Annotated in this window: 51 protein-coding genes and 3 pseudogenes; 25 read left to right on the top strand and 29 right to left on the bottom strand. The window is 69.7% G+C overall.

The window, feature by feature from the left end; genetic code table 11:
• Window positions 1–1,640 precede the first annotated feature (1,640 nt).
• Window positions 1,641–3,401: a S8 family serine peptidase gene (locus PH203_RS37305; RefSeq protein ID WP_289926218.1), complete on the top strand. Its 1,761-nt coding sequence runs from the start codon at window positions 1,641–1,643 to the stop codon at window positions 3,399–3,401.
• Between the two features lie 230 nt (window positions 3,402–3,631).
• Window positions 3,632–4,432: pseudogene (locus PH203_RS37310) on the top strand (IS5 family transposase).
• Between the two features lie 95 nt (window positions 4,433–4,527).
• Here PH203_RS37310 and PH203_RS37315 read toward each other — a convergent pair.
• Complete coding sequence (locus PH203_RS37315) at window positions 4,528–5,379, bottom strand: SDR family oxidoreductase (protein ID WP_289925997.1); 852 nt, start codon at window positions 5,377–5,379, stop codon at window positions 4,528–4,530.
• Window positions 5,380–5,479: 100 nt separating this feature from the next.
• On the opposite strand from PH203_RS37315, the gene PH203_RS37320 reads away from it, so the two are divergent.
• Window positions 5,480–6,055 carry a TetR/AcrR family transcriptional regulator gene (locus tag PH203_RS37320; protein ID WP_289925998.1) on the top strand — a complete coding sequence of 192 codons (576 nt, stop codon included), beginning with the start codon at window positions 5,480–5,482 and terminating at the stop codon, window positions 6,053–6,055.
• A 132-nt stretch (window positions 6,056–6,187) separates the two neighbouring features.
• Here the strand turns inward: PH203_RS37320 and PH203_RS37325 are convergent, their stop codons facing one another.
• The 10 genes from PH203_RS37325 to PH203_RS37370 form a co-directional block, all read right to left on the bottom strand.
• Entirely contained in the window at window positions 6,188–6,862 is a 675-nt protein-coding gene (locus tag PH203_RS37325) for a CoA transferase subunit B (RefSeq protein ID WP_289926000.1), read from the bottom strand.
• Window positions 6,859–7,614, bottom strand: a complete 756-nt coding sequence (locus PH203_RS37330; RefSeq protein WP_289926002.1) for a CoA transferase subunit A — start codon at window positions 7,612–7,614, stop codon at window positions 6,859–6,861. Before PH203_RS37330 ends, PH203_RS37325 begins: the two co-directional genes overlap by 4 nt.
• 11 nt (window positions 7,615–7,625) lie before the next feature.
• Complete coding sequence (locus PH203_RS37335; RefSeq protein WP_289926004.1) at window positions 7,626–8,396, bottom strand: SDR family NAD(P)-dependent oxidoreductase; 771 nt, start codon at window positions 8,394–8,396, stop codon at window positions 7,626–7,628.
• Window positions 8,393–9,145 (bottom strand): SDR family oxidoreductase, encoded by a 753-nt coding sequence (locus PH203_RS37340; protein WP_289926006.1) that lies wholly within the window; start codon window positions 9,143–9,145, stop codon window positions 8,393–8,395. Before PH203_RS37340 ends, PH203_RS37335 begins: the two co-directional genes overlap by 4 nt.
• Entirely contained in the window at window positions 9,142–10,113 is a 972-nt protein-coding gene (locus PH203_RS37345; RefSeq protein ID WP_289926007.1) for a fumarylacetoacetate hydrolase family protein, read from the bottom strand. Before PH203_RS37345 ends, PH203_RS37340 begins: the two co-directional genes overlap by 4 nt.
• A 105-nt stretch (window positions 10,114–10,218) precedes the next feature.
• Window positions 10,219–11,157 carry a VOC family protein gene (locus PH203_RS37350; RefSeq protein WP_289926008.1) on the bottom strand — a complete coding sequence of 313 codons (939 nt, stop codon included), beginning with the start codon at window positions 11,155–11,157 and terminating at the stop codon, window positions 10,219–10,221.
• Window positions 11,158–11,181: 24 nt separating this feature from the next.
• On the bottom strand, window positions 11,182–12,234 hold the full coding sequence (locus tag PH203_RS37355; RefSeq protein WP_289926010.1) for an amidohydrolase family protein: 1,053 nt from the start codon (window positions 12,232–12,234) through the stop codon (window positions 11,182–11,184).
• Window positions 12,231–13,352: an FAD-dependent oxidoreductase gene (locus PH203_RS37360; RefSeq protein ID WP_289926012.1), complete on the bottom strand. Its 1,122-nt coding sequence runs from the start codon at window positions 13,350–13,352 to the stop codon at window positions 12,231–12,233. The genes PH203_RS37355 and PH203_RS37360 overlap by 4 nt, the downstream gene beginning before the upstream one ends.
• Window positions 13,353–13,375: 23 nt before the next feature.
• Window positions 13,376–14,347, bottom strand: coding sequence for a cyclase family protein (locus PH203_RS37365; RefSeq protein WP_289926014.1), 972 nt, complete (start codon window positions 14,345–14,347; stop codon window positions 13,376–13,378).
• Entirely contained in the window at window positions 14,344–15,342 is a 999-nt protein-coding gene (locus PH203_RS37370) for a fumarylacetoacetate hydrolase family protein (RefSeq protein WP_289926015.1), read from the bottom strand. The genes PH203_RS37365 and PH203_RS37370 overlap by 4 nt, the downstream gene beginning before the upstream one ends.
• Window positions 15,343–15,472: 130 nt before the next feature.
• Here PH203_RS37370 and PH203_RS37375 point away from each other — a divergent pair, with 130 nt between their 5' ends.
• Window positions 15,473–16,414 (top strand): LysR family transcriptional regulator, encoded by a 942-nt coding sequence (locus PH203_RS37375; protein WP_289926016.1) that lies wholly within the window; start codon window positions 15,473–15,475, stop codon window positions 16,412–16,414.
• A gap of 287 nt (window positions 16,415–16,701) precedes the next feature.
• Entirely contained in the window at window positions 16,702–17,988 is a 1,287-nt protein-coding gene (locus tag PH203_RS37380; protein ID WP_289926017.1) for an MFS transporter, read from the top strand.
• Window positions 17,989–18,167: 179 nt separating this feature from the next.
• Here PH203_RS37380 and PH203_RS37385 read toward each other — a convergent pair whose 3' ends face one another.
• Entirely contained in the window at window positions 18,168–18,686 is a 519-nt protein-coding gene (locus PH203_RS37385; protein WP_289926019.1) for a VOC family protein, read from the bottom strand.
• Between the two features lie 174 nt (window positions 18,687–18,860).
• Between PH203_RS37385 and PH203_RS37390 the strand changes: the two genes are divergently transcribed.
• On the top strand, window positions 18,861–19,703 hold the full coding sequence (locus tag PH203_RS37390) for a phosphotransferase (protein WP_289926021.1): 843 nt from the start codon (window positions 18,861–18,863) through the stop codon (window positions 19,701–19,703).
• A gap of 192 nt (window positions 19,704–19,895) precedes the next feature.
• Here PH203_RS37390 and PH203_RS37395 read toward each other — a convergent pair whose 3' ends face one another.
• Window positions 19,896–20,318 carry a Dabb family protein gene (locus tag PH203_RS37395; RefSeq protein WP_289926022.1) on the bottom strand — a complete coding sequence of 141 codons (423 nt, stop codon included), beginning with the start codon at window positions 20,316–20,318 and terminating at the stop codon, window positions 19,896–19,898.
• 73 nt (window positions 20,319–20,391) lie between these two features.
• Here PH203_RS37395 and PH203_RS37400 point away from each other — a divergent pair, with 73 nt between their 5' ends.
• The 9 genes from PH203_RS37400 to PH203_RS37440 all read left to right on the top strand — a co-directional run bounded on the left by PH203_RS37400 (window position 20,392) and on the right by PH203_RS37440 (window position 28,634).
• Window positions 20,392–21,045: a TetR/AcrR family transcriptional regulator gene (locus tag PH203_RS37400; RefSeq protein WP_289926024.1), complete on the top strand. Its 654-nt coding sequence runs from the start codon at window positions 20,392–20,394 to the stop codon at window positions 21,043–21,045.
• 406 nt (window positions 21,046–21,451) lie between these two features.
• On the top strand, window positions 21,452–22,765 hold the full coding sequence (gene glnT, locus PH203_RS37405) for a type III glutamate--ammonia ligase (RefSeq protein WP_289926026.1): 1,314 nt from the start codon (window positions 21,452–21,454) through the stop codon (window positions 22,763–22,765).
• Window positions 22,766–22,776: 11 nt separating this feature from the next.
• Window positions 22,777–23,634 carry a glutamine amidotransferase family protein gene (locus PH203_RS37410; protein WP_289926028.1) on the top strand — a complete coding sequence of 286 codons (858 nt, stop codon included), beginning with the start codon at window positions 22,777–22,779 and terminating at the stop codon, window positions 23,632–23,634.
• The gene (locus tag PH203_RS37415) at window positions 23,622–24,296 is read left to right on the top strand and encodes a glutamate synthase (RefSeq protein ID WP_289926030.1); all 675 of its coding nucleotides are present in this window, start codon (window positions 23,622–23,624) and stop codon (window positions 24,294–24,296) included. Before PH203_RS37410 ends, PH203_RS37415 begins: the two co-directional genes overlap by 13 nt.
• Before the next feature lie 15 nt (window positions 24,297–24,311).
• Window positions 24,312–25,631, top strand: a complete 1,320-nt coding sequence (locus PH203_RS37420; protein ID WP_289926033.1) for an FMN-binding glutamate synthase family protein — start codon at window positions 24,312–24,314, stop codon at window positions 25,629–25,631.
• The gene (locus PH203_RS37425) at window positions 25,628–26,713 is read left to right on the top strand and encodes an FAD-dependent oxidoreductase (RefSeq protein ID WP_289926035.1); all 1,086 of its coding nucleotides are present in this window, start codon (window positions 25,628–25,630) and stop codon (window positions 26,711–26,713) included. Before PH203_RS37420 ends, PH203_RS37425 begins: the two co-directional genes overlap by 4 nt.
• Window positions 26,714–26,722: 9 nt before the next feature.
• On the top strand, window positions 26,723–27,340 hold the full coding sequence (locus tag PH203_RS37430) for an XRE family transcriptional regulator (RefSeq protein WP_289926037.1): 618 nt from the start codon (window positions 26,723–26,725) through the stop codon (window positions 27,338–27,340).
• A gap of 340 nt (window positions 27,341–27,680) precedes the next feature.
• Window positions 27,681–28,253, top strand: coding sequence for a TetR/AcrR family transcriptional regulator (locus PH203_RS37435; protein WP_289926039.1), 573 nt, complete (start codon window positions 27,681–27,683; stop codon window positions 28,251–28,253).
• A gap of 192 nt (window positions 28,254–28,445) precedes the next feature.
• On the top strand, window positions 28,446–28,634 hold the full coding sequence (locus PH203_RS37440; RefSeq protein ID WP_289926040.1) for a hypothetical protein: 189 nt from the start codon (window positions 28,446–28,448) through the stop codon (window positions 28,632–28,634).
• Window positions 28,635–28,736: 102 nt separating this feature from the next.
• Here PH203_RS37440 and PH203_RS37445 read toward each other — a convergent pair.
• Window positions 28,737–29,143, bottom strand: a pseudogene (locus PH203_RS37445) (RidA family protein).
• Between the two features lie 141 nt (window positions 29,144–29,284).
• On the opposite strand from PH203_RS37445, the gene PH203_RS37450 reads away from it, so the two are divergent.
• Together PH203_RS37450 and PH203_RS37460 are read left to right on the top strand one after the other, a co-directional pair.
• A complete protein-coding gene (locus tag PH203_RS37450; RefSeq protein ID WP_289926043.1) occupies window positions 29,285–29,665 on the top strand; it encodes a helix-turn-helix domain-containing protein in 381 nt (126 codons plus the stop codon).
• 872 nt (window positions 29,666–30,537) lie between these two features.
• A complete protein-coding gene (locus PH203_RS37460) occupies window positions 30,538–32,805 on the top strand; it encodes a M4 family metallopeptidase (RefSeq protein ID WP_289926046.1) in 2,268 nt (755 codons plus the stop codon).
• Between the two features lie 53 nt (window positions 32,806–32,858).
• On the opposite strand, the gene PH203_RS37465 is transcribed toward PH203_RS37460, so the two are convergent.
• Both PH203_RS37465 and PH203_RS37470 read right to left on the bottom strand, forming a co-directional pair.
• Window positions 32,859–33,674 carry a hypothetical protein gene (locus tag PH203_RS37465; RefSeq protein WP_289926047.1) on the bottom strand — a complete coding sequence of 272 codons (816 nt, stop codon included), beginning with the start codon at window positions 33,672–33,674 and terminating at the stop codon, window positions 32,859–32,861.
• Between the two features lie 174 nt (window positions 33,675–33,848).
• A complete protein-coding gene (locus tag PH203_RS37470; protein ID WP_289926048.1) occupies window positions 33,849–34,751 on the bottom strand; it encodes a LysR family transcriptional regulator in 903 nt (300 codons plus the stop codon).
• A 210-nt stretch (window positions 34,752–34,961) separates the two neighbouring features.
• Between PH203_RS37470 and PH203_RS37475 the strand changes: the two genes are divergently transcribed.
• Entirely contained in the window at window positions 34,962–35,273 is a 312-nt protein-coding gene (locus PH203_RS37475) for an EthD family reductase (protein WP_289926049.1), read from the top strand.
• 105 nt (window positions 35,274–35,378) lie between these two features.
• Here the strand turns inward: PH203_RS37475 and PH203_RS37480 are convergent, their stop codons facing one another.
• Together PH203_RS37480 and PH203_RS37485 are read right to left on the bottom strand one after the other, a co-directional pair.
• Window positions 35,379–35,813: a hypothetical protein gene (locus PH203_RS37480; protein ID WP_289926050.1), complete on the bottom strand. Its 435-nt coding sequence runs from the start codon at window positions 35,811–35,813 to the stop codon at window positions 35,379–35,381.
• Window positions 35,810–36,244, bottom strand: coding sequence for a MarR family transcriptional regulator (locus PH203_RS37485; RefSeq protein WP_289926051.1), 435 nt, complete (start codon window positions 36,242–36,244; stop codon window positions 35,810–35,812). Before PH203_RS37485 ends, PH203_RS37480 begins: the two co-directional genes overlap by 4 nt.
• Before the next feature lie 263 nt (window positions 36,245–36,507).
• Between PH203_RS37485 and PH203_RS37490 the strand changes: the two genes are divergently transcribed.
• Together PH203_RS37490 and htpG are read left to right on the top strand one after the other, a co-directional pair.
• Window positions 36,508–36,837, top strand: a complete 330-nt coding sequence (locus PH203_RS37490) for a hypothetical protein (protein ID WP_289926053.1) — start codon at window positions 36,508–36,510, stop codon at window positions 36,835–36,837.
• 214 nt (window positions 36,838–37,051) lie between these two features.
• Complete coding sequence (gene htpG / locus PH203_RS37495; protein ID WP_289926055.1) at window positions 37,052–38,953, top strand: molecular chaperone HtpG; 1,902 nt, start codon at window positions 37,052–37,054, stop codon at window positions 38,951–38,953.
• Between the two features lie 199 nt (window positions 38,954–39,152).
• On the opposite strand, the gene PH203_RS37500 is transcribed toward htpG, so the two are convergent.
• The 5 genes from PH203_RS37500 to PH203_RS37520 form a co-directional block, all read right to left on the bottom strand.
• Window positions 39,153–39,740: a TetR/AcrR family transcriptional regulator gene (locus tag PH203_RS37500; RefSeq protein ID WP_289926056.1), complete on the bottom strand. Its 588-nt coding sequence runs from the start codon at window positions 39,738–39,740 to the stop codon at window positions 39,153–39,155.
• A gap of 85 nt (window positions 39,741–39,825) precedes the next feature.
• On the bottom strand, window positions 39,826–40,344 hold the full coding sequence (locus PH203_RS37505; protein WP_289926059.1) for a hypothetical protein: 519 nt from the start codon (window positions 40,342–40,344) through the stop codon (window positions 39,826–39,828).
• Window positions 40,345–40,426: 82 nt separating this feature from the next.
• Window positions 40,427–41,845 carry an APC family permease gene (locus PH203_RS37510; RefSeq protein ID WP_289926062.1) on the bottom strand — a complete coding sequence of 473 codons (1,419 nt, stop codon included), beginning with the start codon at window positions 41,843–41,845 and terminating at the stop codon, window positions 40,427–40,429.
• Window positions 41,838–43,793 carry a primary-amine oxidase gene (locus PH203_RS37515; protein WP_289926064.1) on the bottom strand — a complete coding sequence of 652 codons (1,956 nt, stop codon included), beginning with the start codon at window positions 43,791–43,793 and terminating at the stop codon, window positions 41,838–41,840. Before PH203_RS37515 ends, PH203_RS37510 begins: the two co-directional genes overlap by 8 nt.
• Before the next feature lie 195 nt (window positions 43,794–43,988).
• A complete protein-coding gene (locus PH203_RS37520; protein WP_289926067.1) occupies window positions 43,989–44,591 on the bottom strand; it encodes a hypothetical protein in 603 nt (200 codons plus the stop codon).
• A gap of 127 nt (window positions 44,592–44,718) precedes the next feature.
• Here PH203_RS37520 and PH203_RS37525 point away from each other — a divergent pair, with 127 nt between their 5' ends.
• The gene (locus PH203_RS37525; protein ID WP_289926069.1) at window positions 44,719–45,303 is read left to right on the top strand and encodes a TetR/AcrR family transcriptional regulator; all 585 of its coding nucleotides are present in this window, start codon (window positions 44,719–44,721) and stop codon (window positions 45,301–45,303) included.
• A gap of 140 nt (window positions 45,304–45,443) precedes the next feature.
• Here PH203_RS37525 and PH203_RS37530 read toward each other — a convergent pair.
• From PH203_RS37530 to PH203_RS37545, 4 genes and pseudogenes are all read right to left on the bottom strand, one after another.
• Window positions 45,444–46,028, bottom strand: a pseudogene (locus PH203_RS37530) (ATP-binding cassette domain-containing protein); the annotation flags it as partial.
• 232 nt (window positions 46,029–46,260) lie between these two features.
• Complete coding sequence (locus PH203_RS37535) at window positions 46,261–46,902, bottom strand: Rid family hydrolase (protein WP_289926071.1); 642 nt, start codon at window positions 46,900–46,902, stop codon at window positions 46,261–46,263.
• Window positions 46,899–48,509: an FAD-dependent oxidoreductase gene (locus PH203_RS37540; protein ID WP_289926073.1), complete on the bottom strand. Its 1,611-nt coding sequence runs from the start codon at window positions 48,507–48,509 to the stop codon at window positions 46,899–46,901. Before PH203_RS37540 ends, PH203_RS37535 begins: the two co-directional genes overlap by 4 nt.
• Window positions 48,510–48,956: 447 nt before the next feature.
• Window positions 48,957–49,226 carry a hypothetical protein gene (locus PH203_RS37545; protein WP_289926075.1) on the bottom strand — a complete coding sequence of 90 codons (270 nt, stop codon included), beginning with the start codon at window positions 49,224–49,226 and terminating at the stop codon, window positions 48,957–48,959.
• 404 nt (window positions 49,227–49,630) lie between these two features.
• On the opposite strand from PH203_RS37545, the gene PH203_RS37550 reads away from it, so the two are divergent.
• The 3 genes from PH203_RS37550 (at window position 49,631) to PH203_RS37560 (ending at window position 52,853) form a co-directional block, all read left to right on the top strand.
• Window positions 49,631–50,659, top strand: coding sequence for a LacI family DNA-binding transcriptional regulator (locus PH203_RS37550; protein WP_289926077.1), 1,029 nt, complete (start codon window positions 49,631–49,633; stop codon window positions 50,657–50,659).
• Between the two features lie 138 nt (window positions 50,660–50,797).
• Window positions 50,798–50,932 (top strand): hypothetical protein, encoded by a 135-nt coding sequence (locus PH203_RS37555; protein ID WP_289926079.1) that lies wholly within the window; start codon window positions 50,798–50,800, stop codon window positions 50,930–50,932.
• A gap of 67 nt (window positions 50,933–50,999) precedes the next feature.
• On the top strand, window positions 51,000–52,853 hold the full coding sequence (locus tag PH203_RS37560; RefSeq protein WP_289926080.1) for an RICIN domain-containing protein: 1,854 nt from the start codon (window positions 51,000–51,002) through the stop codon (window positions 52,851–52,853).
• 383 nt (window positions 52,854–53,236) lie between these two features.
• On the opposite strand, the gene PH203_RS37565 is transcribed toward PH203_RS37560, so the two are convergent.
• The gene (locus tag PH203_RS37565) at window positions 53,237–54,289 is read right to left on the bottom strand and encodes an ROK family protein (protein ID WP_289926081.1); all 1,053 of its coding nucleotides are present in this window, start codon (window positions 54,287–54,289) and stop codon (window positions 53,237–53,239) included.
• Window positions 54,290–54,583: 294 nt separating this feature from the next.
• Between PH203_RS37565 and PH203_RS37570 the strand changes: the two genes are divergently transcribed.
• The gene (locus PH203_RS37570) at window positions 54,584–56,035 is read left to right on the top strand and encodes an ROK family protein (protein WP_289926082.1); all 1,452 of its coding nucleotides are present in this window, start codon (window positions 54,584–54,586) and stop codon (window positions 56,033–56,035) included.
• A gap of 7 nt (window positions 56,036–56,042) precedes the next feature.
• On the opposite strand, the gene PH203_RS37575 is transcribed toward PH203_RS37570, so the two are convergent.
• On the bottom strand, window positions 56,043–56,918 hold the full coding sequence (locus PH203_RS37575; protein ID WP_289926084.1) for a hypothetical protein: 876 nt from the start codon (window positions 56,916–56,918) through the stop codon (window positions 56,043–56,045).
• Between the last annotated feature and the right edge of the window lie 415 nt (window positions 56,919–57,333).

Genomic DNA, 57,333 nt, shown 5'->3' on the forward strand with positions numbered 1-57,333 from the left:
GGTGGGAGGAACTCCATCCCCCTCTGATGGAGCCCGCGACGTACGCCGTCGATCCCCGGCTGCCCGGCAGGGCGTGTACGCGCCGGTGTACGCCGTCTCGTTCGGCGCGCGGAACAGGATTGTCATCGCCCCCGGCGACTCCCGGTCCATGGCCCTGATCCCCGAGAAGTGTGAGGGCTACTGCCGAGGGGGGACGGCCGGGCAGGCCCGAACCTGGCGTGCGAGGGATGCGGGCGGGCCGTGGCGACCCGCATGGACGACTGCGGATTGTGGCAGACAGCGTGGATGGAGCCTGCCGCGGCCGTACGCCGCTCTTCGGGGCTCCCTGCCGGTTCGCCTCCCGGCTGGGAGGACCTGGAGCGCACCGAGCACCGCGTCCCACCCGTCGAACCTGACGGGTCGTGGAGCCGCCGTAGGGAGGCGGCGGTCGGGGTCGCGCCGGCCCACTTCGTGGTGGCCACCGAGGGCCGCCCGGTCACCCTCCCCGCCGGCCGCGTCGCCGAGTTGCTCGGCCACGCCGTCGGCCGGTACCTCCCGGGCGGGCCTGTTGCCCGGTCCGTGGGGTTGGCCGGCCCGGGGATCCGCCCGCCCCGACCTCGTCCCGACGTCCTGCTCGTCCCCCGCCACCCCCTCACGGGCGCGCCTTGGCGCCGGCCTGGCGACGAGGGGGCTGTGGTGCCGCTGGACAGCGGAGTCTGGGCGTACCTCGCCGACCCGGGCGAGACCTCACCGATGCCCGCGACCGGGGTCCTCCCCGAAGGTGTCCTGCGCGACGACTACCCCCTGCCGCCGCGCCCCTGGTACCCGCTGACACCCCACCACCGCGCCTTCGAGGACACCCCTGGTCGGGCTGCCCGCCGTACGTGCCCCCGGCTACGCAGGTATCGCGACGCGTACCGCCAGGTATTTCCGTGCGTCCGTCCGCATACGAGGACAGAAGGCTGCACACCCGGCCGATGCCCGCCGCCACCATCACCTGCACCCTCTGGTGGTAGGGACCGGCGCCCAGTTGAGGAACTGTCCCGCCGGTCTCCTGGCTCGGGCGTGGGACACCAGCCGCTGGAAGATCAGTGGGGTTGGCTGGTCGAACGGGGCCTGAGCGGGTGATCGCAGTGCGGTCGACGCGTGAGAACAGGGCTTCGCGGCAGCTCGCAGGTGCGTACCGGCCCGAGAGCGCCGCGATGCCCTGTTGTCGTCGTTGTCGTTTTCGCCCGTGCCGCCCACCGTGACGTGCGATGCGAGCCTTGAGTTCTCCGGGCAGAGAAAGGCCTCCAGATCGCCGTTCGCAGCGACGATGTCCCGGACCCCGGAGTCGCCGAACGAGCCGGTCACCGCGCCCCGGCCGGCGACGACCAGGGCGTGCCCATCGCTTCCGTCGCCCGCCACCGCGGTGAACTCCTCGGCATCCCGACTACGACGGCCCACGCCCGTGCTGCCGCGCTGGTCAACAGCACGTCGATTTTCAGCCATGCCTCTACGACGTCCCTGCACGGAAATGTACTTCCCAACAGGATCATGAACCTGACATCTTGCTCCCACCACTCGTTTCGTACGGCCCGGCCGGTGCCATCAGCGCAGCCGGGTCGTCTTCGGAGGACGCATTGATACCCCACAGATCCAGCCGCTCCAGACGCACGCTGGTGCTGGCGGCCACGCTCGGCGCCACCCTCGCGTTCGGCGCCCCGGGCGCCCTCGCGGGCACGCTCCCGGTCGTCCCCGCCGCCGCGCCGGCCGCCAAGGCCCACGCGCCGGCCGCCGCGCCGGCTTCGCAGAGCGCGGACTGGGTGGCCGGCACGCGTGCCTACCTCGTGATCACCGCCCCCGGTGACAGTTCGGCGGTCCGTTCCGCGATCGCGGCCAACGGCGGCACCGTCTTCTCGAACTTCGACGCCATCGGCGTGATCGTCGCCCACTCGGCGTCCAGCGGATTCGCCGCCACCATGCGCGGCGTCGCCGGCGTGCAGCAGGTCGGCGCCACGCGTACCTCGGACGTCCCGGCCGACGCCTACAGCCCGGCGCTTCCGGCCAATCCGTCTCAGGCCTCGACCCCGGCCGGAGAGCCGGTCCGGGCCGACATGAGCCAGATCAAGGCCGACCAGGCCTGGGCCGTGAACCCGGGCTCCGCCTCCGTCACGGTCGGCATCCTGGACACCGGTGTGGACGACCAGCACCAGGACCTGGCGCCCAACTTCGACGCGGCCGACTCGGTCTCCTGCGCTTACGGCAAGCCCGACACCCGTGCCGGCGCCTGGCGGGACGTCGACACACACGGCACCCACGTGGCGGGCACCGTCGCCGCGGCCAAGAACGGCAAGGGCGTCGTCGGCGTGGCCCCCGGAGTGAAGATCGCCGCGGTCCGGGTCGCCGAGCCGGGCACCTCCCTCTTCTTCGCCGAGAACACCATCTGCGGCTTCGTCTGGGCCGGTGACCACGGCTTCAAGGTCACCAACAACAGCTATTACACGGACCCGTGGCAGTTCAACTGCCCGGACAACATCGACCAGGCCGCCATCATCGAGGGCGTCAAGCGCGCCCAGGAGTACGCCGAGAGCAAGGGCTCCCTCCAGGTCGCCGCCGCGGGCAACGAGAACTACGACCTCGCCCACAAGACGACCGACTCCGCGAGCCCGAACGATTCGACGCCGGTCACCCGCACCATCACCAACGCCTGCCTCGACATCCCGACCGAGCTGCCGGGCGTGGTCACGGTCGCGGCCAACGGCACGGGCGTCACCAAGGCCTCGTTCTCCAACTACGGTCAGGGCGTCATCGACATCGCGGCGCCGGGCAGCAGCGTGTACTCCACCGTCCCCGGCGGCAGCTACGGCAGCAAGAGCGGCACCTCGATGGCTTCCCCGCACGTGGCCGGCGTGGCGGCGCTCATCGCCAGCGCCAACCCGGGCATCACCCCGGCGGAGATCCGCGCCAAGCTGGCCGCCCAGGCCAATGACATCGCCTGCCCCTCGGACAGCCGCTGCACGGGCACGACGGCGAACAACTCGTTCTTCGGCGAGGGACAGGTCGACGCGCTCAAGGCCGTCGGGGCCACCCCGCCGCCCGGCAAGTACTTCGAGAACCTCGCGGACTTCACCATCAGCGACAACGCGACCGTGGAGAGCCCGATCGCCGTCACCGGTGTGACCGGCAACGCCCCGGCCACCCTCAAGGTGGGTGTGGACATCAAGCACACCTACATCGGTGACCTGAAAGTCGACCTGGTGGCGCCGGACGGCACCGTCTACACGCTGCACAACCGCACCGGCGGCAGCGCCGACAACATCGCCCAGACCTACACCGTCAACGCCTCCTCGGAGGTCGCGAACGGCACCTGGAAGCTGCGCGTCAACGACAACGCCGCCTCCGACACGGGCAAGATCGACGCCTGGAACCTGACCTTCTAGCGCAGAGCCCGGCAACGCCCGCGAACAGCACGCACAGTGCCGACGACGGCTCCCAGCCCGCAGCCGCGGACAAGGCGGGCTGTGGTCCGTTCGGCCAGGGGTGCGAACTGCTGGGCGGCAGAGGGGACATGGGCCCCGACGGCGGTGTACGCCGCGGTCGGGGCCACCATGCCGGGGGCGTCCAGGGAGGCCGCGGGCGGCCTGGAGAGGTATGCAGCGGACGGACGGCTATAGACGAGCTGTGGGCGGTGATCGAGCCGTTGCTGCCCAAGGTGGAGCATCGGACGTGGCATCCGGGACGCAAACGGCATCCTGACCGGTTGGTCCTCCAGGGCGTCCTGTTCGTGCTGTGCACCGGGATCGCCTGGGAACATCTGCCGCAGGAACTCGGCTTCGGGTCGGGAATGACCTGCTGGCGCCGCCTGGCCGAGTGGATCGAGGCAGGTGTATGGCCCGAACTGCACGGGGTCCTCCTCGCCGAACTCCGCAGCGCGAATGCCCTCGATTTCTCTCGTGCAGCCGTCGACGGCTCCCACATCCGGGCGTTGAAGGGAGGTGCCAAGACTGGGCGAACCCGGTGGACCGCGGGAGGATGGGCAGCAAACACCACCTGATCACCGACGCCAACCGGCATCCCGCTCGCCGCCACCCTGACCGGGGGCAACCGCAACGATGTCACCCAGCCGATCCCGCTCCTCCAAGCCGTGCCGCACGTTCGCGGCAAGCGCGGCCTGCCTCGACGCCGCCCCGACGTGGTGCTGGCCGACCGCGGCTACGACCACGACACATACCGCCGACTGGTCTGGGTCCTCGGGGTGAAGCCGCTGATCGCCCGCCGTGGCACCGAGCATGGCTCCGGACCGGGCATCCAACGCTGGGTCGTGGAGCGCGCGTTCGCCCATGTGCATTGGTTTTGCCGCTTGCGAATCCGCTGGGAGATACGCGACGACATCCACGAAGCGTTCCTCACTCTCGGATGCGCGCTCATCTGCTGGCGACGTCTGATGCGATCGCGTGGGAGTGCTGGGTGAGACGACGTGCCGGACTTCCGGACGTCGAAGTTGCGGGGATGCGTAAGGCCGTAATGGCGGCGAGATCTCCTGACGGGTCGTGCCGGTGGGGCGGATCAGCGGGTGAAGGCGACAGATTCAGCGAGATCCTTCTGAGTCTCGAGCGCGGTGAGACGTTCGGTGAGTGCCGCGTGGATTGCGCTGTAGGTGTCGGAGCCGAGAGTCAGGCGCAGTGGCGGGCTCGGGTGGCGGGTGGTGTCGTAAATCGCGGCGGCGAGCTTGGCCGGGTCGCCGGTGAAGACGCTCTCGTCTGCGGTTTCCAGGTAGTGCCGGGTCTGGCCGACGGCATTGTCGCGGTAGACGGTCGTTTCGGTGGTGTATTGCAGGGCCGAAGCGAAGCCGGTACGGGTGGCGCCGGGCTCGACCAGAGTGAGGTGAATGTTGAAGTCGGAGACCTCGCGGCTGACGCTCTCGGTGAAGCCCTCCAGCCCCCACTTGCCCGCGTGATAGGAGCTGTGAGTGGGGATACCGACCTGGCCGCCCAGGCTGGAGATCTGGATGATGCGGCCACCGCCCTGCTCACGCATCGGCTGCAGGAAGGCGCGGGTGATCAGCATCGGCGCGAGCAGGAGGACCTCGATCTGGTCGCGAATCTGCTCGACGGTCATTTCCTCGGCGGCGCCCACAACCGCGTATCCGGCATTGTTGACCACAATGTCCACCGGCCCGGATTGGAGAGTCCTGCCGACCACCTTGTCCACATCGGCCGGCCGCGTGAGGTCGAGGATCTCGACAGTCAGCCGGTCGCCGTACGTCTCGCGCAGATCTTCCAGAGCTGCCGGGCGGCGGACCGTCGCCGTAACGCGGTCGCCGTTCCGGAGGGCGTGCTCGGTGAGATGGCGGCCCAGCCCACCGGAGGCTCCGGTGACGAACCAGTGACGTGAGGCCTTGTCGGAGGGGGCGGGCATGGGGGTCTCCTGAAGTAGAGTAATACCGGAACCTGTTCCGTTTAAGTTAAGCGGAACGGATTCCGGAAAGCAACTGGAGATCGACACCGAAGGATCCCGCATGCCCGCCACGCCCCGCCGTACCAGGAGTGACGCGCTGCAGAACCGGGAGCGCTTGCTCGAGGTCGCCGCGCAGGCCTTCGCCGAGCAGGGGCTGGACACCGCGCCTGCCGCCATCGCCAAGCAGGCGGGCGTCGGTGTCGGCACGCTCTACCGGCACTTCCCGACTCGGGAAGTCCTCATCGACGCCGCCTACCGGCGCCAACTCACCCAGGTGTGCGAGAAGGTGAACGACCTTGTCACCCAGCACCCGGCCGCCGAGGCCACCCGGATGTGGATGGAACACTTCATCCACTACGCCACGGCAAAGAGCGGAATGTCCGAAGCCCTCAACGCGGTCATCGCCTCCGGTATCGATCCATACTCCGACAGCCGCGCACTCCTTACCGACGCAGTCGCCACCCTCCTCGCGGCCGGCGCCCGAGACGGAAGCCTGCGAACGGACGTCGCCGCGGACAATGTCCTACTCCTCATGGGTGGCATCGCCTATTCCGTGCAGCACGGCACCGAAGAGCAAGCCCGTCCGCTCGTCGACCTCTTCATGGACGCGCTGACCAAGGACTCGACCGCGGGCTGAACCCGAGCTCCCGGACCGGCACGCCGACGCGAGCGCAGCCACGGTCAATTCATCGAGTGGCTCTGCCGGCACTCACGAGGTTCTGGACACATGCCCGCACCGGCGGGCGAGCGGGGTCGTCGGCGACCGCGTTCACCAGGCAGCGGTGACGGCGTCGGTCCGCACAGGCGCGGCCGTCTTCGCGGTGATCTCGTCGAGGGTGATGCCGGGTGCGGTTTCGACGACGGCCAGGCCGTCGGGTGTGATGTCGAGGACGCCGAGGTCGGTGATGACGCGGTGGACGCACCGTTCGCCGGTGAGCGGGAGGGTGCACTCGGTCAGGATCTTCGGGCTGCCGTCCTTGGCGGTGTGCTCCATCAGGACGACGACCCGGCGGGCGCCGTGGACCAGGTCCATCGCCCCGCCCATGCCCTTGACCATCTTTCCGGGGATCATCCAGTTGGCCAGGTCACCGCGTGCCGACACCTGCATGGCGCCCAGCACCGCGGTGTCGATGTGACCGCCGCGGATCATGCCGAAGGACAGGGCCGAGTCGAAGAAGGACGCGCCGGGCAGAACGGTGACCGTCTCCTTGCCCGCGTTGATGAGGTCCGGGTCGACCTCGTCGTCGGTCGGGTAGGGGCCGGTGCCGAGGATGCCGTTCTCGGAGTGCAGCACCACGTGCACGCCGGGCGGGAGGTGGCCCGGGATGCGGGTGGGCAGGCCGATGCCGAGGTTGACGTAGGAGCCGTCGGTGAGTTCGGCGGCGGCGCGGGCGGCCATCTGGTCGCGGGTCCAGCCCCGGGGCGTGTCCATCGTCGCTCTCATGCTCGTACCGTCCTCTTCTCGATCTGTTTGTCAGCGGCCTGAGTGGGGGTGAGTTCCACGATCCGCTGGATGAAGACGCCGGGGACGTGGACGGCGTCGGGGCTCAGCTCGCCCGGTTCCACGAGCTCTTCGACCTCGGCGATCGTGATCCGGCCGGCCATCGCCGCGAGCGGGTTGAAGTTGGCCGCGGCGCGGCGGAAGACGAGGTTGCCGTGCCGGTCCCCCCGCCAGGCCCGGACGAGGGCGAAGTCGGTGGTGATGGCGTGCTCCAGGACGTGCGGTCGACCGCGGAAGTCCCGGGTCTCCTTGGGCGGGGAGGCCACGGCGACCGAGCCGTCCGCCGCGTACCTCCACGGCAGACCGCCGTGGGCGACCTGGGTGCCCACACCGGCCGGGGTGTAGAACGCGGGGATGCCCGCGCCGCCGGCGCGCAGCCGTTCGGCCAGTGTGCCCTGCGGCACCAGCTCCACCTCCAGCTCACCCGACAGGTACTGGCGGGCGAACTCCTTGTTCTCGCCGACGTAACTGCCCGTCACGCGGGCGATCCGGCCGGCGGCGAGCAGCACGCCCAGCCCACGGCCGTCCACGCCGCAGTTGTTCGACACGACCCGCAGGCTGGTGGCGCCCTGCTCGTGCAGGGCCCGGATCACCACCGCGGGGATGCCGCTGAGGCCGAAGCCGCCGACGGCCAGTGACGCGCCGTCGGGAATGTCGGCGACCGCCTCTTCGGCGGACGCGCTGACCTTGTTCACTGAACGACCTTTCAGCCGGGGAGTACGGATGACCAGCCGCCGTCGACGACGAGGTTGGCGCCGGTGATGTAGGACGCCTCGTCGGAGGCGAGGAAGACCGCGGCGTTCACGACCTCGTCGGGGAGGCCGACGCGGCCGAGGGGGATGTGGCGGGCGATGGCGCGCATGGGGTGATCGGCGGCGAGCAGGTCACCGCGCGAGCCCTCGGTGTCGACCAGCCCGGGGCTGACGCAGTTGGCCCGGATGCCGTGCGGGGCGCCTTCGGCGGCGAGTTGGCGGGTCAGGGCGATCACGGCGCCCTTGGAGGCGGAGTGCGCCGTGCGCCGGTTGGTCAGCGAGCCGATCAGTCCGGCCGTCGAGCCGACGGTGAGGACGCAGCCGCGGCTGCGCACCAGGTGCGGCCAGGCGACGTGCGCGGCCAGCCACACCGAGTTCAGCTCCGCGCGCAGCGTGAAGGTGAAGTCCTCGTACGGCTGGGTGTCCACGGCTCCGAAACGGACGGCACCGGCGTTGGCGTAGAGGATGTCGATCCCGCCGAAGGCGTCCACGGCCTCCTGCACCCACGCGCGGACGGAGGCCTCGTCCGTGACGTCCAGCGGGCCGGGAGTCAGGGCGGTGCCGCCCGCCTCCCCCACGAGCCGCTGGGTCTCCAGCGCCGCCTCGTGCAGCAGGTCTCCGCCGACGACGATCGCGCCCTCGGCCGCGAACCGCAGCGCCGCCGCCCGGCCCTGACCACGGGCGGTGCCCGAGATCAGGGCCACCTTGCCTTCGAGGCGTCTCATGACGCCTCCGGGCGCAACGCGTCGGCGATGGACTTCACACCGCCGTGCGCGGTGAGTCCGCCGTCGACCGGGATCTCGGCGCCGGTGATGAACGAGGACTCGTCGGACAGGAGGAAGACCACGAGCGGGGCTACCTCGTCCACCGTGCCGGTGCGGCCGAGAGGAGTCTCGCGGATGTTCGCCTCGCGGAAGGCAGGGGCGGCGGAGGCGGTCATCTCGGTCTCGATGAAGCCGGGGTGGATCGTGTTGACCCGGATGCCGCGCGGGCCGAGCTCTGTGGCCGCGGTCTTCGACAGGCCGCGCAGTGCCCACTTGCTGGTCGTGTACGCGACCGGGTAGTGGCCGCTGAGCGCGGCGGTGGAACCGACGTTGACGACGGACGAGCCGGGCGGCATCAGCGGGGTCAGGTGCTGGATTCCCAGCAACGGGCCGGTGACGTTGACGGCGTGGACACGGGCGAAGTCGTCGGGGGTGACCTCGCCGAGGCGGGCACGCCAGGTGATGCCCGCGTTGTTGACCAGGCCGTGCACCTGGCCGTACGACTCCCGCAGTTCGGCGGCCAGTTCCGCCCACTGCTTGTCGTCGGTGACGTCGAGCCGGCGGCAGCCGGGGGCCTCGGTCACGTCGGTGGCGATGACACGGGCGCCCTCGCGCGTCAGTGCCTCGGCCTCGGCGGCGCCCTGGCCGCGCGCGGCGCCGGTGACGACGACTACCTTGCCGAGGAGTCTCTTGGGGTGCAGGTCGTTCACGGCCGCTCCCGGCTGCGGCGGCGGGCGGTCGGCAGTGGCTGCCGATCCCTGCCCGCGACCACGGTGTTGGAGACGGTGCCGATGCCCTCCACGGTGAGGGTGACGGTGTCGCCCGGTTTCAGCGGGGGCGGGACCTGCTCGCCCCGGACGCCCCACAGCTCGGCGAGGCAGCCGCCGTTGCCGCAGGTGCCGGAGCCGAGCACGTCGCCGGGGCGGACGACGGTGCCCCGCGAGGCGTAGGCGGCCATCTCCTCGAAGGTCCAGCTCATGTTGGACAGCAGGTCCTTGCCGACGACCTCGCCGTTCACCGAGGCGGTCAGCGCCAGGCGCAGAAAGCCGTCGGTGTCGCGGTAGGGCTCCAACTCGTCGGCGGTGACCAGGTACGGGCCGAGGGTGGCGGCGGTGTCCTTGCCCTTGCACGGGCCGAGGCGCACCTGCATCTCGCGGGACTGCAAGTCGCGGGCCGACCAGTCGTTGAAGACCGTGTAGCCGATGATGTGGTCCCGTGCCTGTTCCGGCGTCAGGTCCCGCCCCTCCCGGCCGATGACGGCGGCGACCTCCAGCTCGAAGTCGAGGACCTCGCTGCCCGGCGGCACCGGGACGTCGTCGTGGGCGCCGATGACGGCGTACGGATTGGTGAAGTAGAACGTCGGGGCGTCGTACCAGGCTTCGGGCACCCCGCCGACGCCGTCGACGGATCGCCGCACCCCTTCGACGTGCTCCTCGAAGGTGACGAAGTCCCGCACGGTGGGCGGCTCAAGCGGCGGCAGCAGTCGCACCTCGGACACATGGGGACCCGACGGGACGTCGAGGGTGGCGGCGCCGGCATCCAGGAGCGCGTCGAGTCCGTCGCCGCGGCTGATCAGTTCCGCGAGCGAGCGCGCCCCGGGAACCGGATGGAGGGTGCCGTCCTCCTCGACGACGGCGACCCGGCGCTGGTGTCGGTGTTCATAGGTGGCGAAGCGCATGCACGGCTCCAGGCTCCGGCGGTCATCGACAGCGGTGGGAACCGGGGACGCGGCAAGGGCGTCAGGGCGGTGACAGGGCCACCGCGTCCCCGGGGTTCGAGAGGGTCAGACCGGCGGGGCGACGAACACACCACGGTCGACGTCGTTGAACGACTCCTTGGCGACCAGCTCGTTCATCGGGTTCGCCGTGCCCCACTGGTCGGTGACCTCGGGCTGGGAGAAGTCGTAGACGTGGGGATGCCAGGTGTCCTCGTCCAGCAGCTCCAACTCCGTCGTGTACTCCACGGTGTTGCCGTGCGGGTCCAGGAAGTACGTGAACGTGTTGTCGCCCGCCACGTGCCGGCCCGGACCCCAGACTTTCTTGAAGCCGGCGCGGATGATGCGGCCGGAGCCGCGCATGTACTCGTCCAGGCCGCGCATCTCGAAGGAGACGTGGTGCAGGGAGGTGTGCGGGCCCTTGGCGATGGCCATGGAGTGGTGCTGGTTGGAGATCCGCATGAAGTGCATGACGTCACCGACGTACGGCGAGCTGAGCGTGTCGGAGTGGCGGAAGCCGAGGTGGGTCTCGTACCACTCACGGGTCCGGTCCAGGTCCGGCGAGTTCAGCACGACGTGCGACAGTTTGACCGGGATCGACTCCTTCTCCTCGATCTTGCGGTGCTGCCGTACGTCCACATCGGCGGAGACCTCGATGGTGCGGCCGTCGATGTCGAAGAAGCGGAAGCCGTAGCCGCCGCCGGGGGTGTCGATCTTGCCCGGTTGGGAGATCAACCGCACGCCGCCCGTGAGGAGTTGGTCGGCGAGGGTGTCCACGTCCTCGGCGGAGGCGGCGCCGTAGGAGACGAGGTCGAGGCGCTTCTCCTCGGCCTTGCGCAGCCGCACCACGTACTGTTCGGGGCTGCCCTCGGCGGCGAGGAAGGAGATGCCGGAGTCCTCGGCGACCTTGGTCAGGCCCCAGACGCCGGCGTAGAAGTCGAGCTGCTTGTCGTAGTCGGGCACGGCGAGATCGACGTGCCGCAGATGGGTGAGCAGACGTGCGCTCATGGTGGGTTTTCCTCCTGTGGGGGGTCAGGTGAGGCGCAGCAGCGTTGTCGCGTTGCCGCCGCGCACGGCGTGGAAGTCGTCTTCGGGCAGGCGTGCGGCGCGCAGTGCGCCGACAGGGTCCTCGGTGCCCATGTCGAAGGGGAAGTCGGAGCCGAGCAGTACCCGGTCCGAACCGGCGGCCCGGATCAACTCCCGCAGCACGTACGGGTCATGGACCAGGGAGTCGAAGTACAGGCGCTTGAGGTAGCTGCTGGGCAGGTGGGCGCAGCCCGCGCCCGCGTCGGAGCGGGCCGACCAGGCGTGGTCGGAGCGGCCGATGTGGGTGGGCAGATAGCCGCCCCCGTGCGCGGCGAGAACCTTCAGCTCCGGGTGCCGGTCCAGCACCCCGGAGAAGATCAGGTGCGAGAGGGCGACGGCGTTCTCGGTGGGCTGGCCGACGGTGTTGGACAGGTACCACCGGTCGAGGCGCTCGTCGAGCGTGCAGCCGAAGGGGTGCAGGAAGAGGATCGCGCCCGTCTCCTCGGCCCGGGTCCAGAAGGGCTCGTACGCCGGATCCGACAGCTCCCGTCCCGGCGCGTGCGAGGAGATCTCGACACCCGACAGGCCCATGCCCATGGCGAGTTCGAGCGCGCGCACCGCCGATTCCGGGTGCTGCAGGGGGACGAGGCCCAGACCCTGCAGCCGGCCGGGCGCCTGGGCGCAGTGGGCGGCCGTCGCCTCGTTGGCGAGGAGGTACACCTTCTCCGCCGTCTCCTCGTCCGCCCAGTAGTGGTAGTGCGAGGGCGACGGGCTGACCAGCTGGACGTCCACACCCTGCGCGTCCATCGCGGCCAGTCGTACGGCGACGTCCGTCAGCCTCGGGATGCGCTCGGCGACCATGGGGCCGTTGACGGCGAGGGCCGCGGGCCCGTTGCGGCGGGCGTCGAGGGCCCTGGCCTCCGCGAGGCCCGGCAGGCCGGCCACCAGGGCCTCGACCTCCGGGATCAGGACGTGTGCGTGTACGTCGACAGTCGGCGAGGGGCGTTGGTCGCGTTGGGTGCGTCTGCCAGCGGTGGCCGGGGGAGGGTAGGCCGTCACGGCAGCTCCCTGAGCACCGGCATCGTGCCGGCCAACAGGCCGGGCACGTCACCGGGCACGCCGTCGAGCTGCCACTGCCCGATCTGCACGGACGCTTCGACGACCATCCGGACCCGGTCGATCCGCCGCTCGTAGTAGCGCGTGAGCAGTTCCTCGTCCCATGCGGATGCACTGGTCAGCAGCTGGGACAGCACCCAGGCGTCCTCCACGGCCATCGCCGCGCCCTGGGCGATCGTGGGCGGGCAGCAGTGCGCGGCGTCGCCGACGAGGACGACCCGGCCCCGGTGCCAGGACCCCTCGACCAGCATCCGGTCGAACCAGGTGTAGTTCACCTGCGCCGGGTCGGTGATCGAGTCACGGATCTCGTCCCAGGCACCGCCGTAGCCCTCGGCGAGGCGGCGCATCTCCTGCGCGTAGGACTCGGGCGGGATCGTGGCGCGGTCGCGGCCGGCCTCCACCAGATAGGCGTAGACCGTGTCCTCGCTGGTGGGCGTGTAGCCGGCGATGTAGCAGGGGCCTCCGTGGGAGAGGACGCTGCACTCCACTCCGGCCGGGCGGGGCGCCGGGACCCGCCAGATGGCCATGCCGGTCGGCTCGGGTTTGACGTCGATGCCGATGGCGGCGCGGGTCGCGGAGTGCAGGCCGTCGGCGGCCACGACGAGGTCGTAGCGGCCCTCGGTGCCGTCACTGAACCGGACGGTCGCTGATGTGTCGTCCTGGGTGAGGATCTCGGCGGTGGTGCCGAGCCGGATGTTCGCGCCGGATGCCCGGACGGCGTCGACGAGGATGCGCTGGAGCACCGGGCGTTGCATGCCGAGGGTGGCGGGGAGGTCGTCTCCGCCGGTGCGCAGGACGTCGCCGACGTGCAGCACGGTGCCGTCGGGCGTCGTCAGCCCCAGGGCGTCGAAGCCGAAGCCGTGCTCGCGGACCTCGTCCCAGACGCCGATCTCGCGCAGCACGCGCAGGGCGTTGCCCTGAAGGGTGATGCCGGAGCCGCGTACGTTCCAGTCCGGCCTGACCTCGACGACGTCGACGTCGACGCCGGCCCGCCGCAGCAGCACGGTCATGACATTGCCGGAGGTGCCCCCTCCGATGACCAGGACTCTCTTGCCTTCCATCGCCAACTCCTTTGTTGGGCAGGTCACTTGACGGCGACCGGATTGACGGGGGAGCCCACGGCTCCGGTGATGGGCAGGGGCGCGGCGGTGAGCCAGAACTCGTACACGCCGTCGCGGGCGCAGTCGTCCGCGAGGGTGTCGGGGTCCCACATCTCGCCGATGAGCAGGCCCATGTTGGGGATGACGACCTGGTGCAGCGGCTGGAAGGCGCCGTCGAACTCGTTCGGCCGTACCTCGAAGCCCCAGGTGTCGGTGGCGATCGCGGCGATCTCGCTCGTGTGCAGCCAGCCGGCGGTGGTGAAGGACAGGCCGGGAGAGTCTCCGCCCGCGTAGTCGCCCCAGCCCTCGCAGCGGGCGCGCGTCAGCCGTCCGGTGCGGACGACGACGATGTCCCCGCGGCCGACGGCCACGCCGTGCGCCTCGGCCGTCGCGGTCAGGTGTTCCTCGGTGATCGCGAAACCGTCCGGCAGTTCCCCGCGTTCGTCGCCGATCACCCGGCCGACATCGAGGAGGACTGCGCGCCCGGCGACGTACGGGGCCATGTGCTCGATGCCGGTGACCAGGTCGCCGTCGGAGGTGACGACCTTCTCGGCCGCCCGCCCGTTCCACGCCTTGCCGTGGTCGAAGATGTGCCCGAGCCCGTCCCATTGGGTGGAGCACTGCAGAGGCATCGCGATCACGTCGTCGGCGCCGCCGATGCCGTGCGGGAAGCCCTGGTTGCCCAGGGCCGCGTCCGTGCCCGTGTCCAGCATGGTGTGGACGGGGTTGGTGCGGCGGCGCCAGCCCTTCTGCGGTCCGTTCATGTCGAACCGCTGCGACAGCGAGAAACTCACGCCCCTCCGCACCAGCGCGGCACCCTCGCGGCGCTTGGCCTCGTCGAGGAAGTTCAGGGTGCCGAGCACATCGTCCTCGCCCCAACGCCCCCAGTTGGAACACCGTTTGGCGGCCTCGGCGATCGCGCCCTCGGCGTCCGTGGGGTCGAGCGGGGCTGTCACGACACGGTCCCCTCGGCGACACAGCGGGTGCGCTGCGCGCCCAGACCCGTGATGGAGCCTTCCATGACGTCGCCGTCGCGCAGCAGCCGTCCCCAGTGCATGCCGTTGCCGGCCGGGCTGCCGGTGAGCACCAGGTCGCCGGGCAGGAGCCGGGAGGTCCGGGAGATGTACGACACCAGCCGTGCGATGCCGAAGAGCATGTCCTTGGTGGACTCGTCCTGCATGGTCTCGCCGTTGAGCTTCAGCGTGACCCGCAGGTCGCCCGGGTCGGCGATCGACTCGGCGGGCACGATCCACGGCCCGAGCGGGGTGAAACCCGGAGCGTTCTTGCAGCGCAGCCAGTCGGTACCGATGGCCTTCATGTCCCGGCGGAAGACGGTCGCCCGGTCGGTGAGGTCGTTGGCGATGGTGTACCCGGCCACGTACTCCAGGGCCTCCTCGACCGTCACCCGGTAGGCGGGCCTGGCGATGACGGCCGCCAACTCCAGCTCCCAGTCGGGCTGTTCGGCCCAGTCCGGGAGTACGACGTCGTCGAAGGGGCCGGTGATCGCGCTCGGCAGGCCGATGAACACGTACGGCAGGTCCTCGGCCGCCCGCCGGTCCATGACCGCGGCGATCTCCGCGCGCGCCTCCTCCACGGTGCGGGGGTCGTCGGGGGAGCGGTGGGCGACCTCCAGGTCGATCACGTGCTGCCGGTAGTTGGCGCCGGACTGGAAGACCTGGCGGGGCTCGACCGGCGCGTGCGCTCGCAGCTGCTCCAACGGCCGCCAGTCGGCCGTCTCGTCGGCCGCGAGCTCGTGCAGGCGAGGGAGCAACTCGTCCCAGCGCTCGAAGATCTCCCGGGCCGTCAGGACAGGCTCTGCGAGCGCCGTACGAAGATCCAGCACCCGCCCCTCGGGGAGCACGAGACCGGGGAAAGCCACCTGGTCAGAGGTGGAAAGGACGCCAAGGGCGAAGGGTCCGGAGAAGGACGGGGAAGCGGCTGCGGGTTTCACTGGTATGTCCTCCAGATTGCGGTGGGACCAATGTGGCCCTCACCGAGTAATCTGGGAAATCGATTCTTTAGATGCTGATCATCTGTGCTGCAAATGTCTCCGCCGCAAGCGGCCTCACTCTGGAGGCGTCGTGTCCCTCTCCGGCCTCGATCTCAATCTCGTCCTGTCCTTGCGGGCCCTGCTGGAGGAACGCAACGTCACGCGTGCCGGTCAGCGCGTCGGGCTCAGTCAGCCGGCGATGAGCGCGGCCCTGGCTCGCCTGCGCCGCCACTTCGATGACGAGCTGCTCGCGCGCGTCGGCAAGCAGTACGAACTGACCGCCCTCGGCCGCGCTCTGCTGGACCGCGCCTCGACCGCCTGCGACCTGCTGGAACGGGTCTTCAGCAGCAGGGCCGACTTCGCCCCGGGCAGCGAGGAGCACGAGTTCACCCTGCTCACCTCCGACTACGCGCTCAGCGTCTTCGGCGCCGAGCTCGCCCAGCGGGTGCACGCCGAGGCCCCCGGGGTACGGCTGCGCTTCCAGCGGACGCCCGGCGACGTCACGGAGGACACCGAAACACTGCTCAGAACGGCCGACGGACTGTTCATGCCGCACGGTGTCATCAGCGGATTTCCCGCCGTGGAACTGTTCGCCGACCGCTGGGTCTTCCTCGTCGCCGAGACCAACGACGAGGTCGGCGACCGGCTCACCATGGATGACCTGGCACGGTTGCCCTGGGTCGCCTACCAACGCACCTACGACGCCCCGGCCGCCCGGCAGTTGAGCATGCTCGGCATCGAACCGCACGTCGAGGTCTCCGTCGACAGCTTCCAGGCGCTGCCCTTCCTGGTCGCCGGCACCCACCGGATCGCTCTGGTTCAGCAGCGCCTGGCCGAGCTGCTGCGGGGAGTGGCAGCCGTACGCCTCATGGAACCTCCCTACGCGGCGGTCCCTCTCCAGGAGGCACTGTGGTGGCACCCGGTGCACACCCACGACGCGGCCCACATCTGGCTGCGCGAGACCGCGGCCCGCGTGGGAGCGGAGCTGGCCGCCTCCGAGCCCGGCCGTATCGTCACGGTCGCACCGAGATAGCGGGCTCCTACAGGTGCTCAGTATCCAGGACGCGAATGATCCACATCTTCGATATCGATCGGATGAGGGCTAGGCAGGACCTCTCCGCTGGCCCATAGTCGTCTCAACCCGGCGCCGGAGCCCTACCGCCACCCGCTGCCGGGACCGCGCAGGCGCCCGGCGAGCCGGCCCGCCGCGACGCCCGGCAGCCATCGGCACCCCTGCGAACCTGCCACCGGTACCTGGCGGCCCGACCGCGACCGCCGCACCGCCCGTCCCCCTCCCGACATGCCACGTGGAGTTCCCGCATGCCCGCACCCGTGCCCCCGCTCCCTTCCCCGCCCCCCGCAGCTGTCGCAGACACCCCGTCCGAGCACACCGTGTCCGGCCCCGGCCACCGGCTTCGCCTCACGCTGCTGATGGCCGGCGCCTGTCTGCCCATCCTGGGCGCCGTGCTCATCGCCCCCGTCCTGCCCCAGATGGAGGACCACTTCGCCGGCGCACCGGGCGCCGACGCGCTCGTCCCCATGGCCCTGACCATCCCCGCCCTCTCCCTGGCGCTGCTGGCCCCCTTCGCCGGCGTCCTCGTCGACCGACTCGGCCGCAAACGCCTGCTCGTCGTCTCGACCGTGCTGTACGCGGTCCTCGGCACCGCCCCGCTGTGGCTGGACTCCCTCGGTGCCATCGTCGCCAGCCGCGCCCTCGTCGGTGTCGCCGAAGCCGCCATCATGACCTGCAGCACCACGCTGATCGGCGACTACTACTCCGGCCGGCAACGCGACCGCTACCTCGCGATGCAGACGATGTGCGCCTCGATCTCCGCGACGGCCTTCTTCGTGCTGGGCGGCGCGGCCGGATCGGCCGGCTGGCGTGCACCGTTCTGGGCCTACGCCGTGAGCCTGCTGCTCGCCCCCGCCATGGCCGCTTTCCTGCCCCAGCCCCGACCGGCCGACCGCGCGGACGAGCCTGCCACCACCGCCGCGGAACCGATGGCCGAGCGGCCCTTCCCCTGGCGTGCGTTGGCCGGCACGTGCGCGCTGACCCTCTTCGGCGCCGTCCTCTTCTACACCGTCCAGGTGGAGATGGCGTTCCTCCTGGACGACATGGGCGTGAGCAGCTCCGGCGTGATCGGACTGGCCACCGCCTGCTCCAGCGCCGCGGTCGTGATCGGCGCCGTCGTCTTCACCAAGGCCGGCCGCAGCCCGCAAGCCTGGCTGCCCACCGCCTTCGGTCTGTCAGCCCTCGGCTTCGCGGTGATCTGGCTCGCCCCCGACCCCGTCGTACTGACCATCGGTGCCGTGATCAACTGCCTCGGCAGCGGCATCATGCTACCGAGCCTGCTCACCCTCGCCATGTCCCAGCTCCACTACGCCGACCGCGGCCGCGGCACCGGTCTGTGGACGGGCTCCTTCTTCCTCGGCCAGTTCATCTGCCCGCTCGTGGTTCTGGCGCTCACCTCCGCGGCCGGCACCCTGGCGAACGCCCTGGGCATGCTCGCCCTCGCCGGGGCCGTCGCCGCCGCCGCACTCGGCCTCGCCGCCCGACGCCGCCGGACGGGAGCCGCCTCGGAGCCGATCCGGCAGATGGCGGGCTGACCCGCCACGGCGCCGATCCACCACGAGAACCGCACACCCGTCGAGATCGGCATCGCGCACGTCCCCGCGATGCCGATCACCATCACGCCGCGGACGTCGCACGACGCCCCCAGGACAGCGACTGCTCGTGGGCACACCGCAGCCTGCCACCCGCAGCGAGGAGGCGGCCATCGCCTACCTCACTGCCGTGACGGCGCCGACCTGACGGGACAGACACCGGGGCCCGCCCGGAGCTCAGTGGGCGTGGTCGTCGCCGAAGCGCTCGGAGAGCTCGAACATGCTGCCCCACGGATCGCGGAAGAAGGCGAGGCGGGCGCTGATGTCGTCGATCTCGAACGGGGGTTGACGATGTCCACTCCGCGGGCGCGCAGTTCCTCGAGCGCGGCGTCGACGTCGTCCACGGACAGGCACACGTGGTTGTAGCCGTTCACGCCGAGGCTCGCGTCGACGTCGCCGAACCGGGGCTGGGCAGTGGCACCGGGGTCGCCGAGGATCTCCAGCCGGAAGTCGTCCTGAGCGGGCGGCAGCGCGTAGGCGAGGGTCAAGTCGCCGTACGGCCACACCTGCAGCACTCGCCGGCCCATCGTGTCGACCCAGAACGACCGGGTCGCCTCGAAGTCGGGGTACCGGATGCCGGTGTGGTGGCCGCGTACCGAGGCGAACGGCGAACGACAGCGGCGCCGGGGCGCGCTCGCCACTGCATGCATTCGAGGAACGCCTGGGGGTTCGGTTGCCGGGATGTGGGGGCCTGGCCAGGGCTGTGTCTGGTCTCGGCGTCAGCCGAAGCCTTTATGAGCCCCGGTGATGGGCGGTGACGTGCTCAACTACTGTCGGCCTGGGCACGTCACGGGCGTGGAGGTAAGGGGGAGGGTATGGAGCTGCCGGAGCTGCGTCGTGGGGTTGAGGCGGCACGGGCGGTTGCTGCGGAGCTGGGCCTTCAGGCCGACGGGATGGTCGTCATCAACAACTCGGACCGTGTGGTGCTGCGCCTGGTCCCGTGTGATGTTGTGGCTCGGGTCGCCCCACAGCGGCATCTTGCTGATCTGGAGTTCGAGGTAGGGGTTGCGTGCCGTCTCACCGATGTCGGTGCTCCGGTTGCTGAACTCGAGCCTCGGGTCGAGCCGCGCGTGTATGTGCGTGACGCTTTCGCCATTTCGTTTTGGACCTACTACGAGCCTGTGGGGTCACAGATCGCGGCGGCCGACTACGCAGAGGTGCTCATGCGGCACCATGCCGCCCTGCGCCGGATCGATCTGGACGCGCCGCACTTCACCGATCGGGTCGCTGGGGCGCTCAGAGAGGTGGACGACCGGAAGCGCTCCCCAGAACTGCCCGACTCGGACCGGCAGTTCCTCAGCAGCACACTCAGGGGACTGAGCGCTGCGATCAGCACTGAGAATGCCGATGATCAGCTGTTGCATGGCGAGCCGCATCCGGGCAACCTCCTCCATACGAGGAGAGGGCCGCTCTTCGTGGACCTTGCCACGTGCTGCCGTGGGCCGATCGAGTTCGACCTCGCCCATGCGCCCGAAGAAGTGGGCAAGCTCTATGCGGGGTGTGACCACGAGCTGGTTCACCGGTGCCGGGCCCTGAACTGGGCGATGTTCTCGGCCTGGCGCTGGCGTCGGGATGACCAGTTGCCCGGCCGGAGCCACTGGAGGGTGGAGGGGCTCAACCGGGTTCGTGTTGCACTCGATCGGTGCGGGCCGGGCTGAACTCAAGACAAAGGGTCCTCGGCGACGGTGTCCGCGGCTGGGGCATGGAGCAGTGCGGCCGGGTAGATGGTGGTGGCCGTGCCGCACCCCCGAGCGGGTGCGCGAAGCGCGCGTCGGGTCTTCTCACGCGGTCGGCGGCCCATTGCCGTCGGAGCCGCGAAGACGGAGCCGCGAGGACGGCGACGGGTCCGGTCATGAACGATCGGACGGCCCCGTGGCGGTCTGCGTCGCGAGGAGCGGTTCGAGTTGGGCGGCCCACTCCGGGTGCATGGCGGCCTTCTTCTCGTGCAGCGCCATGATCTCGCCGGCCAGCTCGGGGGACATGTCGTCGGAGAGGTCGGGGCCGATGGAGATCTTGGCCAGGTGCGGGATGATTTCGGGGTCTCCCGCCAGGTGAACCGGGTCGTGCATGTACCGCTCGAGGGCCGCCAGGTCCTCGATGCCCACGCAGTAGGCGTGGGTGAGGCCTTCGGCGGGATCGCCCAAGCTCTGCCCGACGGTTGCGAACGAGACCGACTCGACGGACGCCGTTCGCCGCATCAGCGCGAGCACCTGGGCCTTCTGCTCCTCGGTCGTCCCGTCCTTGAAGGCGAAGCGCAGCGTGTGAACGATCATGGTTTCCCACCCTTGAATTGAACTAAACAGTTCAGTAAATCTTCCATACCGGTGTTGAAGTTAGAATGAACCCATGAGTTCAACAGCGTCAACCGGGGGCAGGGGCGTCTCGCGCGGGCGGGTCGACAAGCGACAGGCGATCTTGGACGCCGCGTTCGCCGTCTTCGCGCGGCGCGGATACGCACAGGCCTGCGTCCAGGAGATCGCGGAGGAGGCGCGCGTCGCCAAACCGACCGTCTACAACCACCTGAACGACAAGGAGACCCTCTTCCGCCACACCATCGAGGCGGCGGCCGACACCCTGATGGCGGAGAACCTCGCGGTCGTCGAGCGGCTGCGCGAGCGAGCCCCGGACGACGACCTGCGTGTGGCGCTCGTGGACCTGGCCCAACGGCTGTTGCGGATCTGCTGCGGTGAACGCGCCCGCGCGCTGCGCTGGTTGACCTACGCCCAGGTGGCTCAATTCCCCGATCTGATCGAGACCGTGCAAGAGCGCACCGCGCACCGTCCCCGCGCGGCGCTCGCCGATCGGCTGGCCCGCCTCTCACTCGCCGGCCGCCTGCGCCCATGCGACCCGGAGCAGGCCGCCGAACACTTCTTCGCCCTGCTCACCGGCCCTTTGGAGTTGCGCTCGCGGCTGGGCACCCGTCGCGTCCCCGCCGCCGAGCTCCGCGTCATCGCGAATGCGGCCGTGGACGCCTTCCTGCGCGCGTACGGGGGCGATTGAACTGAGCGATGGCCACCTTCGCGTGGTCGCTCGCCCACCTCAGGTCAGGCAGCACCGCGCTGCCCCCAAAGGGGGACGTACATGACACCTCCTCAGAACGTCACGCCCATACCGTGGACCGGCGCGCTGATCCGGCTGCTCGCTGTCGCTACCGGGCGCGCCTCTCGCTGCTCATCGCCGACGCTGGACTCGGTCATGGGAGGAGGCGCGCGAGCCTGTCACGAGATCGGTGTTCTGAAGCCGTCCGCGGTGCGGGAGGGTGGCAAAGGCCCGGGCGCTGTGGCCGAATGCGGCGCCTAACGGATCCCTTCCAAGGCGGAAATGATTCCGTAACGCCAGCGGTGTCTACTCTCATGCAACAAGGATTCATTAGAGTAGACACCTTCTGATGGGCAGGGAGGGTTCCATGAGGACCGACCCCGATCTCGCGGACCTGGTCCGCGCGGACGGCATCGAGTTCGTACTGGCCGTCTTCGTCGACCTGACCGGCAAGCCGTGCGCCAAGCTGGTGCCGGCCCAGGCCGTCGAGCAACTCCGCGACGAGGGAGTCGGTTTCGCCGGGTACGCGGTCGGCGCGCTCGGTCAGCAGCCCAGCGACCCGGACGTCATCGCCCGGCCGGACGCCCGCTCGTACACGCCGGTTCCCTTCGTCAAGCCCGGCCTCGCGCTCGTGCACTGCGACCCGTATGTGGAGGGCGAGCCCTGGCCGTACGCCCCGCGTGTCATCCTGCGCCGGCTGCTGGAGCGGGCGGCGGAGCTGGGCCTTTCGCTCTCCGTGGGCGCCGAGGTCGAGTACTTCCTGGTCAACCGCGACGAGCACGGCGTGCTCAGCGTCGCCGACACCAAGGACACGGCGGACCAGCCCTGTTACGACGCCCGCGGGCTGACCCGGATGTACGACCATCTCACCGCCGTCTCCAGCGCCATGAACGCCCTCGGCTGGGGCAACTACGCCAACGACCACGAGGACGGCAACGGCCAGTTCGAGCAGAACTTCCAGCACGCCGACGCCCTCACCACCGCCGACCGGGTCATCACCCTGCGGTACCTGGTCTCGGTCCTTGCCGAACAGCGCGGCATGACCGCCACGTTCATGCCGAAGCCGTTCACCGACCGCACCGGCACCGGCATGCACCTGCACATGTCGCTGTGGCGCGGCGAGGAACCCGCCTTCCCGGACACCGCCGACGACCGCGGCCTCGGGCTCTCCCCGCTCGCCTACTCCTTCGTCGCCGGGATCGTCGAACACGCCCGGGCCCTCCAGGCCGTCATCGCGCCGACCGTCAACTCCTACAAGCGCACCGGTGCCGTGAACACCCGCTCGGGCGCCACCTGGTCCCCGCGCGTGGCGAGTTACGGCGGCAACGACCGCACCCACTTCGTCCGCGTCCCCGACGGCAACCGCATCGAGCTGCGCGGCGGGGACGGCGCGGCCAACCCCTATCTCGCGGCGGCCGCCGCCCTCGCCGCCGGTCTCGACGGCATCGAACGCGGCCTCGACCCGGGCGAACCCGGCGCCGCGGGCAAGGGCCCGGAACTCCCGCCGACCCTGCTCCACGCGGTCGAGGCGTTCCAGGCGGACGACGTGATCAGCGGCGCGCTGGACGCGGCGGGCAGTGGAGTGAGCGCGTACTTCGCCGACCTCAAGCGCGAGGAGTTCTTCGACTGGCACGCCACGGTCGGCCCCTGGGAGCTCGACCGCTATCTGACCGCATTCTGAAGGGACTTGGGATGTGCGGAATCGTGGGGCTGCATCTGCGCGAGCCCTCACTGGAACCCCGGCTCGGTGAGCTGCTGGCCGCGATGCTGGGCCAGGTCGTCGAACGCGGGCCCGACTCCGCGGGGGTCGCGGTCTACGGCGATCCGCGCCTGTGTCCGTCGGGACGCACCGTCGTGTCCGTGCTGGGCACGTCGAAGGCCGAGGTGGAGGCCGTACTGCCGGGCGTCCGGGCCTACGACGCCGACGCCACGACGGTCGTGCACACGGACGCCGCCTCGGTCGCCGCCGCGCTCCCGGACGCCACGGTGATCGGCTCCGGTGAGGGCTTCGCCGTGCTCAAGGGCACCGGAAACCCGGTGGAGTTGGCCGAGTCCTTCGGGCTCGCCTCCGTCACCGGCTGGCAGGGCGTCGGCCACACCCGGATGGCCACCGAGTCGGCGGTCACCCCCGAAGGTGCCCACCCCTTCTCCGTCGGCCCCGGACAGTGCCTCGTGCACAACGGCTCCTTCGCCAACCACGCCACCATCCGCCGCGAACTGCGCGCCCGGGGCGTCGGGTTCGACAGCGAGAACGACTCCGAGGTCGGCGCCCGCTTCGTCGCCCACCAGCTGGCGCAGGGTGCCGACCTGGAGAAGGCGCTGCGGCTGCTGTGCGAGCGGTTCGACGGCTTCTACACCCTGCTGGTGTGCACGAGCGACTCCTTCGCGGTCGTCCGGGACGCCATCGCCTGCAAACCGGCACTCGTCGCCGAGACCGACGCATGGGTGGCGATGGCCTCCGAGTACCGGGCCCTGGACGTCCTGCCGGGCATCGAGAACGCCCGCATCTTCGAACCCGAGCCGGAAGAGGTGTACGTATGGCGACGCTGATCGACCTGGCCACCACGCCCGTTCGGGAGCTCAACCAGGCCCTGCACGCCCCCGAGGCCACGGCCTGGCGCGTGCTCAACCCGCGCGGCGCGCATGCTGTGGCCTGCGGCATCCGGGAGGACCTCGCCGTCGACATCGAGGGCCATGTCGGCTACTACTGCGCAGGAATGAACCAGCGCGCCACGGTCACCGTCCACGGCAACGCGGGCACCGGGGTCGCCGAGAACATGATGTCCGGCACGGTCCGCGTGCGCGGCAACGCCTCCCAGTCGGCCGGCGCCACCGCCCACGGAGGCCTGCTGGTGATCGACGGGGACGCGTCGGCGCGGTGCGGGATCTCCATGAAGGGCGTGGACATCGTCGTCGGCGGAAGCGTCGGCCACATGAGCGCGTTCATGGGGCAGGCCGGGCGACTGGTGGTCTGCGGCGACGCCGGCGATGCGCTGGGCGACTCGCTCTACGAGGCCCGCCTCTATGTCCGCGGCACCGTGAAGTCCCTCGGCGCCGACTGCGTGGAGAAGAAGATGCGCCCCGAACACCTCGCCGAGCTCGCCGAGTTGCTGAAGGCGGCCGAGCGGGACGAGGACCCGGCGGACTTCCGCCGCTACGGCTCGGCCCGGGAGCTGTACCACTTCAAGGTCGACAACGCGACGGCGTACTGAGGGAGTTCGACGCACATGGAACCCGTATCCCAGGGCCTTCGCGAGTCGGCCACCTTCGACCGTGCCACCATCCACGCCATCCAGCGCGCCGCCGAGACCGGCATCTACGACATCCGCGGCTGGGGCGCCAAGCGGCGACTCCCGCACTTCGACGACCTGTTGCTGCTCGGCGCCTCCATGTCCCGCTATCCGCTGGAGGGTTACCGCGAACGCTGCGACACGGACGTCGTCCTCGGCACCCGGCACGCCAAGCACCCCCTGCGCCTGGCCACCCCCGTCACCATCGCCGGCATGAGCTTCGGCGCCCTGTCCGCCCAGGCCAAGGAGGCCCTCGGCCGGGGCGCCAGCGAGGTCGGCACCTCCACCACCACCGGCGACGGCGGGATGACCCCCGAGGAGCGCGGCCACTCCAAGCACCTCGTGTACCAGTACCTGCCGTCCCGCTACGGCATGAACCCCGACGACCTGCGCGCCGCCGACGCCATCGAGGTGGTCCTCGGCCAGGGCGCCAAGCCCGGCGGCGGAGGCATGCTGCTCGGCCAGAAGATCACCGAACGGGTCGCCGGCATGCGGACGCTCCCCGTCGGCATCGACCAGCGCAGCGCCTGCCGCCACCCCGACTGGACCGGCCCCGACGACCTCGCCATCAAGATCCTCGAACTGCGGGAGATCACGGACTGGGAGAAGCCGGTCTATGTGAAGGTCGGCGCGACCCGGACGTACTACGACGTGAAGCTGGCCGTGCACGCCGGCGCGGACGTCGTGGTCGTCGACGGCATGCAGGGCGGCACGGCCGCCACCCAGGACGTCTTCATCGAGCACGTCGGCATCCCCACCCTGGCCGCGCTGCCCCAAGCCGTCCGGGCGCTCCAGGAGCTGGGGGTGCACCGGGAGGTCCAGCTGATCGTCTCCGGCGGCATCCGCGGCGGCGCCGACATGGCCAAGGCGCTCGCCCTGGGCGCGGACGCGGTCGCCATCGGCACGGCGGCGCTCATCGCGCTCGGCGACAACCATCCCCGGTACGACGCCGAGTACCGTCGACTGGGCTCCGCCGCAGGCTACTTCGACGACTACCAGGACGGACGCGACCCGGCCGGCATCTCCACCCAGGACGAGGAGCTGGCCGCGCGCCTCGACCCGGCGGAGGCCGGCCGACGCCTTGCCAACTTCCTGCGCGTGATGACCATGGAGGCCCAGACGCTGGCCCGCGCTTGCGGCAAGGCGCATCTGCTGCACCTGGAGCCGGAGGACCTGGTCGCCCTCACCATCGAGTCCGCGGCCATGGCCCGCGTCCCGCTGGCGGGTACCGACTGGATCCCCGGGGAGGGCCTGTGATCGCAGTCGTGGGTGCCGGACTGATGGGCGCGGCCACCGCCTGGGAACTCGCCCGCCGCGGCCGCGAGGTCACGCTGATCGAGGCGTACGAGATCGGCCACAAGCACGGTAGCTCGCACGGCAGTTCACGGATCTTCCGGCGGGTCTACGGCGACGAGCTCTACGTGGAGCTGACCGGGCGGGCCCACGAGCTGTGGCGCGAGCTGGAGCTGGACAGCTCGACCCCCTTGCTGCGCACGACCGGTGGCCTCGACTTCGGGGCGGGGCGCGACCCCGAGGGTCTGTCCGACGTGCTGGGCGAGGCCGGAGTGCGGTGTGAACTCCTCGGCGCCGAAGCCGCGTCGGAGCGCTGGCCGTACATCATCTTCGACGGGCAGGTCCTGTACCAGCCGGACGCGGGAGTGATCGATGCCGACCGGACGGTCGCGGCGTGCGTGCGGCGGGCCGTCGAGCTCGGCGCGGACGTGTGGACCGGGGTCCGCGTCACCGGGTTCGACGTGGGCGAGAAGGTGCTGCTGCGTACGGACGACGGCCGTGAACTCACCGCCGACACCGTGGTGATCGCGGCCGGTGCCTGGCTGCCGGAGCTGCAACTGCCCGTACCACTCCCGGAGTTGACCGTCACCCAGCAGCAGGTCTTCCACCACCGGCAGCGGGAGCCGTCGGTGCGGTGGCCGACCCTGGTCTTCAAGGACGAGGCGTTGCAGATCTACGGCCTGCCGTCCGGCAGCGACGGCGGCCCGCTGCCCGCCGTCAAGGTCGCCGAGCACGGCCGCGGCACCCTCACCTCGGCCAGTACCCGGACCGGCCTCGTCGACCCGGAGTCGCGCACCCGGGTGAGCGGCTTCGTCCGCGACCGCCTCCCGGGCCTCGATCCCGCCCCGGTCGCGGAGGCGACCTGCCTCTACACCACGGACGTGAACGACGACTTCGTCCTCGACCGGCACGGCCCCCTCGTCATCGTCTCGCCCTGCTCCGGCCAGGGCGCCAAGTTCACCCCCCTCATCGGCGTCATGGCCGCCGACCTCGCCACCGGCCGCGCCGAGCCCCAACCGCGCTTCCGGCTGATACGCCCGGCGTAGGATGCGCCGGTGAGCGAGCACCCCGAACCCGCGGCGGAAGCCGACGACGACAAGGCCCTGGAGCGCATCATCGCGGTCCGGGCCCGTGAGTACCGGCAGGCGGCCGGGCTCTCGGTCGGCGAGATGGCGCAGCGGGTCGGTATCTCCAAGGCCATGCTGTCGAAGATCGAGAACGCTCAGACCGCGTGCAGCCTCACCACGCTCTCCCGGCTCGCGCGCGGTCTCGACGTCCCGGTCACGGCCCTCTTCCGCGGTATGGACGACGAGCGGGAGGCTGTCTTCGTCCCGGCGGGGCACGGCGCCCGCATCGTGCGGCGCGGCACCCGGATCGGCCACGAGTACACCCAGCTCGGCTCGCTCAGGGGCGCCCACAAGCGGATGGACGCGCTCCTGGTCACCCTCACCGAGCAGAGCGAGGTCTTCCCGCTCTTCCAGCACGCCGGCACCGAGATCATCTACATGCTGGAGGGGGAGATGGTCTACGGCCACGGCAAGTCCAGCTACACACTGCGCCCCGGTGACGCCCTCCAGTTCGACGGCGAGGCCCCGCACGGCCCGGAGACCCTGCTCGCGCTCCCCATCCGCTTCCTCACCGTGACGGCCTTCGGGGACAGTCCACAGCACTGAAACCTCAGTCCCTGCAGAGCCCTGCTGCTACGGGCGTCATCGAGCCGTGGGAGCACTGGACCTGACGTCGTACAACAGGGCTGCAACGCGCGAGTGGCCGTCAGGCGGAGGGCTGTACCGCCGGTTCGTCCTGCGCGGGCTCGGCGGTTTTCGGGGTTGCGGGGCAGGCGGCGGCGTGAACGTGCGGCCCCTGCTCGATGCCCCGGCCTCCAGGAAGACGCCGTCATGACCGCGCTCGGATCGAGACGCCCGGCTGTCGTCGTTCCGGAAACGGGACTGACGCCTCACCAGCACCCACGATATTGATCCACCAACCGGTTGGTTGATCAAAGGTGTGAGCATGGCAGCGGCACGACGAGGCAGACCGCCGGCTGGACCCGAGCGGCGGGAAGCCCTGGTGAACGCGGCCTACCGATGCCTGGCCGAAGGCGGGTTCGAGGAACTGCGGATGCGGGACGTGGCCGGCCGGGCGGGCATCGACCACTCGACGATCCATCACCACTTCCCCACGAAGCAGGCCTTGATCGTGGCGGTCGTGGACCACACCACCGGGCAGTCCGGGTCGACCACACCGCCCGACGGCAGCCCGACTGACCGCCTGCGCGGCCACCTCGCCGCCCTCCGGCAGAAGATCAATGACCAGCCCGAACTGCACGTGGTGCTGCGCGAACTGGACCTGCGGGCTCGCCGCGACCCCGAGCTGCGAGAGATCATCGCCAGCCGCGAGGAGGGCTGGCGGACCTCGCTGCGCACGCTGTTGGCCGAGGCCGCCGCGCACGGCGCGCCGACAGCCGGTGTCGATCCGGCCGCAGGCGCCGAGCTGGTCATCGCTGCGGTCAAGGGCGCGAGTCTGGCTGCCGACCGGGCCGATGACGTCCTCGGTCTCCTCGAACGGCTCCTGATCCAAGCCTGACCGATCCACGTCTGTCCTCGGGGAGGAACGCACCATGTCCACGCAGCCGTTGCGGGTCGTCATCGCGGGGGCGGCATCGGCGGGCTGTGCCTGGCGCAGGGCCTGCATGCCGTCGGCATCAGCGTCGCGGTCTACGAGCGTGACATCGCGCCCGACGAGCGGCTGCAGGGATACCGGCTCAACATCGAGCCGGTGGGCAGCCGGGCGCTGCACGACTGCCTGCCCCCGCACCTGAAGAACGGCTTCGCCGCGGTACGAGCAGCGACCCTGTACCTACGCCTGGCCACCCTGCGCAGCCGTACCCTCCGAGCGGCCGCACGCACGTTCTTCCGGCTGTGCGGTGCCCTCCCCGCTCTGCGCCGCGCCGTCTTCGCAGACTGACAAGCTGCCGGCTGACACACCGGCTACCGGCACCGGATCAGGTATCCAGTCGCGGCCGGGACCACGCTGATCCTCTGTGTTCGGTGGGGGAGGGGCGTGTGGTCAGTCGAGGATCGCGGTGGCTTCGATCTCGACCAGATGGTCGGGGATGTCGAGAGCCGCGACACCCAGCAGCGTGGCCGGCGGGACGGGGGTGATGCCCAGCTTCGCGGATGCCCGGGAGACGCCTTCCAGGAGTGAGGGCATCTTGTCGGGGGCCCAGTCGACAACGTAGAAGGTCAGTTTCGCCACGTCGTCGAAGGAGCCGCCGGCCTCGGCCAGAGCGATGCCGACGTTGAGGTAACACTGCTCGACCTGCGCGGCGGGTCGCCTTCGCCGACGGTGGTCCCCTCGGCATCCCAGGCGACCTGGCCGGCGATGAAGACCAGCTTCGACCCCGTTGCGATCGACACCTGCCGGTAGGCGTCGATCTTGGGCAATCCGCTCGGGTTCACCAGGTTGATGGCCATGCTGCCTGCCTCCTTGTCCTTGACGCCTGTGGGCTTGTGTCCGTCCGCCCAGGCGCCTTCGGTCTCTTGTGGTTACTCAGGAACCGTAGGAGAGTGGGCGCTGACATGGAAGAACGCACTTTTCAGTGACTGGGGAACCTGATGGTGACCAAACAGATCAAGGGCCTGTCCGAGGAAGCGGATCTCAGGCGCGCGGACTCATTGGCGCGAGAGATCTTCTCCGACGTCGCCAACAAGTGGGCGCTGCTGATCATCGAGACTCTCGGTGACCACACCCTGCGCTTCAGCGAACTGCGGAACGAGATCGAGGGCATCAGCCACAAGATGCTCACCCAGAACCTGCGCATGCTGGAGCGCAACGGCCTGGTCGAGAGGAACGTGCACCCCACCGTCCCGCCGCGTGTCGAATACACCCTCACGGAACCGGGTCAGGGCCTGCGCGCAACCGTCGATGGAATGTGCGACTGGACGCACCGCCACTTCACGCACATCGAGGCCGCCCGCCACCGCTTCGATGCCTGACGGCTGACCACGATCTGCAGCCGGTCGGTCAGGCCATGCCGGCCGACTGCGGTCAGCGTGGTGGTGCGGGCGGCGTATCGCGGGCGCCCGCCCTCGCGTATGGTTCGATCCTGCTTGTCGGCGCGTGGCACGGGCTGGATGGCGTTGGCTGCCAGGGGCGTTGAGCGGCACACGGACTGCCGGGCATGTGCGGGGTGCCCGTGAGCTGAGCTGCGTGATTGTCCTGTTGTGAAATGCACAGCCGCCTCACCCCGTCCGGAGGCGCAGGCGACGGGACGCAGCCCATGGCAGAAGAGATCAAGGCCACGCTGAACACGGCACAAAGTCGACCGGCCTTGTCTGCTCGCCATGGCCGATGCCGGCCCGGGCACCACCGGCTCCCAGTTCTTCGTCCCGGTCGGGCCGACGCCGCACCTCAACTCCAAGGGCAAGGCCAGTGACCTTTCGGCGCCGCCCTGCCGCCCGGTCACTGACGGAGCGCCTGTATGAGGCCTTTGGGCGTTCCGGAATGACTGTCCGCTTGGGCGCCGTCGCTGCCACTGACTCCTGGAGCGGACCATTCGTGAGGCCCTCCGCTTGAGGTGCGGCCGAAAACCGGCGTCGACTGTGCCGATATGCCCGCTCGGCATGGTCATTTCCAGCCGTTGCTTTGGCAGTCCCATGACAAAACTGTGTGTGCGGTGCCACTCTTCTGCGGAAGTTCACGATTCCTTGACGGAATTCCCACGCGGAGCAACCGCTCAGCCCCCCACCCACCCCCCACCTCCTTCCACCCGCATGCCGTGCAGCGCTCCGGACCGGCGTACCCCGCCGCTCCGTCCCGTCGACGCGCCCCCCATCACGGGCCGTCCGTTGTATCGAAGGAGAATCCGTTGCCCCTGCGACGCCGCGCTGTTACCGGACGCAGACGCACCACCGCCCTCGCCCTCACGGCCATCGGCTCCCTGCTCGCCCTCGCCGCCCCCGGTCTCGCCACCGCCGTCCCGGCGGACCCGGGCCCCACGAAGATCACCGCCGCCCCCAGGGCCGGCGCCGCCCAGCCGTCCCTGACGCCCGCCCGCCGCGCTGCCCTGATCGAGAGCGCCCGGTCCGCGGCGCCCCGCACGGCGCAGCGAATCGGCCTCGGCGCCAAGGAGAAGCTCGTCGTCAAGGACGTCATCAAGGACGCCGACGGCACCACGCACACCCGTTACGAGCGCACCTACTCGGGGTTGCCCGTCCTCGGCGGTGACCTGGTCGTCCATGACAAGAGCGGTCGTACGACCGTCACCAAGGCGAGCCCCACCCGACTTCAGATCCCCTCGCTCCGTCCGAAGCTCACCGCCGCCGGTGCCGCCGCCAAGGCCCTCGGCATTTCGAAGAAGACCAAGGTCAAGGGGGCCGAGACCGAGCGGGCACCCCGCCTGGTGGTCTGGGCCGGAACCGGCAAGCCCGTGCTGGCCTGGGAGACCCTCGTCGAGGGCGTCCAGAAGGACGGCACCCCCAGCGAACTCCAGGTCGTCACCGACGCCGCCACCGGCAAGGAGCTCCTGGCCGCGGAGCACGTCCACACCGGCTCCGGCACCGGCCAGTACACCGGCGAGGTCCCGCTCGGCACCACCTTGTCCGGATCGACGTACCAGCTCGTCGACCCCGACCGTGCCGGGCAGCGGACGTACGACCTCAACCAGGGCACCTCGGGAACCGGCACACTGTTCACCGACGACAACGATGTCTGGGGCGACGGCCTGCCGTCCAACCGTCAGACCGCCGGTGTCGACGTGGCCTTCGGCGCCGCGGCCACCTGGGACTTCTACAAGGAGAACTACGGCCGCAACGGCATCCGCAACGACGGTGTCGCCGCATACAGCCGCGCCCACTACGGCAACAACTACGTCAACGCCTTCTGGCAGGACTCCTGTTTCTGCATGACGTACGGCGACGGCTCGGGCAACACCCATCCGCTGACCTCGCTCGACGTGGCCGCTCACGAGATGAGCCACGGCGTCACGGCCGCCACCGCCGGACTGATCTACTCGGGGGAGTCCGGCGGGCTCAACGAGGCGACCTCCGACATCTTCGCCGCAGCCGTCGAGTTCTACGAGAACCTCCCGGCCGACCCCGCCGACTACCTCGTCGGCGAGAAGATCGACATCAACGGTGACGGCACGCCGCTCCGTTACATGGACAAGCCCTCCAAGGACGGCGACTCGCGCGACAGTTGGAGCTCCACCCTCGGCAGCATCGACGTCCACTACTCCTCGGGTCCCGCGAACCACTTCTTCTATCTGCTCTCCGAGGGCAGCGGCGCCAAGACCGTCAACGGCGTGGCTTACGACAGCCCGACGTCCGACGGGCAGCCCGTCACCGGCATCGGCATCGAGAACGCCGCCGCGATCTGGTACCGCGCGTTGACGACGTACATGACCTCCACGACCAACTACGCCGGCGCCCGCACCGCCACCCTGTCGGCCGCCTCCGACCTGTTCGGCGCCTACAGCCCGACCTACCTCGCCGTCGCCGACGCCTGGGCCGCGATCAACGTCGGCAACCGCATCGCCCTCGGCGTCAACCTCGCCCCGACCGCCGACCAGATCAGCGGCATCAACCAGAGCGTCAGTCTCCAACTGGACGCCTACACCACCAACTCCGGCGCCGCCCTGACCTACGAGGCCACCGGACTGCCCGACGGCCTCAGCATCAGCCCGAGCGGTCTGATCAGCGGCACCCCGACAGCCCTCGGCACCAGCGACGTCACGATCACCGTGACCGACAGCACCGGTGCGACCGCCTCGGACACCTTCACCTGGAAGATCGGCTACGTCTACGCCAACGCCACCCGCGTCGACATCCCCGACAACGCGGCCGCCGTGGAGTCACCGCTGACCGTCACCGGCCGCGACGGCAACGCCTCCGCGACCACCTCGGTCTACGTCAACATCGTCCACACCTACCGAGGCGACCTCACCGTCGACCTCGTCGGGCCCAACGGCACCGTCTACTCCCTCCTCAACCGCAGCGGCGGCTCCGCCGACAACGTCGACCAGACCTTCACCGTCGACGCCTCCGCGCAACCGATCAACGGCACCTGGACCCTACGCGTGCAGGACCGGGCAGCCATCGACGTCGGGTACATCGCCCGCTGGCAGCTGACACCCTGACATCCGCGCCGACCGCACGACGCCGCCCGGGTCCTGGGGATCCGGGCGGCGGCTCACCGAAAACACTCAGTTGAGACGGTGTCCCAGCCACGCACACGGTGGAGGTGAGCAGATTTCGGGTAGGAGGCGTCGGTCCCCGAGCGTGGACCGATCTCGAAGAGGTCGATCATCAAGAAGAGCGGGTAGTGGGGAGATTGAGACGTCCGTTTCACGATGGCGCCCTCGCAACCGATGACCGTGCCCGACGGTCCCCAGATGGCCGTCCAGGTGTGCGGCCTCGACGCGTCCAGGGGAAGGCCGACGTCCGTCATGTCGGTTGTCAACCGTCCGTCGGAATGGGCTTTCACCCCGCATCGGGCGTGGCTCATGGCCTCACCGACGGCGTCGGCGTCGATTTCGAAGATGCAGATCTCGCCGCTGTCCTTCTCGGACAGATGCTCCGTCCCCACGAGCCACGCCGCGAGCATGCACCCCTCGTTCACGCTCGCGCTGACGGTCACCTCCACACGTCCGGCGGTGGGCGCCCACAGCAGACGTTGCGGTGTCTGTGTGCGGACGACGAGCCCGTCCGGACGGTGCCGGTGTGTTCCTCGCCGAGAGCCCGCCGGACCGGAGAAGACCCCGGTCTGCAGGTTGGACACGCGCAGCGGGGCGTCTTCCTCTCGCCAGTCCAGCTGGTCGGCGTCGATGAGCAGCCGCAGTCCGGAGCCGTTGATGTCGTAGTGTGCCCGAGACCGCTCAGGTGACGTCCAGTGCGGCAGATAGTGATCGACCCAGCAGTCTTCCCTCAGCTGCGGAGCGGTGAAATCGTCCTCGAAATCGGGCCTACGGGCCGGGGGTTCGGGAAGAGGGGCGGCGTCAGCCATCATGACACCATCCTGCCTGACGGGACGATGACCCCGTACAAGGCGACGCAGGCGCTGCCATTGTGCTGCGTACGACGGTGGGGCTTGATGCTGCGGTCGGGGTGGTTCTGTCCGAGCGCGGTTCGGTCTGTTCGGCGAGGTGGCCGCGGATGAGTTCCACGCGGGGTGGGCTGCGCGTCAGTCCGGCAGCCAGTGCAGCTCGTGCGCCAGGGATTTGGCGACGGTACGGATGCGGCGGTGCAGTGGTGACGGCACACGCGGGAGGACGAGGTGGATCGTCAAGGCGGGTGCGCCCTGCAGCGGTCGCCACGTGAGGCCGGCCGGGGATGTCGTGGCCGCGGCTTCACCGGCCGGGGCGAGGGTGAGCCCGTCGCGTAGGTCGCGCTGAGACATGTCGAAAGAGACTGCGGGCGTGTGGAATCGGGGGTTCAGCCGGGTGTCGCGGAACAGTGCGGACAGCTGATCGTGGATCACGGGGTTGGCCGTACGGTCGGGGAGTCGCAGCGGATACGCGGCCGCGTCGGCGATCTCGATCTCCGGGTGTTCGGCCAGCGGATGATGCTGTGCCAGTTGGACCCCGACGCGCTGACGCCGCAGCAGGAACCGGCGCACACCATGACCTGGCTGTTCACCGCGGGTGATCCCGGCATCGATGCGGCCTTCGGCGACCGCGGGGGAGATCTCCGGTGTCGCCATCGGGACCGCGCCGACCTCGAGTCCCGGGCTGCTGCGAACGAGCCTGTCCACCAGGGCCGGTGTCGTCTCGGCCCCCGTGCTGAGGCTGTATCCGATGCACAGCGTGCCCAGTTCGCCGGCCCCCGCATTCCGGGCGGTGTCCCATGCCTGCTCCAGCGCCGCGAGCGCGGGCGGCGCTGACTCCGCCAGAGCCGCACCGGCCGCGGTCAGTACGACGCTGCGTGTGTTGCGCATCAGCAGGCTCGTACCGAGTTCCGCTTCCAATCGGCGCATGCGGGCACTGAGTGCGGGCTGCGCGATACCGATCCGTGCGGCCGCGCGGGTGAAGTTCAACTCCTGTGCCAGCACCAGGAAGTACCGCAGGCTCACCGTGTCCGGCGCCACGTGCCCTCCCTGCCGATTGATAACAATCCGTTCTGAGTCTATGTCGAACCGGTCTTTCCCTCGGCCGCATATCCAGCCCTAGCCTGCGCATATGACGATGCAACCGACCGCGTTACCGGACATCGCACGCACACACCGTCGATTTCGAGTCCGCCGTCACCACTCTCGCGAAGGCCGCGGCCACTGAGCCGGGCGATGAAGGAGGCAGTCATGCACAAGTTGTTGGTCCTGTATCCCGAGCCCGTCGACCCTGAGCACTTCCGCGACTACTACGTGACCAAACACCTTCCGCTGGTCAGGAATTGGCCCGGCCTCCTTGCGTGGCGCTACAGCTTCGACGTGGCGGCGACCGAGGGAGAAGCGCCGTATTTCGCGGTCTTCGAAGCCGACTTCGCTGACGCCGCCGCCATGGCCGCGGCGCAGGCGTCGGAGCACGGGCGGCGGCTGACCGCCGATGTCGCCAACTACGCCACCGGCGGCGTGATCGTCATCCACTATCCGGTGCCCGACGGCACCGGCTGAGGCAGGACGGTACGCTCCGCGACGCGTTCGGTCGGCCACCTGCGCCTGCGTTCGGTTCCTGGCGTGGCCCACTCGTGAAGCCGGTTGTCTTTTGTTCTTGGGCCGTTATCGGTCGGGGGCGGTCCAGGGGAACGGGGCGAGGTCGGGCTCGACCCAGCTGGTGCGGGCCTGGGCGTCGGCCAGCGTCGCGGAGCGGTAGAAGCGGGTGAGCAGGCGCTTGTCGAGCAGCGCGGGATGCCGTTCGGCGAAGGCGGCGAAGTCCGGCTGCTGGTGCTCGGCCGCGTGGTGGGCCACCAGTACCACCCAGGCCCGGCTGACCGTGACGTGGTATTTCTGGGGCGCCCCCGCGTAGCGGGCGGTGCGCTGGATGCCGTCGCTGACCAGGGCGACGGCCGCGGGCATGCCGACGCGGCGCACGGCCAGCCAGGTCAGGTGGATGTGCTCGCGGTGGCCGAAGGTGCCCGTGGATGCCGTCACCTCGGCCATCAGCTCATCGAAGACACGGGTGTTCTCGGGCGTCCCGGGTTCGGTCTTGCTCATGGGGACACCTCGGCCAGGGCGCGCAGGACGGTGTAGAAGCCGGCGACGGCCTCGGCGGGCAGACCGCCGAGCGCGCGGGCTTCCACGGCGGCCAGGGTCTGGCGGATGGTGTCGGCGGCCGGGCCGCCGGAGGAGGTCAGTTCGATGACCACGACCCGGCGGTCGCCCGGGCTGGTGCCGCGCGTGATGTGGCCACGGCGCTCCAGCCGGTCCAGCACGCTGGTCAGCGTGGTCGGACGGGTGCCGGCCGCGGCACCGAGCTCGGAGACGGTCCGAGCCTGGCCGTCCGCCAGGATGGCCAGGGCGTTGATCTCGGAAGCGGTCAGATCGAGGTCGACCAGCTCGGCCATGAGGATCTGCAGGGTGGCATGCGTAGTGCGCTGCAGTGCGAGCAGCGCCGAACCGTACGGTGGCACGGAAGGTGAAGTCACGATATCGGAATATACGAGATCGTAGTAATCGCTGCAAGCCGATCCCAGTCACTCCCCAACTCGCGAAGCGATTCAAAGCAGCTTGCTGGACGGGGGCGGGCAGCAGAGAAGGGGGCTATCGCCGTATCCGGCGGGGGCTGCCCGGGCTGCCCCACCCTGCCGGGACGTCCCATAGGGTTCGGCCTCGGCCTGCCCGTCCAGCCGACACCGCGCGCGCCGCTATGGCCGCGTCGATGCGGGGCAACCGCAGGGCCTTGAAGGTGATGCCCCTGCGACGCCTGATGCCTGCGACGATGTTGCTGCTGGCGCTGCCGTTCGCGGGCTCCTGCGACAGCGGTGGCACCGACCCCTCCCGGACCGACAACGCACTGCGAACGGCGGCGTCCGGGGACGAAGTGCTGATCAGCACCCACAACGGCGACGTGACAGTGACCCACTCCGGTCTGGTGCACGTCCCGTTGCGGCTGTCCACCCACAGCGGATCGGTGCGTGCGACATCTCTGGAAGCGGCCCGGGTGCACGCGAGCACCGTCAACGGCTCGGTCGATGTCACCGTCCCCCCCGCGATGCCCCGGCCTACCGCGTCACCATGAGCGCCGACAACGGGCGCACCGCGGCCGACGCCCACGCCCGGGTTGCCGACCGAAACCGCCTGATGACACTGACCACGGTCAACGGTGACGTCACGGCCCGCCGGGACTGAGGTGTGACGAGCTGTCAGTTTCACGTGAAACACCCTGACGTCGTGTTTTAAAGTAACTGTCGCTCGTTTTCCGCGACTCAGGGACCTGTGAGGACACGCGAACCATGTCCACCGAAACGTTTGAGTTTCAGGTAGAGGCCCGTCAGCTGCTCCAGCTGATGATCCATTCGGTCTACTCGAACAAGGACGTCTTCTTGCGGGAGCTCGTCTCCAACGCCTCGGACGCGCTCGACAAACTGCGCCTGGCCGCCCTGCGCGACGACGGCCTCGGCGTGGACCTGTCCGATCTGCACATCCAGCTCGACGTGGATCCGGAGGCCCGTACGCTCACGGTGCGCGACAACGGCATCGGGATGTCGTACGACGAGGTCGGCACGTTGATCGGCACCATCGCCAACTCCGGCACGGCCGCCCTCCTCAAGGAACTGGAAGAGGCCCAGGACGAGGCCGGCGCGGAGGGGCTGATCGGCCGGTTCGGCATCGGGTTCTACGCCGGATTCATGGTGGCCGACGAGATGACCCTGGTGACCCGGCGCCTCGGCGAGACCAGCGGCACGCGCTGGTCGTCCCGCGGCGAGGGCACCTACTCGCTGGAGAAGATCGAAGAGGCGCCCCAGGGCACGTCCGTGACGCTCCATCTCAAGCCCGCCGACCCCGAGAACCAACTGCACGACTACACCTCCACCTGGAAGATCAGGGAGATCGTCAAGCGGTACTCGGACTTCATCACCTGGCCGATCCGCCTCGTTCCCCAAACCGGCGACGGCGAGGAGACGCCCGAGCCGGAGACGTTGAACTCGCGCAAGGCCCTGTGGGCACGCTCGCGCGAGGAGGTTTCGGCGGACGAGTACCACGAGCTCTACAAGCACGTCAGCCACGACTGGCGCGACCCCCTGGAGACGATCCGGCTCCAGGCCGAAGGCACCTTCGAGTACCAGGCCCTGCTGTTCCTCCCGGCCCATGCCCCGCACGACCTGTTCACGCGGGACTTCCGGCGCGGTCTCCAGCTCTACGTCCGACGCGTGCTGATCATGGACGACTGTGAGGCGCTGCTGCCGCCGTACCTCCGCTTCGTCAAGGGCGTCGTCGACGCGCAGGACCTGTCGCTCAACGTCTCCCGGGAGATCCTCCAGCAGGACCGCCACATCAGGATGATCCAGCGACGGCTGACCAAGAAGGTCCTGTCGTCGGTCAAGGAGCTGAAGGCCAACGACGGCGAGAAGTACGCCACGTTCTGGCGTGAGTTCGGCGCCGTGCTGAAGGAGGGACTGCTCGGCGACCCGGACAACCGCGACGCCATCCTCGCGGTCGCGTCCTTCGTTAGCACCCATGAGGGAGACGAGCCGACGACGCTCCAGCAGTACGTGGAGCGGATGAAGGACGGTCAGGAGCACATCTACTACCTGACCGGCGAGTCCCGGCAGAGCATCGAGAACTCCCCGCACATGGAGGTGTTCAAGGCCCGAGGCATCGAGGTCCTGCTGCTGACCGACCCCGTCGACGAGGTGTGGGTCGACGCCGTGAGCGAGTTCGAGGGCAAGCAGCTGCGGTCCGTCGCCAAGGGCGAGATCGACCTCGACGCCCAGGGCAGCGAACAGGAGGACAGCACACGGCAGGAGCAGGACGAAAGCTATTCCGGCCTGCTGGAGTGGATGAAGGAGCAGCTGGGGGAGGAGGTCAAGGACGTCCGGCTGTCGACCCGCCTGACCGTCTCACCGGCGTGTGTCGTCTCCGACGCCCATGACCTCACCCCGGCGCTGGAGAACATGTACCGGGCGATGGGTCAGGAGGTGCCGGTCACCAAGCGGATTCTCGAACTCAACCCCGGTCACGCGCTCGTCCGCAGCTTGCGGCAGGCCCACGCGGAGCAGGAGGACCGCGCGGAACTCGCCGAGACCGCCCAACTGCTGCACGGACTGGCCGTCCTTGCGGAAGGCGGACAGCCCAAGGAGCCCGCCCGGTTCGTCAAGCTGGTGGCGGAACGACTGGAACGCACGCTCCGCTGAGCCGCGAGGCCGCAGATGCGGCACGGCGGCTGCGCTCCCCGGCCGACCGGGGCGTTGCTTGCCGTTGTGGAGGAGCCGCGGGGCTCCTCCACATGCCCGGTGTTGCCTCCAGGCATGGTCGCTTGCTCCGCCCGGTCGGCCCGGGTCTCCCGCGCTGTGGAGGACGTGCCGCCCGTCGGTCCCCGGCTTCGGTGAGAGGTCAGGGGGTCAGCGCGCCGAGGAGTCCGTCGAGAACCGCTTCCTGGCGCTGCGGAGTGGTGGGCGGGGCGAAAAGGGCGTTGATCTGGAAGCCCATGAGGGCGGCGAGGAGGCCGTCGATGACGGCCTCGTCCGGCGTGGCGGTGGTGACGTCGCCGTCCTCCCGGGCCTGTTGGAGGTAGTCGTGCATCTGGGCCCGCCAGGTGGTCATGACGGTCTCGTGCACGGCGGCCATGCGGTCGTCGTGCAGGGCGCGGTCCCAGAAGGCGATCACGACGCGGGCTTCCAGGAGCCGTAGTTCGTCCAGGGGCATGATCTCCCGGCAGAGCAGGCGCAGCGCCGTGAGTCCTCGTTGTTCCCCGATGGCCTGGCTCGCCCGGACGTTGGTGGCGTCGAAGGCGTGCTGGAAGGCTGCCTGGAGGATCTCGTCCTTGTTCCGGAAGTACCCCGACAGGGCGCCGTTGGCGTATCCGGCCTCGGCTGCGAGTTCGCGCATGGTGACGGCATCCAGTCCACGGCGCGCGATCAGGGCCCACACTGCCTCGACGATCTCACGGCGTCGCGCGTCGTGATCGACGATCTTCGGCATGTGCGCTTCCCTCCTGGATCCGTCCCGCCGGCCAGGCCTGACCCTAGCTCACGTCGTGCCTGGCCAGGGGAGGGGCAGCGAGGGTTCAGGCGAGCATCGCGGCCATGCTGACAACCATGACGAGGCCTCCGGATTCGCGCAGCATCAGACTCCGGTACGGCAGTCGGTGCCGCGCAGTGCGGGCTGCCGGCCTGATGAGCCCGAGACGTGCGTGGAGGTGGGCGGCAGCCCGGGCGACGGCCCAGCAACCGGTCAGGAAGAGGAAGGACATCGGCTCCCAGGCGGGGGAGCCGTGGGCCGTGTGCGTACCGCTTGCGTGGCTGGTCCGGGCGGTGGCCGCGGTGAGCACGACCATGACCGCGAGGTCCGCGACGGCGGCAGGGCGGCGCGCGGGGCAGCCCGCGAAGGCGGTCCACAGACAGGCCAGGGCGATGGCGGCGGCCCCGGTGAGGAGGACGTCGGGGTCGGGGTGCCGGGGCACCATCAGTGCCATGACGGCGAGCACGATCGCGTGGGGTGCCCAGTGGCGGACGGGTCCGGGCAGGTGCCCGGCGAGACAGAGAACCGCCCCCGCCGTACCGGCGAGGGCCAACGCGCCCTGCACACATGCCTCCTTGTGGTCGCGGGCCGGGAGCGGCGGGGCCGGGGAGCCGGACCCCGCCGCCGGGTCTCAGGCGGAAGGACCGTCAGGTTCGTCGTCGTAGGGCGATCAGGGTGCCGATGACGAAGAACAGGACCACGACACCCTCGAAGAGACCGGCCAGCGCGGCGGAACCCCCGATGAGCGTCGTGAAGTTGTCCAGCACGAGCCACACCACCGCGCACAGCCCCAGCCCGCCCAGTACGGGGGCGATCCGGGTGTGCCAGAGGCGGGAGTCGGCGTCGCCCCGTGCGAAGAAGACCACGACCGCGACGCTGACCAGGATCATCAGCACCAGCACGCCGAGCGTGGCCAGACCGCTCATCCAGGTGAACAGCTGGAGCACCGGATCGGCCCCGGCGAGGGCGAACACGGCGACGACCACGGCGGCCGAGACCGTCTGGGCCAGCGAACCGATGTGCGGGGAGCCGTGCCGGCCGTGGCTGCGGGCGAGCGCCGCGGGCACGCTGCCCTGGCGGCCGAGGGAGAACAGATAGCGGGCGATCGCGCTGTGGAAGGCGAGCAGCGCGGCGAACAGGCTGGTGAGGAGCAGGATCTCCATGAGGTCGGAGGCCGCGCTGCCCACGTACTGACCGGCGACGGCGAAGACCAGCCCCGAGGTGTCCTCGGCGGCAGCGCTCTGTACCTTGCCGGTGCCGACGGCCAGCACCATCGCCCAGCTCGCAAGCGCGTAGAAGACGCCGATGAGGACCACGGCGAAGTAGGTGGCCTTCGCGACGCTGCGCTTGGGGTCGCGGGCCTCCTCGCCGTAGATGGCGGTGGCCTCGAAGCCGACGAAGGAGGCGACCGCGAACATCACCCCGATCCCGGGGGAACCGGACGAGAAGGAGTGCGGGGTGAAGGAGTCGAGGTCGATGCCGTCGGCGCCGCCCTGGACCAGCACCGCGACGGCGACGACCGCGACGATGCCGACCTCCAGCACGATCAGCAGGGACAGGACCTTGGTGCCGACCTCGATGTTGCGGTAGCCCAGCACCGCGACGAGCGCCAGGAGGAGTCCGCTCCACGTCCACCACGGCAGGTCCGGGCCGCCGTACTCGGTGACCAGTCCGCCCGCGGTGACCCCGGCCAGGCCGTAGATGCCCGCCTGGATGGCGCTGTACGTCAGCAGGGCGAGCCCCGCGGCGCCGGTGCCGGTGACCCTGCCGAGGCCCGCGGTGACGTACGAGTAGAAGGCACCGGCGTCGACGACGTGGCGGCTCATCGCCGCGTAGCCGACGCTGAACAGCAGGAGGACGGCGGCGACGAGCAGGTAGGCGGCGGGGACGCCGGGGCCGTTGCCGATGGCGAACATGACGGGCAGGGCGCCGCCGATGGCGGTGAGCGGTGCGGCTGCCGCGACGACGAGGAAGACGATGCCGGTCACGCCGATCGAGCCGCGCAGGCCGGGAGCGGGAGTGGCCTTGGTGGTGCCGGTATCGGGCTGTGCGGTCAGGTCAGCCATGGTGGTCCTCCGGTGCGCAGCAGGCGTGGGCGGTCGGAGTGGGGGGAACGTCGAGCGTGGGGTTGCGGTCGAAGAAGCCGACCGGCTTGAGCTTGAAGCCGGTGTAGTCGACCGGCATGATCGGCCAGTCCTCCGGCCGGGGTGCGTGGGTGAGGCCGAAGGTGTGCCAGACGACGATGTCCTGGCCGTCGATGTCGCGGTCGGAGGAGGCGTACGCGGGCAGCCCGGCTCCGCCGGGGTGCTGGTTGACGAAGTCGCCGGCCGGGTAGCGCTCGGCCGGGTCGTAGCGGGTCACCCACAGGTGCTTGGTCGCGAAGGCGGCACGGGCGGCGACGGACGAGTCCGGGTCGGCGAGCAGGGCGGGCTTGCCCTCGGGCAGGAGCGCGTACGCCACCGGCTGGCCGAGGCGGTTGAGGGAGGTGGGGTTGGAGATGTGCCAGACCCGGTCGGCGCCCGCGTCGGCCATGCGCTGCGCCTCGCTCTCGCGGGTGAGCGGGGTACGGCGCAGGGCGAAGGCGTTGCCGCGAGGGTTGTCCGGGCCGATCGGCACCCGGGCCGTCTCGACCTCCTCGACGCGGTTGGCGGTGCCGTCGACCGCCATGTCCAGGCGGGCGCTGAACAGGTGCTGGTGGTACGGGGCTCCGAGGCCCGGGGCGATCTCGGTGGCATAGGGGTAGTCGCCGCCGGGGTGGGCGGAGGTGAAGACGACGCCGGTGGCCTTGGCCTCGAACTCGATGGTGCCGTCGAGGTAGAGGTACCAGTAGAAGCCGTAGTCGTAGTTGCCGACGGTGGTGAAGAAGGAGAGCACCATGCGCCGCTGGCGCCGGGTCTCGGCGGACCCGGCCCACAGGTCGGTGTGCTTCCAGAGGATGCCGTAGTCCTCCTCGTGCAGGCAGATCGCGTTGGTGAGGGTCTTGGGGGTTCCGCTCTCGTCGGAGATGACCGCGTCCAGGTAGGTGATGTCGCCCAGGCAGTCGCAGCCGAGCTGGAGGGCGTTGGCGTACCGGCCGATGAGGTATTCGCCGGTGTCGAAGTAGTTCTGCCAGGACCGCACCGGGGAGGGGTCCGCGTAGGGGACGACCATCTCGGCGATCGACGCGCGGTGGACGACCGACCGTCCGGCGAAGGCGAGCTGATGGAGGATCAGACCCTCGCGGGCGTCGAAGCCGATCCGCAGGGTCCAGTTCTCCCAGGTGAGCAGGTTGCCGTCGAGAGTGAAACTCGGGCCTTCGGGCTGGGTGATCTCGATGGGCTTCTGGCTGGTGCGCAGGGGTCCGGTGACGGCGGGGTCGTCGAAGTTGCCCGGCTCGGTGGGGATGAGGACCGGGCCGTGGTCGAGGACGCGGTCGACGGTCCGGTTGAGGACATCGACGTAGGCGACCAGCCCGTCGACCGGATGGGCCCAGGCGTGATCCGTGTCGTGCTCCTGGACGAAGGCCAGGCCGCGCAGGATGCGGCGCCCGCGCTCCTCGGGGTACTCGTCGGCGTAGACCCCGGCCGACAGGGGCGCGACCCGTACCCGGGAGACGTCCAGGTCCCGGATCCTGAGCGCGGCCAGCCATTGTTCGTCGGTGGCCAGGATCTCCTCGACGAGCGCGAACTCCTCGTCGAGTACGGGGAGTTGGCCTTCGGTGGCGGCGTCGAGGGCGCGATCGGAGTCGATCCGTCCATGAGTGAGGGAGACGACCACGTCCCGGGACGCGCCGCCCGCCGGGTCGGTGTCGAGCAGCAGCACCCTCACCCGCCGGTCGACCGGAGCCCCCGGCGTGTGGGCGAGCAGGTCGTCCTTGGCCGGTTCCTCGAGGCCGAGGTAGGCGAAGCGGGTCGAGTCCGCGAGGAGACCGGCATCGGCGAGTGTCCGGCGGGCGGTGTCTATCTCCACGGGGGTGAGGGGGTCGAGCGGATGGAGTTCTGTCGGGACGGGCGAGGGCGGTGTCAGGACGTCCATGGGTGATTCCCCTCCGGGGGCATGCCGCACATCTTTTTTCTACGGTCGTAGACAAAAGATGTGCGGCATGCGTTTCACCCGAGACCTCCACCTGTTTCTCCGCCGTTAAAGGCGCACGGGATCGTGCCAGGTCGGTGCGGGCATGCAGGCCAACTGGGGTGCAGCTCTCGCCCGCGTCCGCGGCGCTCGTGGCGGTCAGGCCGAGCGTGTGGGCTTCAGGGCCGCCACGCCTTCCTTGACCTTCTTTTCGGCTTCGGCGTGCTTGGCGGTGCGCTTGGCTTTCGCCTCGTCCTTGCGGATCCTGTCGGCGGCCTCCTCCATGGCCTTCAGCTCTGTCCGTACGCTGTCGAGCGTGCGCCGCTCGAGGGCGGCGTCGTAGCGCATGGCCAGCAGGTCGAGGGCGTCGGGGTCGGCTTCGATGACCTCGGCGAGGATGACGGTGCCGGACGGCGGGACGTGGGGCGTGAAGGCGCCGACGGCTTGGGTGGTCTGGGCGACCCGCTTGTAGTCGTAGCCGCCGCCGATCGCCGCGCCGATGCCCCAGCCCATCAGGACGCCGAGGGGGCCGGCGAGGATGCCGACCAGGGAGCCGACCAGGCCGCCGACCGCGGTGTTGCGGCCGGCCTCGGTCTCCATGCCCTCGGGGACGCGGACGGTGCCGTCCTCCAGGCGCTCGATCAGGACGGCGCCGCGGACCTCGGCGGTGGCGGAGGTGAGGTGCTTGAGTTCGCTGAGGGCCTGGTAGGCGGGGGCCCGGTCGGCGAAGCGCAGGGCGATGGCGTTCTCGGTCGTGGACATGGTGCCTCCTTGGGGCGAGGGCTGTTCGTGTGGGGTGTGGTGGCGCCCCATCTGTGAGACAGTGTGTATCGAAGAAGGGTTGTGAGTCAACCTGTCTCATAGATGGATTTCTGGAAGAGGTGCCACCATGTCCCGGACCAGCGAGGATCCTCGCGCCCTGCGTAGTCGCGCCGCCGCCCTGGCCGCCGCCACGGAACTTCTCGTCGAGGGCGGGCCGGAGAAGGTCACCCATGGCGCTGTCGCCGAGCGGGCGGGAGTGGGCCGGGCCACCGTCTACCGGCACTGGCCCGACCTGCAGTCCCTTTTCCTTGACGCGCTGGCGGCCGGCGCCCGTCCGCTGCTCACCGTGGAAGGCGGCCCGCTCCGGGACGAGCTGGTGAGAGTGCTGGAGCGGGAAGCCGACTGGCTCAATCAGCCCATCTCCGCGTCCGTCATCGCCACCGTCATCGAACGGGCCGAGCGGGACGAGGACGTACGGCGCCTGCGCGAGGAGATGTTCGGCCGCGCCGATGAGGACCTGGTCGGCGTGCTCGCCGCTGCCGTCGCACGCGGCGAACTGCGTCCCGGTGTCGAAGAACACGCACAGGCCCTGGTCTCCCGGATTCTCGGCCCGCTGCTCTTCCACCGGTTCATGCTCGGTGTCCGGCTCGACAAGAACATGGTGGCGGACGCGGTCGACACCGCACTGGCCCCCTGGCAGCCGGACGCCTGACCGCCCGTCAGCTCCGTGTGTCGCGGAATGCGACGGGGGTCTGACCGGTCGCGCGGGTGAGGAGGCCGGCCCGGAGGAGAACCGCCGGGGCCGGTCACTGCTTGGCTCTGACCAGCCCGGCCTCGTCCGATGATCACCTAGTGGTCGGCGATCAGCACGGTCTCGCTCATCCGGTGCGAGGAGAGCATCACGGCCCGGCCTCCGTCCGCCAGCATGCGCAGCAGGTTGCGCACCCACAGCACACCCTCGGGGTCGAGGCCGTTGACCGGTTCGTCGAGCATGACGACGGCCGGGTCGCCGAGGAGGGCCGCGGCGATGCCGAGTCGTTGGCCCATGCCCAGAGAGAAGGCGCCCACGCGCTTGCCGGCCACACTGGTCAGCTCGGCCGGCTCGATCACCTCGTCCACTCGGCTGCGCGCGATGCCATGGGTGTGTGCGAGTGCCCTCAGGTGGTTGAACGCCGTACGTCCCGGGTGGACGGACCTGGCCTTCAGCAGGGTGCCGATCTCTTGCAGCGGCACGGCGTGCTTCGCGTAGCTGCGCCCGTTGACCGTGACCGAACCACCGGTGCGGAAGTCCAAGCCGATGATCATGTGCATGGTGGTCGACTTGCCGGCACCGTCGGCGAGGAAGCCGGTCACCTCACCTGGTTCGACGGTGAAACTCAGGTGGTTGACAACTGCCTTGTCCCCGTACCGGTACGTCAGCTCACGTGCTTCGATCATGCCTCTGGGCCTTCCTGGCCACTCGAAGCCTCTTCACCTGCGACGAGCGGAGGAGAGCTTACCGCGCGGGAGCCGCTCGACGATCTTGTCCAGGGTGATGGGAGTGCTCCGGATCCTGCAGGAAGCATCGAGATGGGTGGCGCTCCGGTACGGGTCCCCCAAGGCATCGCCGGAGCCGGGCCCGGTCACGGGCCCGGCCTATGGCTGCAGTAGGTCGGCGGACTTGTGCCCGTCAGCGCTTCTTGTACGCGGCGGTGACCTCGACCTCCACCAGCCAGCCCCTGACCGCCAGTGACGCGACCTCCATCGTGGCACGCGCGGGACGGGCCTTGTTGGCGACCAGCGGGGCCTTGGGGGCGGAGGTGCCCATCGGGACCGGGACCACCTCCTTGGAGGTGAGGTCGATGTTGGCGAAGTACTGGCGGTACGCGCGGTTCCAGCCCGCGTAGTCGGCGGTGTCGGAGCCGGGCGGTTTCATCAGGTAACACTTCATCGTGATGACGTCGGCCAGGGTCAGCCCGGCCGCTGCGAGGTTGGTCTTGATGTTGCGCAGGACGACGAGCGCCTGGGCCTCGGTGACGGTGACTCCCGTGGCGCCCTGAGTGAGAGCCGGGTCGGTGTACAGCTCGGGTGAACCGGCCGGCGCGGACGGGTTGAGCGCGGTCGGGCCGAGGCCGCTGCTCTGGTAGAGCGCCACCTCACCGCCGGTCACCACCCCGGTGGCGATGGCCGGGTTCGACTGGCCCTCGGGCAGCATGACGCGGACCTCTTTGGAGCCGGGCCACCAGCCCCTGCCCTCGGCGAGCGCGGTGCCGCCGGTGAGGAGCGAGGCGGTCAGGGCCGTACCGATCACAGCCTTCGTACGTCGCTTCATGCGGCCATCACCCTTTCGTGGATGTCGGTCACGACCTTGCGGGCCGAGGTGAACGCGCCGTGCTGCCAGGCGATGACATGGCTGAGCCAGTCACCGGCGAAGTAGACGTGCCCGGCCGGCTGGTTGAGCAGCTTGTACTCCGGACCGGTCTGCGAGGGCCAGCCCACCCAGCCGGCCTCGATGTGAGGCGTGCGGTGCCAGGCCACGCTGAAGGAGTGATCGAGTTCGGTGCGGTACTTGTCACCGTGGATCTTCACACCCCGGCTCACCGCCCGCGCGACGCGCTGGGCATGCGGCAGATCGCTGTACGCGAGCGCGTTGGCACCGAAGTTGTAGTAGCCGATGAGTGTGCCCCGGCGGCCCTGGTAGCCGTACGAGGGGTACCAGATGGTGGCCAGATCGGTGTCGGTCGGCGTGATGCCGCCGTAGATGTGCTCGTCCGTCTCCCACCAGCGGCTGCGGTACTCGAGCCCGACCTTGCCGACAGGCGTCGGGACGGCGTACTTCAGCGCGGCGGTGACGTCGGCCCCCAGATTGTGCTTGAGGCGGGCCATGACCATCGGCGGTATGGCCGCGACGACGAAGTCGGCGCGCTGGGTGCGGGTGCGGCCGCCGGCGTCCTTGTACGTGACCTCGGCACCGTCCGGCAGGTCCTTGACCTCCTGCACCGCGGCGCCGTAGGTGATGCGGTGCAGGCCGATCGCCTTGGCCAGGGCGTACGGGATCGCGTCCATGCCGCCCACCGGCTGGAACATCAGCATGGCCTGGTCGTAGCCGAATTCGAAGGCGAAGCGCTGCCCCACGCCGCTGGCGACGACGTCTGACAACGTTGGCACCGGGCCGAGGACCGTGCCGTCCTCGAAGGCCGCGCCGGGTTCGACGGAGTAGCCTCGCCGGTCGGTGCCGGTGTAGGCGTAGCCGTCGGCTTTGCCTTTGATGGCGCCGAAGCTCTGCAGGAAGGCGATCAGTCGCTCTTTGTCCTGCGCGGTGAGCTGTGCGTCGAGTGCGCCCTGGTCGGTGGCCTTGGCGAGCAGTTCGGAGACGTAGCCGTAGACGTCGGCCTTGGCCGTGCGCCAGCGCATGGGCTTGCCGGCGAGGGCGGCACTGCTTTCGTGGTAGATGTACGCGTTGGCGTTCTGGTTGGTGAACACCTGGAGTTCGACGCCGAGTTCGCGGCAGTACTCGAGAGTGACGTGGGACTGCGGCAGCCGGGCCGGGCCCGCGTTCATGTACTGGCCCTTGGTGAACGACGCCGTCTGCGTACGCCCGTCGAGGTCGGTCAGCCTTGTGCCGCCGCGGACCGTCCAGTTGCGGCCCCCGGGACGGTCGTTCGCCTCCAGGATCCGGCAGTCGTAGCCGGCCTTGCCCAGCTCGTACGCCGTCGCCAGGCCGGCTATACCGCCGCCCAGCACGAGCACTTTCTTGCCGCCGCGTCCCGTGAGCGCGAAATCGCTCCGCTGGGGCGCCCGGTACTCGTCTGCCCGCACGTCGGGCACCGGGGCGAGCCCGAGAGCGCCCATCGCCGAGTAGAGCACTCCGGCACCACCTGCGGCGCCGACGGATCTCAGGAAGTTGCGGCGGGATGCGGGGGATTGCTCTGCAGCCATCAATTCCTCCTCGTCCGAGCCCCGGGGGCACGCGCCGTCCGGGGAGCGGTCGTTCGGTCAACCCGGTCACGTGGGGGGCGAGTTGCTGAGGAGACCGGAGGTGCGTCGCCATGAGCCTCCGTCAGGACTGTTACAGCGCCATGCCACTGACGTAACCGGTGCGAGCCGTGAGCTGCGAGCCACGAGGAAGGGGTGGGCGGGGGAGCGCGGCAACGAGCGGAGGCGCGCCAACTGCAGAGAAAACCAGCTTCGTTGACGGGGTCGCACCCTGGCCGACTGCGAAGGCGACGCCAGGGCCACCGAGCTTGTGGGCACCGCGATTCCGAACTGCCGGGTGGTGGTAGCCCCGACACCGAGTCGGACCTCCTTTCCCCTGCGCCGCATCCCGGGCCTGTTCGGTTCGCACAGTCGGTCCTCGGATCCCGGCAGCTTCCTCGCGCGTCGGTGTCAGGAACGAAGGGTGCGCAGGCCGGTGCGGATTTCGCTGACATGGATCTCGGGCTGTTCCAGGGCCGCGAAGCGCCCGCCCTTGGTGAACCGGTAGAGGGATATCGCATCGAGCATGTCGTCGATGCTGAGAGCGTCCTCGGTGAGCCCGTGGTTGTCGGTCTTGGACTGGAACTTCTCGTAGACCGGGGCGGCGAGGATCTGCTGAAGCAGCAGGGTGTCGATGTGAACCAGCGCGGACGGAAGGAAGTGCAGGGCGAGTATGGACACCTCCAGCGACTCCTTGTCCTTGCCGGTCAGGTGGCCGTTCTTGCCGTAGAGAAGACTTTCCCCGAGTGACGGCGCCCCCCACCTCGAAGGACTGTGCGGAACGGGTCCCCAGTCCTGGGAAGGATCGCTTCATCGAACCGGTTCGCAGAAACCTAGCGGCGAGAAAAGATCTCAGCAATACCCTGAGGCAAGCGGAGTCTGCAGATCATTCGGGTTACAGGTCTGTTTCGAGAAGGTTCGCCGCAGGCGTTGACAGCCCCCTGAGTCGTTTCTATCGTCGCTTCACCGAACCGGTTCGACAACCGGTGATCGTTGACTTCTCACCGCAGTACCCACGCCACCTACCTACGCGACCGGACGTTCCGCTTCACACGGCATCGAAACGGTTCGAGCAAGGAGTTCCCGTGAACATCGGTGAGATCGCCCGGCGGGCCGGTGTCTCGCGGAGCACCGTGTCCTATGCGCTGAGCGGCAAGCGTCCGGTGTCGGAGGAGACGCGGCGGAGGATCCAGCGGGTCGTCGACGAGCTGGGCTACCGGCCCAGTGCCAGCGCCCGTGCCCTGGCCAACGGGCGGACCAGCACGATCGGGCTGGTCTTCCCGCCGGCCGGGAACCACTACACGGGTATGCAGCTGGACTTCATCGGCAGTGTGGTGGAGGCGGCTGCGGCCTTCGACTACGACGTGCTGCTCTCACCCAGCGGCGTGGACAGCGACCGTTCCTTCCAGCGGCTGTTGGGGGAGCGGCGGGTCGACGGCGCGATCCTGATGGAGATCAGGCTGGCCGACGACCGGGTGGATCACCTGGCCGAGCTGGGCTTCCCCTCCGTCGCCATCGGGCGCACCGCCCGTCCCGAGGGCAGCTGGTGGGTGGCTCTGGACCACACCGCCCTGGCGGCGGCGTGCGTGCACCACCTGGCGGACCTCGGCCATCGCCGGGTCGCCTTCGTCAACCGGCCGGAGCAGCTGCTGCGGGCCGGGTACGAGTCCGCGCAGCGGGGCCTGGACGGTTTCACCAAGGCCGCGGCCGAGCGTGGGCTGACGGTCCGGACGTACTGCTGCGGGGACGACGCCGCGTCCGGGCAGTCCTGTGTGGAACGCATCTTGCACGACGATCCGGCCACGACCGCCCTGGTGACCTTGAACGAGGCCGCCCTGGGCGGCATCTACCGGGGGCTCGCCCGGGCGGGCCGCCATGTCCCGCGGGACTTCTCCGTCACCGGGGTGGTGGCCGGCCGCTGGGCGGAGACGGTGACCCCGCAGCTCACCGCCGCCGACGTACCGGCCGCCGACCTCGGACGGCTCGCCGTCGAACTGCTGGTGGAGCGGCTGGACCACCCCGGCACACCGCCACGGCACCACCTGCTCACGCCGCCGATCTCGCTGCGGGCCAGCACAGGGCCCGCAGCTGGCACACCCTCCACCGGGGCCTGACCCTCCTCGGACGTTCGCTTCTTCCCTTCCTTGCCTTCCACCCCGAGCACCGATCCCTCACCGCCACCGTTCGGCGTGCCCGCTTCCCCCTGTCACTCCTCCCACGGCACCCGTGTGCCCGAAAACCGAGGACCCGCCATGCACAGCTCCTCCAGACGGCTTCTCGCCGCTGTCTCCCCGTCGACCCTCATGGCCGTCGCCGGCACCGCCTGCTCCTCCGGTTCGGATAGCGCCGACGCGAAGGGCGCGGCCGGCGGCACGTACACGATCTGAGCCCCGTACCCGCAGTTCGACAAGAGCCGACCCCGGTCATCCGCCCCGCTCACATAGGAGCCGCAGCATGAAATCGCCCTGGACACGTCCCAGAGCCGCCACCCGCACCGGACGCCGAGCGACCTTGTCCGTGGCCGTCCTCCTGGCCGCCCTGGCCACGGCCCTGGTGCCCGCCGGCCCCTCACAGGCCGCGGACACCAGTGTCGCCGTCGACTTCGCCGCCGCCGGGGGCGCCCCCACCTACCGCGCCTCGGGCATGATCTACGGGCTGACTGTCGACGGGTCGCAACCGCCGGACCACTTCTTCAAAGACATCAAGTGGCACTTCGAGCGGGCCGGCGGCGCGCAGCTCAACGGTGGCGGCTACGCCACCAGCCTCGCCGAATACCGGACCCGCTGGAACGCCACCCTCGCCCAGTACCAGCGCACCAAGGCGCTCGGCGGAACCTTCGTCATCCTGCCGCACGACCTGTGGGGCGCCGACGGCACCACCAACACGGGCTTTCCCGGCGACAACGGCAACTGGACGCAGTTCGACAACTTCGTCAACCAGCTCATCTCCGACGTCAAAGCCAACAACATGACGGTGGAGTGGGACCTGTGGAACGAGCCGGACCTCAGCGGCTTCTGGGGCCGGTCCCAGAGCCAGTACCTGCAGATGTGGTCCCGCTTCCATGCCGCCGTGCGCGCAGGCCTCCCAGGGCAGGTCATCGTCGGCCCCAGCATCGCCAACCCGCCCAGCTCCTCCAACTCCTGGTGGACCACCTTCCTGAACCACGTCAAGGCGGGCAACGTCGCCCCCGACATCTACAGCTGGCATGCCATCCCGCACGACCCCGTCACGGCCGTCAGCAACGCCAACTCGACCCTCGCCGCCGCGGGCCTGACCAACACCCGGCCGTACCAGATCAACGAGTACGGCGGGCGCGAGCACCAGAACCCCGGTGGCGGCGGCTGGTTCATCAGCCGTCTGGAGCGGGCCGGCGCCGACGGCATGCGCTCCAACTGGGGAGGGGGTCCCAGCCTGCACGACTACGCGGCCGATCTGCTCACCAAGAACAGCTCCGGCCAGTACCTGCCGAAAGGTGAGTGGTTCCTCTACCGGTACTACGGCTCCCAGACCGGGAACATCGTGAACCTCACGCCCGGTGCGAACACCGACGGGCTGGCGACCAAGGACAACACGGCTCGCAACGCGAAGATCCTGCTGGGCAACAACGGCAACACCGGCAACGTCACCGTCAGCCTCAACCGCCTCGACACCACCTCGGTGGTGGAGAACAGCCGGGTACGTGCGATCGTCCAGCGCATACCGAACAACGGCGGCGGCGCGGTGACGGGTCCTGTGACGGTCTCCGACCAGACCCTGACAGTCAACGGCAACTCGGCCTCGGTGAGCGTGCCGTGGACGGACGCCTCCGACGGCTACACCGTCACGCTGCTGCCCCCGTCCAACACGACCGTCTCCACGGTCGCGGTGGTACAGCACAGCGGTCAGTGCCTGGACGACACCAACCTCAGCACCGCCGACGGCACGCAGTACCAGCAATACCACTGCGAGGGCGGCTACCAGCAGATGCTCGACCTCAGGCCGGTCGCCGGCCGGGCGAACACCTACACCGTCGTGAACGAGCACAGCGGTAAGTGCCTGGACGTCTCGGGCGCTTCCACCGCCGACGGTGCCGCCGTCATCCAGTGGACCTGCAGCGGCAGCACGAACCAGATGTTCACCCTCAGGCCCGTCAGCGCGCTCGGCAGCAGCAAGGATTACCAACTGGCCGCGGTGCACAGCGGCAAGTGCGTCGACGTCAGCGGGATCTCGACCGCGCCCAGCGCGGTGATCCACCAGTGGACATGCGACCCGGCGAGCGACCTGACCTGGAAGAAGAACCAGATCTGGCGCCTCCAGGGCATGGGCTGACCTGACCCCGGGCGGGGGCTCCCCGAGGTGCTGGGAGCCCCCGCCCGGGCCGGCCGCACTGACGCAACGGGCCTCGGTGACCGCGCCTGCACCACTGTGTCTGATCCGCTCCGGCAATGGGCCCGCCGGTCCAGCCGTCTGTGGGCTCTGAGCAACATCGAACCCGATGATCAGCTGTCGCCGGGGTCGCATGCCGTACTCCCAGTCCTGAGCCGTTTCAAGAGCGGCGCAGCCTAGGGGGATTTCGGCGTGCTTCGTGGGACGGAGGAGGCGAAACGGCGATCTTCAGCGCCTATAGCGCCCGCCCCGAGGCCGACGACGCGACAGATACCGCACGGCGTGATCCAGCAGCGGGATTGACGGCAGCCCCTGTACCGCTCCCCTTACCCTCCAGGCCGTAACACCTCCCGCGCTGCTATTGCCGCCCCGCGAGCTCCCGCCTTGTCCAGGTCGGGTACCACCGCGAAGGTCGCCGTGGCCGCTTGCTCAGGGCGAAGCAGCGTATGGCGCCGTACCTGGGTCAGAAGGCGGTTGCGGAAGTGCGGGCTTGCTTCGACCACTCCGCCGCCCAGGAAGTACGCGTGGGGGTCGGTGAAGTCGGCGGCGATGGTGAAGAGGGCGCCGATGGCCTTGGCCTGCTGGTCGAAGACCGCCAGCGCCAGGGGGTCGTCTCGTTCGGCGTAGGAGCGGAGCTGTTTCGCCGCTAGGTGTGCGTCGAGCGCGGCCAAGGGGTGGCCGGGGTAGCGGGTCAGCCAGTACGGGAGCAGGTTGCGTTCGATCGCCGTCAGGGACGCGATGCTCTCGATGTCGCCGGCCTTGCCGCAGTTGCAGTGCGGGAGCGGCTGGCCTTCGGCCAGCAGGCCGTCGAGGGGGATGCGGATGTGGCCCAGCTCGCCTGCCATGCCGCTCGCGCCTCGTACAACACGGCCCGACTCCACGACTCCGCCACCCAGACCCGTGCCGACGATCGCGGAGACGGAGGAGCGGTGCATCGCCTCGCTGCCGGAGCCTGCGTCGGGGAACTGGGCGAAATGGGTGTGGTGGGCGTACAGCGCCGCCGCGTTGGCGTCGTTGCTGTACACCACCGGGAGGCCGAGCTGCCCTTCCAAGGCGGCCCGGAAGTCGAAGCCCGCCCAGTCGGGGTGCGCGAAATTCGTCGCGCCCTTCGCCGAGATGACACCGTCCGCACTCGCCGGGCCGGGGGTGTCCAGGCCGACGCCGATGACGGACGAGCGGTCCGTCCCGGTATGCCGCAACACCTCGTCGAACGCCTCCTGCAGTGCCAGCAACGCCGCCCGGGGTCCCTCCTTCACCCGGCACGGCGACTCGAGCATCTCGGGCACCCCGAAGCGCCCGGCATCGTCAAGAAGGGTTGCGTTGTTGGTGGTGCCGCCGTTGTCGAGACCGACGATGTACCACGGGCCACGGATGCCCATGTTCGCCTCCTGATGCGTCGGCCTCCGGATGCCCCGGTGGCGCCAACCCCGTGTCCACCATGGCGCATTCGAGTGCGCGGCGACAGGGGCAAATGGGTCCCGGGGCGCCCCTCGCTTGGGCCGTACGACCCCTGCATGACCTCACCATTAACTAGTACATTCATAAATAGAGTGCGCAGAGCACGCAAACCCTCCGAACGCGCTTCCGGATACGCAGGATTCGGTACGCCGGGGGAGCACCATCCGGGGGATCGGGGGAGCGTCATGTTCGGCTGGTTGGATCGCCTCATCGGAATGACGGACGACGTACGGCCGGAGGAGGCTAGGCGCCTGGCCCGGCTGGCCGTCATCAGCGTCTTTGCCGCCATCAGCTGGATGGTCGGGGTGGGGCCGGTGGCCACGGGTGTCATCACCTGGGCTCCCGCGCTTGCCTTCGGGCTTGTCGCTGTCCTCGCCATGGCCATCGCGGTCGTCCGTACTATCTCCGCCAACCAGGAGGTCATGCGCAGGGTCGTCACCCAGTTACGCAAACCCACGTCGGCCGCTCACCACATCGGATGCCGCGTCGGCCGGCGTCGACTGGAAGTCGGCCTGCTGCATGTGACCGAGCAGACCATTGGACTGCCACTGACGTTACAGATCGGGCCGGTGGACGAGACCGAGCACGTGGTGTTCAAGGAGAAGGCGGACAACCAGGAGCGGTTCGACCACCACGACATGTACGAGAAGCTCGGTGACGCCCTGTACGAACAGATCGACCGCGCCGACCGTCAGCACATCAAGGTGGCATCGATCGGGGTCGCTGTACCCGGCGGAGTGGCGCCCAACAGCGGCCACTTCGACGGGGCGGTCCAAGGGGTCCCCTTCTTGGCCGGTGAACACGTGTCCCAGATCATCGCCGACGACCTGCTGAAGAAGTGCGGCCGGGACATGATCAAGCGGGTCTTCCAGACCGCGGACCGCGAATCGCTAATGGAGGTGATCCACCTCGACAACGACGCCCGCAGCGCCGCCCGTTGGCTGATCACCGCCCGAGGCGTCGACTGGACGGACTTCGTATGCGTCTTCGCGGGCACCGGGCTGGGATCCGGTCTGGTCTTCGACCGGCATATCTTCTACGGCGCCACCTTCCGCGCGGGTGAGGTGGGCCACGTCAACCTCAACGCCGGTGACCAACTCGTCCTGGGCGGCAAGACGTTGAAGCCTCGGCTGTGCTCCTGCGGTCAGGAGGGCTACCACTTTGAGTCGATGGCTGGCATCGGCGGCCTCGGCCACATCGCTGAGGCGCTGGACGCGGTGAAGCTGGCGGCGGTCGAGAGGAAGTTCCTGAGGGACCCGGCACGCGCGGCGACCGTCACTGGACTTGAACCGCACGAGAAAGCCGGCATGGTCCTACTCCGCGTGCTGCACGGCGTACACGACCCCGCTCTGCGCGCCATCGCCGCGGACCCGGACCTCCGCCCTTACCTCAAACGCCTGATGCAGCTGTACGGACAGCTCTTCGGCGTCGGCATCACGGCGATCCTCGATGCCCTCGACCTTCCGCATGTCGTCCTGTGCGGGACGATCCCCGAATTCCTTCAGGGCAACCCGGACTTCGTCTTCTCCTTCAAGGGATACCTGGGCTCCCATGTCATAGGCCGTGTCGCCGACTCAGAGTTCGGCAACATGCGCCAATGGGGCTGGCGTGGCGCCGCCCTGCTGCCTCGTGACCCGGACTATGTCAAGCGGCGATATCCCACGTGAGATGCCATCAGGGTTCCTGGAAGTCGATGAAATCCTGGCTGCCCCGAAGGAGTTTGATCACTCGGTCGCCGTTGATCACGGCGCCCCCACGCACGATGCGGCGTGATGGGGGCGAGATTAGCGGCGACCGGCGAGCCGGCTGTCGGAGGGATGTGACGGCGTGCCCGGTACGGAACCGCCGAGGAAGAGGTCCCTCAGCGCCCAGACGCAGGAGCCGAACAGGTCCGGGGACTTCTCCTAGGCCTCCGAGGCGCCGACGTACGTCGTCATCTGCTCCTCCGATGCCGCGAAGGTGCGCGGCGAGCCCGCGTGGCTGACGTGCGACTGCTCGTACAGCATCGCCACCGGCGCCGCCCGGGCGCGCTTGCCGCGGGTGGCGTGGACGACTCGGCACAGTGGGGTCCACTTCGGCCAGGAGTACGGGGAGGTAGTCGCCGCCGTTGTTGGCCTCGATGACCACGCAGTCCGCCTGGTGCTCGTGGTACAGGGCGGCGCGGCGCATCGCGGCCGTCGGCGTGTATCGGTCCTGCTCGGCGTGGAGGACGTGGCCGCGGGGACGGCGGTCGCCATACATCTGCTCCAGCGGGTAGGAGCGGTCGGCCACCGTGAAGGCGGTCAGGTCCGCGGAGTCCGTCGTCGTGACCGCCGGGTCGACGGCGACGACCGGACGGTTGAGCGGCGGGACCGCAGCACGGGCGACGCGGAAGCCCTCCACCTCGAACATCCACTGCTTCCACAGCGCGCCCTCGACGTCTTCGAGGAGTACGCCGTCCAGCTCCTGGCGCCCCAGGCGAGTGACGCCGTACTCGGAGTCGAGCTCGGCGAGCGCGGCGAGGGAGAGGCTGGCGCGGTTGTCCTCGGTGGTGCCAGTCGTCAGGCCCACAGTCGAGTCAGGGCGGCGGCCACGCTCCACCAGGCGCTTGACGTGGGGCCCGTTCATTGTAGGTGGCCGCAGCCGACGGGGCCTGCCGGCGGGACGCCAGGCCTTGCCCTTGCGGGGCACCGTATGACGCCAGGATCCGGTGCACGCGGCCATGCTTCTCGGCGATGCAAAGCCGGTGATGCCCCAGTCGGCGGGGGACGTCCGGGCGATCTGGCGGATGTGCTCACGCACCCGCTCGCCGATCACCCCGGCGTCCTCCGCTCCATATGGGGTGCAGAGCATCGGACCCCCGCTCGTTGAAGGCGTGGATCACGTCGCGAACGAGGTTCTCGCCGACGTGCATCAGCGAAGGACAATGCCGGCGATGCGGTCCACGTTCCTGTGTGCCGCGGGTCCCCTGGCTGCCAAAATGGGA

Source organism: Streptomyces sp. S.PB5 (assembly GCF_030403745.1).
Classification (GTDB): Bacteria; Actinomycetota; Actinomycetes; order Streptomycetales; family Streptomycetaceae; genus Streptomyces.

Excerpts from the sequence above, each read along its gene's own strand:
- PH203_RS37315 (WP_289925997.1), bottom strand. The coding sequence starts at position 5,379 with ATGCCCGCCCCCTCCGACAAGGCCTCACGTCACTGGTTCGTCACCGGA.
- PH203_RS37320 (WP_289925998.1), top strand. The coding sequence starts at position 5,480 with ATGCCCGCCACGCCCCGCCGTACCAGGAGTGACGCGCTGCAGAACCGG.
- PH203_RS37325 (WP_289926000.1), bottom strand. The coding sequence starts at position 6,862 with ATGAGAGCGACGATGGACACGCCCCGGGGCTGGACCCGCGACCAGATG.
- PH203_RS37335 (WP_289926004.1), bottom strand. The coding sequence starts at position 8,396 with ATGAGACGCCTCGAAGGCAAGGTGGCCCTGATCTCGGGCACCGCCCGT.
- PH203_RS37345 (WP_289926007.1), bottom strand. The coding sequence starts at position 10,113 with ATGCGCTTCGCCACCTATGAACACCGACACCAGCGCCGGGTCGCCGTC.
- PH203_RS37350 (WP_289926008.1), bottom strand. The coding sequence starts at position 11,157 with ATGAGCGCACGTCTGCTCACCCATCTGCGGCACGTCGATCTCGCCGTG.
- PH203_RS37360 (WP_289926012.1), bottom strand. The coding sequence starts at position 13,352 with ATGGAAGGCAAGAGAGTCCTGGTCATCGGAGGGGGCACCTCCGGCAAT.
- PH203_RS37380 (WP_289926017.1), top strand. The coding sequence starts at position 16,702 with ATGCCCGCACCCGTGCCCCCGCTCCCTTCCCCGCCCCCCGCAGCTGTC.
- PH203_RS37390 (WP_289926021.1), top strand. The coding sequence starts at position 18,861 with ATGGAGCTGCCGGAGCTGCGTCGTGGGGTTGAGGCGGCACGGGCGGTT.
- PH203_RS37395 (WP_289926022.1), bottom strand. The coding sequence starts at position 20,318 with ATGATCGTTCACACGCTGCGCTTCGCCTTCAAGGACGGGACGACCGAG.
- PH203_RS37400 (WP_289926024.1), top strand. The coding sequence starts at position 20,392 with ATGAGTTCAACAGCGTCAACCGGGGGCAGGGGCGTCTCGCGCGGGCGG.
- glnT (WP_289926026.1), top strand. The coding sequence starts at position 21,452 with ATGAGGACCGACCCCGATCTCGCGGACCTGGTCCGCGCGGACGGCATC.
- PH203_RS37410 (WP_289926028.1), top strand. The coding sequence starts at position 22,777 with ATGTGCGGAATCGTGGGGCTGCATCTGCGCGAGCCCTCACTGGAACCC.
- PH203_RS37415 (WP_289926030.1), top strand. The coding sequence starts at position 23,622 with ATGGCGACGCTGATCGACCTGGCCACCACGCCCGTTCGGGAGCTCAAC.
- PH203_RS37420 (WP_289926033.1), top strand. The coding sequence starts at position 24,312 with ATGGAACCCGTATCCCAGGGCCTTCGCGAGTCGGCCACCTTCGACCGT.
- PH203_RS37435 (WP_289926039.1), top strand. The coding sequence starts at position 27,681 with ATGGCAGCGGCACGACGAGGCAGACCGCCGGCTGGACCCGAGCGGCGG.
- PH203_RS37450 (WP_289926043.1), top strand. The coding sequence starts at position 29,285 with ATGGTGACCAAACAGATCAAGGGCCTGTCCGAGGAAGCGGATCTCAGG.
- PH203_RS37465 (WP_289926047.1), bottom strand. The coding sequence starts at position 33,674 with ATGATGGCTGACGCCGCCCCTCTTCCCGAACCCCCGGCCCGTAGGCCC.
- PH203_RS37475 (WP_289926049.1), top strand. The coding sequence starts at position 34,962 with ATGCACAAGTTGTTGGTCCTGTATCCCGAGCCCGTCGACCCTGAGCAC.
- PH203_RS37480 (WP_289926050.1), bottom strand. The coding sequence starts at position 35,813 with ATGAGCAAGACCGAACCCGGGACGCCCGAGAACACCCGTGTCTTCGAT.
- PH203_RS37490 (WP_289926053.1), top strand. The coding sequence starts at position 36,508 with ATGCCCCTGCGACGCCTGATGCCTGCGACGATGTTGCTGCTGGCGCTG.
- htpG (WP_289926055.1), top strand. The coding sequence starts at position 37,052 with ATGTCCACCGAAACGTTTGAGTTTCAGGTAGAGGCCCGTCAGCTGCTC.
- PH203_RS37500 (WP_289926056.1), bottom strand. The coding sequence starts at position 39,740 with ATGCCGAAGATCGTCGATCACGACGCGCGACGCCGTGAGATCGTCGAG.
- PH203_RS37510 (WP_289926062.1), bottom strand. The coding sequence starts at position 41,845 with ATGGCTGACCTGACCGCACAGCCCGATACCGGCACCACCAAGGCCACT.
- PH203_RS37515 (WP_289926064.1), bottom strand. The coding sequence starts at position 43,793 with ATGGACGTCCTGACACCGCCCTCGCCCGTCCCGACAGAACTCCATCCG.
- PH203_RS37520 (WP_289926067.1), bottom strand. The coding sequence starts at position 44,591 with ATGTCCACGACCGAGAACGCCATCGCCCTGCGCTTCGCCGACCGGGCC.
- PH203_RS37525 (WP_289926069.1), top strand. The coding sequence starts at position 44,719 with ATGTCCCGGACCAGCGAGGATCCTCGCGCCCTGCGTAGTCGCGCCGCC.
- PH203_RS37535 (WP_289926071.1), bottom strand. The coding sequence starts at position 46,902 with ATGAAGCGACGTACGAAGGCTGTGATCGGTACGGCCCTGACCGCCTCG.
- PH203_RS37540 (WP_289926073.1), bottom strand. The coding sequence starts at position 48,509 with ATGGCTGCAGAGCAATCCCCCGCATCCCGCCGCAACTTCCTGAGATCC.
- PH203_RS37555 (WP_289926079.1), top strand. The coding sequence starts at position 50,798 with ATGCACAGCTCCTCCAGACGGCTTCTCGCCGCTGTCTCCCCGTCGACC.
- PH203_RS37560 (WP_289926080.1), top strand. The coding sequence starts at position 51,000 with ATGAAATCGCCCTGGACACGTCCCAGAGCCGCCACCCGCACCGGACGC.
- PH203_RS37565 (WP_289926081.1), bottom strand. The coding sequence starts at position 54,289 with ATGGGCATCCGTGGCCCGTGGTACATCGTCGGTCTCGACAACGGCGGC.
- PH203_RS37570 (WP_289926082.1), top strand. The coding sequence starts at position 54,584 with ATGACGGACGACGTACGGCCGGAGGAGGCTAGGCGCCTGGCCCGGCTG.